Genomic DNA, 43,638 nt, shown 5'->3' with positions numbered 1-43,638 from the left:
GGTGATGGGGGACGGGGCGCCGGGACCGTCCGGTTGCGCCGCGCAGGGAAGGCCCAGTTCCCCGGCGACGAGCCGGGTCATCCGCGCGCCGCTGGCCTCCCACGTGAACCGGGACGCCCAGGCGCGACAGGCGCGGCGGACGGCTTCGGCCCGGCGGGGATCGGACAGCTCCTCCAGGGCGCGCGCGACCACGTCGGCGAGTTCCTCGCCCTCGCGTACGAGCCACCCGGTCTCGCCGTCGCGGACCGAGTCGCGGAGTCCGTCCACATCGTAGGCCACGGTGGGCACGCCGAGGCGGGCCGCCTCGATGACGGTCAGACCCCAGCCCTCGAACTCGGAGGCGGTGACGTGGAGGTGGCACGAGGCCAGGACGCTGTTCTTGTCCTCCTCGGGCAGGAAGCCGTGCAGGCGCACGCGGTCGCCCGTGCCGTCGCGCGCGACCTGCTCTGCCAGGGGTTCGCCCTCGGGGCCGCGGCCGATGATGTGCACCTTCAGGCCGGGGTGCTCCTCGCGCAGCGCGCGGGCGAGGTCGACCACCCGCGAGACCCGTTTCTGGACGACCAGGCGGCCCAGGCTGACCACGGCCGGGCAGCCCATGTCGGCGGGGGCGGGGGCGTCGTCGAGGGGCTTCTGGGGCCCGGGGAGCCCGCCGTTGTGGATGATCTGGATCGGCGCGCGCCAGCCCAGCTTCTCGCGCATGGCACGGCGGGAGGACTCCGAGACGGTGACGGTGGTGCAGCGGCGGTAGACGCGCGAGGCCACGGCCGACTCCAGCATGCGGCCCAGCCAGGCGACCGGCGCCGGGAAGTAGGCGTTGAACTGGAGGTCGTGGACGTGGTGGACGACGCTGACCACCCGCGTGCTGCGGCGCAGGACGAGTCGGCACAGGAAGGGGATGCCGTTCATGCAGTCGAAGGCGAGCTGGTACTCGCGGCGCCACAGGGCCAGCCACGCCATGACGCGCGGGTAGACGGTGAACCTGCCGCCCATGCGGCGGATGACGATCCCGTCCCTGGTCTCCACTCGCGCCTGGTGGGGCTCACGGCTGGTGAGGAAGGTGACGATGGCCCCGCGTTCGGCCAGGTGGCGGCTGATCCGCCAGGAGTACTCCTCGGCTCCCCCCGCGGTGGACTGCCAGGGGTCGCGCCAGTTGACCATGACCAGGCGGACGCCGTCCAGGCGCGGGCCGAGGTCGGCGGGGGCGTCCGGGACGGTGGGCGCGCCCGTGCTGACCGGGACGCCTGTGTTGGCCGGGACGGGCGTGTTGGCGGGGGCGCCGGTACGGCCTGGGGTGCTCGCTTCGGCCGGGACACCCGGGGTGGCGGGGGTACCGGTGTTGTCTGGGACGCCTGGGATGGCGGGGGCGCCCGTGCCGGCCAGGGGGGCCTGGGCGGGAACGGCGGCGGCCGGGGCCTCGGTGACCGCGGGCAGGCCCGGTTCCGCCTCCTGGCGGATCCGGTGGACCTTCTGGAAGACCACACGCTCTCCTTCCGCGCGGTGTCCGGCCGGACCGCGTTCCGTTACCTCTCGCGCGCGGGTGAACACGCACGGCGACCACCTGGGGGAAGGGTGGAGCGCACGCCGAACGGGCCCGTGGGCCGGACGTCAGTGGTGGTGGGCGGCCGGGGGACGGTGCCCGGGGCCGCGGGAGTCGGGGAGTGGGGCGCCCCGCTGGGGGCGGAGCGCCCGCGGACCTCCGCCGTACGGCCTTCCTAGCGGTCGCCGTAGTTGTAGAGGGTTTCGTTCACCGGCTCCGCGGTGGCGGTCGAGTCCGTGGCGAGGTTGGTGGCCACGAAGGTGGCGCCTCCCGCCAGGGCCGCACCGATGACGCAGGCGGCGATTACCTTGATCACTTGGGGATCTCCTTCCGCGCGCCCGATCCCGCGCTGGGTCCGGAGCGCTGGAAAACGAGACTAGAACCTGATCTAGCCATAGACCAGATGATTGCCCCAACTGTAACTAACCCGCCGGTAACTTCCAACCCCGGAATGCCAGCTTTGTCAGCCTTTACATGCTGGTCCTGCACCCGGAGAAGCACCATGTCGGAGCCCTCCACCACCACGGACAGGTCCTCCACACCTGACCAGAACTGGTTATCGACCGGCGCGGACACCGCCACGTACCGCACCCCCAGCCCGCCCAGCGCCGCGGCGTCCAGCCGCTCGGGCAGGCCCGTCTGCGGATCCGGACCGAGCACCCCGGCGGCCCGCCGCGCCCGCGCGTCCTCGCCGGTCACGACCGCCTCTCCCCCGTCCGGGGTGCCCACGACCAGGTCGTCGTTCCACAGGGTGCGCCGGTCGAAGAGCTTGGTCGCCGGGTCGAGGACGACCGTGGCCCGCCCCGCCCAGTCGGGGCCGCGGTAGGCGCTCCAGGGCAGCACCAGCACCGCCCCGGGCCGGTCGTCGGCGGCCACCGCCTCCTGCGCCGTCAGCCACCCCCCGGGGAAGTGCACCGGGGCCAGCCGACCGCTCGCGCCCCACAGCAGCCCCGGCAGCACCACCACCGGCAGCAGCGCCGCGAACACCGCGAGCCCCGTCCGCAGCGGAGCGCCCTCCCGTCCAGCCAGCCACCACACGCACGCGCCGAGGCCGAGCGCCTGGACCAGGGACAACGGGGCCACGTAGAGCTGGCCGTCGCGCAGCGGCCCGAACCCCGGCCAGGCGGAGATCAGCCAGACCAGCAGCGCACGCCCCGGCCCGGTGGCGCCCAGCAGGGCGATCAGGAGGCCCAGGGCCGCGGCCGCCGACAGGCCGGGGCCGAACCCCGGTCGCTCCCTGCGCAGCAGCCACACCCAGCCCGCCAGTGACAGCAGGCACAGCAGCAGGCGGGCCGCGGCCGTCACCGGCTCGCCGTAGCCCGCCGGAACCGCACCGGAGTTCCACACCCCGCCCAGGAGCAGCAGGGAGCCGACCACCCCGAACGGGGTGTCCGATCGGGCCGCGAACGCCGCCACCCCGGCCGGGTCCGTGCCCGCCCCGCTGGCCAGGGACGGAAGCAGCCAGGGCAGGGAGACCACCACCAGCGCCAGCGCGAACAGCCCCGCCCGCGCCCACCAGACCGGTACCCGCCGGACCGGCGTGCGCGGGCGGGCTGTGAGGGCGACGGGACCGGCGGTGAGGGCGGTCAGCACCACCGACGAGAACCCGCCGACCGCGGCGGGCGCCAACGCGCGCACCAACCCGGCGAACCCCGAGCCCGGCCGCACCTCCGCCAGACGGACGGAGGCCCCCACCACCCATGGCAGCCCCGCGTAACCCAGCAGCATCGCCCACTGGCCCAACAGCAGCCGCTCGGCCACGAACGGGTTCCACACGTAGGCGGTTCCGGCGGCGGCCGACGCCACCAGGGCCCCGGCGCCGCCTCGGGGCAGCACACGCAGCACCAGGCGCGCGGCACCGGCCCCGCCCACGGCGAACACCGCCAGCAGCGCCAGCGACTGCACCACGTCCCCCGGCAGGACCGAGGACAGCGCCGCCACCACGGCGTCACTGGGAATCGCCCGGGGAAACCCGTCCGCGCCCCGCAGCACCGTGCCCAGCGACAGGCCGGGCACGAACACCATGTCGTAGCGCAGCACGTACCCGGGTCCCAGGGCGGGGCCGAGCGCCAGTACACCGGCGAGCAGACCCACGGCCCACGGCAGCAGGCGGGACAGCGACCGGGCGCCGCTCTCTCCCCGGAGGCCCTTTCCTCCCCGCACTCGCCGGACCATCAGCCCTCCGACCGACACCATCAGACCTCCGCCCCAGGAAAGCAGCCCCCGACCCTCCGTCAGCCCCGCGCGAGCAGGACGCTGTCGGAGTAGCCGCCCTCCACGTAGTCGCGGTAGGAGCGGACCACGAGTTCGTAGGGACCGGAGACCGTCGCCGACCAGCGCGGCCCCTCCCCCGCGGGGCCCAGCGTGCGCCATCCCTGTCCGTCCCCGGGACCGCGCCCGTCGCGGCGCTCGCAGTCCGGTGCGGGTGCGACGGGCTCGGGTTCCGGCTCAGGCGGCGTGGGAACGGGCATGGGGGTGGGGGTGGGCGTGGGCTTCGGCCGGGGGTCCGCGTCGGGCCCGGGGGCGGACGGTCCGCCGCTGGGGGCGGGCGATTCGACGGGGGCCTCCGAGACGCGGTCGCCCTCCAGGGACGCGTACGGGCCTCCGTCCACGGGCAGGCGCCGGCCTGCGGCCGGGAGCACGCGTCGGCCGTGGTCGGCCACGGGCGCGAACCGGCCCTCAGGCAGGGGCGCGCGCCGGTCGTCGGCCGCCCCGCAGTCCAGCGCGCGCACCCACACCTCGTAGTGGGAGGCCTCCTCGACGTCCTCCCACTCCACGGTCGCCCCGCCGTCGACGACCCGCAGCCAGGACGGCCCCGGAGGCGGGTCGTCGTTCCACACCCACTGGAGGGGCTCGGACTCCGCCCCCTCGTCCCGGCCCTTCAACGAGCGCACCACGAACTCGTAGCGGGCTCCGCTGAAGAGCGCCTCCACCAGAACGGAACGGCTGTCCCCGTCGACGCGCACCTCCACGGGAAGCACGGCGGCCTCGTCCGGGTCCGGTCCCACGCGCCGCTGCACCACCCGGTAGCCGGTCGCGCCGGGCACGGTGTCCCAGCTGAGCACGAGGCCGTCGTCGGACTCCTCCGCCACGGGCTCGGGCGCGGTCGCGGGCCCCACAGCCAGTTCCGGCAGCGGCCGCCGGTAGGTCCGGCCGACCCCCAGCGGTTCGGCGAGCGCGTCGGCGAAGGCCGCCGCGATCTTCAGCTCGCCGCGCGCGTTGGGGTGCGCCTCGTCCCAGTTGTCGCTGGCGGAGGCGTACCCGTCGGCGACCCGGGCGACCACCACGGGGGAGTCGCTGGAGGTGAGCTGCGCGGCGAGGTCCACCAGGCCCATGTTGAACCGGTCGACCTCGGCGTTGGCCCGGGGGTCCTCCACCGGCGGGAGCTCCCCGAGGACGAACCGGGTCTGCCCCCGCACGACGCGCACCGTGGACACCGTCTCGCCGACCCCCTCCAGCGCGCTGTCCGCGCCGCCGCCCGCCAGGATGTCCTCGGTCCCGGCCAGGAGGAGCAGGTAGTGCGGCTGGTACTCGGCGGCCACCCGCGCGGCACCGGCGGACAGGTCCTGCGCGGTGGTGCCCCAGCGGGCGGCGTGGTCGGTGTCGAAGTCGGGGTCGGCGTAGTCCTGGCTGCCGAACTCCCGGTCCGCCAACCCGTAGACGCCGTCGTAGGGGCCGACGAAGTCGACCTCCACCTCGGCCTCCCGCAGGTGGGACCACAGGTGGTAGCGCCAGGTGTAGTCGCCGCTGCTGCCCTGGGAGAGCGAGTCGCCGACGACCATGACGCGCAGTTCGCCGTCGGGCGGGCCCGGCACGGTGACGGGTTCCTCGGTGCGCCCGTCCTCCGCGGCCCCTCCCCCGGAGCCGGTCTGGACCAGCAGCAGGGTGACCGCCATCGCCGAGAGCATGACGCCGAGCAGCCCCAGGGGCCCGGGTTCGAAGCGGGAGTGGCTGTCCCAGCGGGGCCGGAGCCACGGGAGGCGGAGCCGTCGGGGCCACCGGTCCAGGAGCCGCTCCCAGCGGGACAGCAGCGGGCGGGGCCGCCCCGACTCGCGGGCCCGGGACCGGCGCGGGCCGAACCGGCGGAGCTGAGGCCTCCCGAAGCGGTCGGCCACACGCGACCACCACACGGAGCGTTTCTCGGATCCGCGCACCGCGCCCCCTGCGTTCCCAGAACGGGTTCTACCCCCCACAGGGGGTTCGTCAGACAAGACTAGAACTGGTTATATAGAATTCGTCAACTCTCGGCGGCTGAGCGGGACCGCCTACACCGACGTTAGCGGCCGCTGCTCGCCTCTCGACTCCGCGCCCCGACGGAAAGCAGGACCCCCGTGACCGGACTCCTGGTAGCCCTGCTGTCCGCGGTGGTCTACACCGTCGGCCTGACCGTGGAACAGCGCGCGCTGCACGGCGCGGAGTCGATCTCGATCAACCGCCCCCTCCACCTGGCCCGGGTCCTGCTCACCAACCCCCGCTGGGTGCTCGGCTGCCTCTTCGCCGCCCTGGGCAGCGTGGGCCTGATCGTCTCGCTCGGCCTCGCGCCCGTGTCCGTGGCCCAGCCCGCCTTCGCCGCGGGGGTCGCGTGCGGCATCCTCGTCATCACCCTCGCCCTGGGCGAGCGCGTCACGCGGGGCGAGTACGTGGCACTCGGCATCATGCCGGTAGCGCTCGGCCTGCTCAGCCTGTCCACCGCCGAGGGCGCCGAGACCGGGACCACCGCCGACGCCCCGCTGCTCATCACCGTCAGCCTGCTCACCGTGGCGGTGTGCCTGGTCGTCGTGGGCCTGGCCGGCGGCCGCGGCCGCTACCTGTCCGCCGCAGCCCTGGGCGCGGCCGCGGGCTTCGCCCAGGGCAGCGCGGGCCTCCAGGGCAAGGGGCTGGGCGGCCTGCTGGCCGACCACGGCCTGTGGAACGCGATCGTCCCCGCGCTGCTGTCGCCCTACCCCTACCTGTACGCGGTGGGCTGGGCGGTGGGCATCGTCCTCTTCCAGACCTCGCTCCAGCGCTCGCGCGCCTCCATCACCGCTCCGGTGTCCAACGTCGTGGGCAACGTGTTCATGGTCGTGACGGGCACGATCCTGTTCGGCGAGCGGCTGCCCGACGACCCCGTCATGCTGGCCCTGCGCGTGGGCGGGTTCGCGCTGACCCTCGTCGTGGTCGTCCTGGTCCGCGGCAACGTGGCCGCCGCTGAGGCGGACACCAGCCGCAGACGCGCCCACGCCTAGACCACGCGCGGAAGGCGCGTGGAGACGGTGGACGTGCGTGGGGACGGCGCACACCCCTTCAATGACGGGGGAAGGCGGGACGCGTCCGCGCCTCCCCCGCCGCCACGGGACCGCTGCTGCGGGAAACCCCGTCAGACAGCCACCGACACGGCCTCGCGCAGACCCGGGGCGGCGACGTCGGCCCACGCCCGCACCACGCTGTCGGGCTGGCCGGTCTCCCCCTCGGCCAGGATCAGGCCGGGCTCGGCCACCCAGGCGCCCAGGTCGGCCAGCAGGATGCGCAGGTCCTCCTCGATGCCCCTGCTGTTGCGCAGGTCCTCCACGACCGCCAGCGGAATCGCGACCGTGTGGCCCAGACCCAGCTCGGGCAGGCGGTCGAGGAAGACCTTCAGCAGACCGGTGTAGGTGCCGTGCGCCTGCGGGGAGGCGACGAGCAGGACATCGCTCTCCCGCACCTTCGCCAGCGCGGCCTCGACGGCGTCGGAGGACTCCGAGAGCAGCCCGGCGCCCAGTTCGGCGATGTCGATGACGTCGGGACGGGAGTCGACACCCGCACGGGCGGCGACCTCCGAGGCCGCGCGCAGGGCGGCGTCGCGGACGGAGGAACGGATCTGGGGGGCGGCGACGAGCACGGTGAAGCGGGTCATGCGAGAACTCCTGGGTTCGAACAGAGCGAGCCGGGATCGGAGGAGACACCAGCCGGAGAGGACGGCGGGGGTGGATGACACCGGAAGGAGGGGATGACGAACGTCCTTGGACTCTCGCGGTTCCTCGCATCCGACACGGGGAGCGGACGGCGCTGTCCGGAGACCGCCTGTGTCGGGCCTGGCAGGTCTGTCTCCGAGACCGCGGGGCGGTCCCGGCAGAACCCAGGGAAGAGATGAGCGTCCGGTGTCTGCGACAGGGCACGTGCGACAGGGCACGGAGGCGCGGGGCGGGGCCCCGCAGGGCGCTAGCTACGACAGAGCGCGCTCGCCTGCTGTCTCAGATCGACATGCAGGCGCTGGACAAGCAGCTCACCGGCGGACATGTCTCCATCATGAAGCGCCCCGGCCGTTATCGTCAATGCGTGCGCGCCCACCGCGGTGGGCGGTCCAGCCCTCGGACAGCCGTCCCAGGGAACGGGATCGCCCAGCTCCGCAGGCAATACGGAAGCCCGCGGTGACGGTCCCGAAGGCCTGTGTAATGTGCGACACACACCGACGAGACGACACGAGGGACCCCTCACATGGCCCACACCCCCGTCACACTCACCAACGCGCGCGTCGTGACCCCCGACGGGGTCCACGACGGATGGCTGAGGATCGAGAACGGCCTCGTGGCCGCGCTCGGATCGGGCGACCCCGTTCCCGGCGGCCGCGACCTCGGCGGCGCCTGGGTCGTCCCCGGGCTGGTCGACACCCACGTCCACGGCGGCGCCGGGCACGCGTTCACCGAGACCGATCCCGAGGGCGTCCGCACAACGATCGCGTTCAACCGCTCCCGGGGCGTGACCTCCCTGGTCGGCGGCCTCGTGGCCGCCACCCCGGAGGACACCGTCCGCCAGGTGGCGGCGCTGGCCGAGCTGTGCGACGCGGGCGAACTGGCGGGCATCTACCTGGAGGGCCCCTTCATCTCCCGGTCCAGATGCGGGGCGCACGACCCCGAACTGCTCCGCGACCCGGACACCGCCGAGTTCGACCGCTGGCTCAAGGCCGGACGGGGGCACGTGCGCATGGTCACGGTGGCCCCGGAGCTGCCCGGAGCGCTGGACCTGATCGGCGCGGCGGCCTCCTCCGGCGTGGTGGCGGCGGTGGGGCATACCGAGGCCACCTACGAGCAGACGCTAGCGGCCTTCGACGCGGGGGCCTCGGTGGCCACCCACCTCTACAACGCGATGCGCCCGCTGGGCCACCGCGACCCGGGACCGATCGCCGCCGCGCTGGGCGACGAGCGCGTGACGGTCGAACTGATCCTGGACAACGTGCACGTCCACCCGGGTGCGGCCGGACTGGTGTTCGACGCCGCGGGCCCGGGCAGGGTGTCCCTGGTGACGGACGCGATGTCGGCGACGGGCCTGGGCGACGGCGAGTACACGCTGGGTGACCTGCGGGTGCGGGTGAGCGGTGGCGAGGCGCGCCTGGCGGAGAGCGGGGCGATCGCCTCCAGCACGATCGTCCTGCCCCAGGCGGTGCGCAACGCCGTACGGGGCCTGGACGTCGGCGTACCCGAGGCCGTGCGGTCGGCGTCGTCGGTTCCGGCCGCGGCGCTGGGACTGGACGGGGCGGGCCGGATCGAGGTCGGAGGGCGTGCCGACATCGTCGTGCTCGACGACGACCTCGACGTGCGCGAGGTGATGTACGAGGGCGCCTGGGTGGAGTAACGGCGTGTCGTAACCGCGTTACGGACTAGTAATATAACCCTGGGTGACAATGGCGACAGGGCATCGAGGAGAGCCACCACGCTCGACACGAAAGGATCTGCGCCATGGCCAAGTCGAGACAGACGAGGGACGAGCAGCCGACCCGTGTGCCCTCCGAGGAGCACGAGCACCTCGGCAAACTCGCCGCGGAACTGTCCCGCTACGACGTACGGGCGGACGTGGTCGACGAACAGTCGTCGCCGTGCCTGCGCGTGCGCAACCCGTCATCCGCGTGTGCGGTTGAGGACGTGATCTGTGAGCGCCGAGAGCACGACTACGCGTTCATCGCCTCGTTCGGGGTCTACCTCGGCAGCAGCGGGAGCCTCGGCGTCACGGCCCACAAGGTCGCCTGGCTCGTGGGAGCCACCGAGGCGTGACAGCCACGCGGGACGGGTGCGGTGCGACCGGCACCGCACCCGTCCGCGTATCGCCCCCGCCCCCCATGGAACTTTACGACGTAGATTCATGGAGGTCGCGCGGGGAGCCCGGACCCCGGCACCCTAGAGTCGTGCCGTCCCACTCCCTCGACGGAAGGCGAGCCCATGGACTACGTCAAGCTGGGCCGGACCGGACTGGACGTCTCCCGCGTCACCCTCGGCTGCATGAGCTACGGAGACCCCGCCAGGGGCACCCACGACTGGACCCTGGACGAGGAGGCCAGCAGACCCTTCATCCGCCAGGCGATCGAGGCGGGCGTCAACTTCTTCGACACCGCCAACACCTACTCGGACGGCAGCAGCGAGGAGATCGTCGGCCGCGCCCTGGCCGAGTACGCCGACCGCGACGAGATCGTGCTGGCCACCAAGGTGTTCGGCCGCACCCGCCCGGGCCCCAACGGCGGCGGGCTCTCGCGCAAGGCCGTCATGACCGAGATCGACCACAGCCTGCGGCGCCTGGGCACCGACTACGTGGACCTCTACCAGATCCACCGCTGGGACCCCGCCACTCCGATCGAGGAGACCGTCGAGGCCCTGCACGACGTGGTCAGGGCGGGCAAGGCCCGCTACGTGGGCGCCTCCTCGATGTACGCCTGGCAGTTCGCCAAGGCGCTGCGGGTCGCCGACGTCAACGGCTGGACCAGGTTCGCCACCATGCAGAACCACTACAACCTGCTCTACCGCGAGGAGGAGCGGGAGATGCTGCCCCTGTGCGCGGACGAGGGCATCGGGGTCATCCCGTGGAGCCCCCTGGCGCGCGGTCGGCTCACCCGCCCGTGGGACGCCGAGACGGAGCGCAGCCGCGGTGACGCGTTCGGCGCGCGGCTGTACGCGGAGGCGGACCGGTCGATCGCGGACGCCGTCGGCGCGATCGCCGAGAGGCGCGGGGTCTCCCGTGCCCAGGTCGCCCTGGCCTGGGTGTCCCGGAACCCCGCGGTGACCTCGCCGATCATCGGCGCCACCAGGCCGCACCACCTGGACGACGCGATCGCGTCGCTGTCGCTGGAGCTGACCGGGGACGAGGTGGAGGAACTGGAGCGCCACTACACGCCGCGCCCGACCTCCGGCTTCTGACGCCGACCGGCGCGGGGCCGCCCCCGGCCCCGCGCCCGCGGGGAGGCGCTGAGGACGCCGGGGCCGCTCCGGAACACCCGGGGCGGACGAGAACCCGACGGGGTCAGCCGCGCGCGGTGACGCGGATCTTGGACTGGCCGTGCGGACGCTCCTCCCAGTCCTCCATGAACCGGGCCGACAGCCCGTGCTTCTCCGCGAGGGTGATCAGCGTTTCGGTCCGGTAGTAGAAGTCCTCCCGCAGCACCTGGTGCTCGACTCCCTCGGTCCGGTCGTAGGTGAAGTCGAAGAACCCGCCCGGAGCCAGGACCCGCTCGACGTTGGCCAGACACTCGTCGATCACCTCGATGGGCGAGTGCGAGAACACGCTGTGCGCGTGGACGACGTCGAAGTACCCCTCCGGCAGGAAGGAGAAGGTCAGGTCCCGCGTGATGGTCAGGTGCGGCAGCTTCTCCTGCAACCCGCGTTCGGCCAGCACACCCTTCGCGGCGATGAGGATGTCCGGGGAGATGTCGATCCCGTAGTAGCCGCCCGGGTCGAGGTAGTCGATCAGCCGCCACCCTGCGCGCAGGTTCCCGCAGCCGATGTCGAGCATCCGGTGCTCCGGTCTGAGGCCGTGTTCGACCAGGTAGTCGAACTGCATCTGCCCCAGCGCCAGCCAACGCTCCTGGCTCTGGCTGCCCACAGCCGCCTTGGGGTCGCGGGCGGCGTCGGAGGCCATCACCGCCCGGTAGTAGTCCACGTGGTCGCGGTGGGTCAGGCGCAGCTTCAGGTCACGGGCGGAGCGGCGCACGTACGGCACCACCTTGCCGGGGTTGCGCAGTGCGTAGCGCACCTTGTGGACCAGGGAGGAGCGGTCGGCGTTGAGGGAGGCGGCTGTCTTCTTCGGCATCGGCAGGCTTTCGGTCGAAGGCTCTAGCTCACCCGCGGATACGGGGTCGGGGGGCAAAGAGGATAACGCTTTCGTCGCGGCGCGGGCTCACCGCCTCGGATCCGACCGTACCCGGAAAGTCACCGAGAGTGCGGTATCCGCCCTCCGGGGCGCCCCCGCCGAGGTCAGCCGCGGCCGCGTCGGGCCGCCACCAGCCGCGCTGCGCCCCGGAGGAGCCCGACGGCGAGGAGCGCGCCGAGGACCGCACCGAGCGCGAACCCGGCCCAGTCGGCGGTGCCCTCCGCCCCGGCGGCCCCGTCCGCCAGGCGCGGGATCGACCAGGTCCCCGCCACCACCGCGACCAGCAGGCAGGCGCCGATGGCCAGTGCGCCCCTCCAGCCCAGGAAGTAGCGGCGGCGGCCGGGCGCGGGCGGGGCCGCCAGTTCGGCCGCGGGCCCGGCGGTGGCCGACCCCGGGCGCTTGAAGTAGGCCAGGACCGACCAGTGGCCGCACGGCTCCCACCCCTCGGGCGCCAGACGCGCCGCGAGGCGCTCGCGGTCGCCCGGACCGGGGCTGAGTTCCTGGCGGTACTCCCACGTCTGCGGCCGCTCGGGGGCGCGGCGGCTGACGAAGCGGCCGAGCCGGTCCACCCGCTCCACCTCCCAGCCCTGGGCGCCCATCGCGGCGAGGCGGGCGGGGCCCTCGAAGGCGTCGGCGGACCAGACCAGCACGTCCGGCTGCGCGGCGGCCTCGTCCCGCGCGCCGGGCGGGGGCGTCAGGGCGTCGGCGAACTCCTCGACCGGACCGAACTCCTCCTCCGGGTCGACCCCGCTCTCGGCCGTGTGCGCGGCCAGGTCCTCCAACAGGACGCGGGACCTGTCCGCGTCCACACCGCGTTCGTCCAGCCGGCCGGCGAGCCGGGTGAGGTAGTCGTTCATCGGATTCCCCCCTCTTCGAGCACCGAGCGCACCGATGCGTCGAACTCCATCCAGGCCGAGCCCTGTTCGCTCAGGACGGCGCGGCCCTCGTCGGTCAGTACGTAGTAGCGGCGGCCTGGGCCCTTCTCGGCCGCCCGGTACTCGGCGGCCACCAGCCCGGCCTCCTCCAGCCGGTTGAGCACGGGGTAGAGCGTCCCGCCCCGGATCCTGCCGAACCCGGACTCGTCCAGCCGCCTGGCGATCGCGTAACCGTAGCTCTCACCCCCGGTCAGGCTGGCCAGGACCAGGAGGTCAAGCACCCCCTTGAGCCAGCTCGCGCGGCGGTCCATGCGTGTCTCCCCCTTCATCGGGCACTGCCGACACTGATTGTCCCGGCTTCGCGGCGCCCCGGGGTCACCAGGAGGGAGCGCAGGTCCATCAGGACGTGCAGGAACACCGGCAGCAGCAGGCTGCCCGTGCTCAGGTACAGGTGGGTGAAGCCGAAACCGACCAGGGTGACGAGGACGACGCCGGTGCGGCCCTGGTAGACGTGGGCGACGGCGAAGACGGCCAGGCTGAGCCCGGCGGCGACGACCGCGTCCAGCCCCAGGGAGACGCCGAGGGCGATGAGCAGACCGCGGAAGACGACCTCCTCGCACACGCCCGCGGTGACCGAGGCCCCGGCCGCAGCCCAGCGCTCGCGCCGGTCGCGCGGCAGCATCGCGGAGACCGCCCGTTGGCCGGCCAGGAGGCGGCGGTCCAGCCCGGTCACCCGCATCAGCGCGAGGCCCGCCACGACCGCGACGAGTACGCCGGTCATCGTTGCGAGGGTGTCGGCCATGCCCGCCTCGGGAACCGCGAACCCCACGTCCGCGAAGCGCAGTCCGGGTGAGACGGCCACGATCAGCAGGACGACCGCGGTGAGCCCCCACCAGACGAGGGCGCTGGTGCCGAACAGTCGCAGCAGCGCTCCGGAGTCGGTGTCGCGCACGCGCTCCAGCCGGGCGTAGGCGCTCCTGCCCCACCAGGGTTCGACGACCAGCAGGTAGAGCACGACCAGCGCGGCCAGTCCCAGTCCGAGGGACGAGAACTCCATGGTCGGGGGGAACGCCATCTCCACACCTCCGTGTTCGTGTTCGCTACCTAGACCATAGAGCTACCTAGTTAGGAATACAACCTAGATAGTGGCACCGCTCCCTTCCGTAGGCACGCGAAACGCCCCTGACCCACCACGAACAGGCAGGTCAGGGGCGCAGGCGGGCACAAGAAAGCGGGCTGCCGCAAGGAGGCGAAAAGCCTCCGAGCAGCAGCCCGATCACACGTGGAACCAGGACAGACCAGCCACGACCCGCGAGGAGGAGCCTCGCGTTGCAGGAAAACGCCCCACCCACCCTGCCGACCAGCGCAACGCAGGCCACAGGGGGGCATCTCGGGGGGCCGGGGGTCTCCCCCCGGAAAGCATCGCGGGCTGCGGCGAGCCGGTCGGAGACCGGCGAGCAGCAGCCCGCGCGACATGTGGAGGTGGCGGGAATCGAACCCGCGTCCTTCAGCACCGAGCCAGGGCTTCTCCGGGTGCAGTCCGCGCTGTCGTTCTACTCGGCCCCAGCGCTTGCACGGACACATCGCTGACAGGCCCAGCCACGAAAATGTCCCGCTCAGGCCCCGTGGCCTGATCTGAGCGGTGAGTCATCTAGCTGATGCCGGGATCTGGGCCGATGACGAGCCCAGGCCGACAGAGACGCTATCGCTTAGGCAGCGAGAGCGAACTCAGTGCGCTTAGAATTGGCACTTGTGTTTACGCGAATGCAGGATTAACGAGGTCACAAACGCAACCCTCGACCCGCTTCCCCTGGAACGACTACCGAAGTCGAAACCGATCACCCCCTGTGCAGTTTTCACGGCCTCCCCGCCAGGCGGGGCGACCGACAAGCGAGCGGCGAACGCTCGCGCGTCCGTCACTCTACCTGTTGAACAGCACGGGGGCCAAGCTGATTCCCGCTCGCGGAGGGGAATCCGCGACCGCCTCCGGGCCGGGCAGGGAGAAACCCCCGCGGGCGCGGACGCAAGAGGTGGTCGACGCGACCCGCGGGGGCGGTCGGCAGGGTCGGGCCGACCTTGGGAAACGACAGGATCTCCCCCGAGATGAGGTCCTGTCCCTCACTGGTCCGCTACCCCCTGTCGCGGCCCAGTCATAGGGGAAGACGCGAGCGGACCCCCGGGAGGTTGCCCGGGGGTCCGCTCTTTGCCAGGTTCTGCCCTGTCCTGAGGCAACGGTGACCGGAGCCGCCGTCAACCGGCCGGCCCTACCAGCCGGTCTCCTCCGCGCCCGTCAGGTCGGCCTGGTTGGTCGGCCCCGTCTGTTCCGAGGGCAGGCCCACACCCTCGGTGGTCGTGGGACCGCCGGGCACCTGCTCGCCGGTGGTCGGTCCCGCGGGGACCTCCTCGGGCACCCCGTTGGCCATCCCGCTGAGGAAGGAGCCCGCGGCGTTCACCGCGTGCTGCGACACCAGCGTCGTCGCCGGGTCCGCCTCGGCCATGACGGCGAAGGCCACGTCGTCCTTGTAGCCGACGAACCAGTGCAGCGAGGTGTCGCCCTGCTCCACGCGTGCCGCCTGCCCGTGGACCTCTCCCCCGGTGGCGAGCAGCTCGGGCATGCGGTTGACCACCGCGTCGCGCAGCCCGGTGCGGACCACATCCAGGTGGGCCGCGTCCAGGGAGGCGGCCCCGATCGGGTCCGGCCCCTCCTCGGGCACCAGGGTCGGCGCGTTCCACGTACCGTCCGCGACCGCTGCCGCGACCAGGGCCATGGACAGCGGGCTGACCCGCACGCCGTGCTCACCGATCATGGCCGCGGCCACGTTCTCCTCGCCCTCCTCCACGGCCACCGAGCCCGAGGAGGCCGGGACGGGCAGCTGCCACTCGGCGCCGATACCCATCCGCCCGGCGGTCTCGGCGAGCGCATCCGGCCCCACCTCGGCGCCCAGGCCCGCGAACCCGACGTTGCAGCTGAAGGTGATGTTGCGGGCCAGGGTGGGCTGGTCGAGCAGGGCCCCGCCGCCCGGGTTGACGAAGGTGCGTCCGCCGATCTCCGCGGAGTAGCCGCAGGGCACCTCGCTCTCGGGGGTGGCCGCGCCCGACTCCAGGGCGGCCAGGGCGGTGACCATGCCGAAGGTGCTGCCCGGCAGGTAGGAGCCGGTGAAGGCGTTGTCGTCCGCGGTGCTGCCCGAGGCGCTGGCCGCGGCCAGGACCTCGCCGCTGCCGGTGTCGACCGCCACCAGGTAGCCGTTGCCCGGCACCATGTCCAGCGCGTGCTCGGCGGCCCGCTGCACGTCCAGGTCCAGGGTGGTGTCGATGGCCCCGCTGAGCGAGCCCTCCCACGCCTCCAGGACGTCGGTGATCTGACCCTCCTGGTCCAGGGAGACCACCTGGGTGGTGCCCGAACCGGCCAGCTCGTGCTGGAAGATGTTCTGGAGCCCGTTCAGGCCGACGGTGTCGCCCGCCTGGTAGGAGCCGGGCACGCGGGAGGAGACCCGGTGCTCGGCGGTGCCGGCGACCTCGCCCAGCAGGAAGGGCGACACCGAGGGGGTCAGGTTGACCTGGACCTCCTGGGTGTCCACCCCGGAGATCCGCGAGGCCTCGCTCAGCAGCGTCTCGTCCACGCTGGAGCCGCGCATGAGCACCAGCGGCTGGAACTGCTCGGGCGGCGCGGAGCGCACCCGGTTCAGGAGCGGGTCGGGGTCCTCGTCGAGGAGTTCGGCGAGCTGGGTGACCCCGGCCTCCTTGTCCTCCATGTCCGCGGGGTAGACGCCGAAGGCCGTCACGCTGTCCGCGGTGACCAGCGGCTCGCCCTCGCGGTCGAGGATCTGGCCGCGCTCCTGGCTCTCGTAGCTGACCGCGAGGCGCTCCTCCTCGCTCAGGTCGGGGTGCAGCACGCTCGTGGACCAGGAGATGCGCCAGCCGTCGGGGCCCCACTCCAGGGGCATGCGCCCGGTGTAGCTCCAGGTCGGGTCGCCGATGCCGAGGTCGGCGTTGACGCCGAACTCGGCCTGGGCCGACTCCCCCTCACGGGAGATGGGTCCGAGCTGGAAGCGCAGGGAGGCCAGGTCGAGCTGCTCGCGCATGTCCGTGAGGGCCGCGGACACCTGTGCGGGATCGCCGTCGGTGTAGGCGGCGGCGGTCTCGTGGTCACCGTCCTGCCAGGCGAGCAGGAAGGACCTGACCGCCACCTCGGGACTGGGGTGCGGTGTGCACGCGACCAGGGCGGCGGCGAGGAGCAGGCCGCTGCCGGCGGCCGTGATCCGGCCGAGGGGACGGGGGGACACCGTGTGTGTTCCTTTCGGGTGCCTCATCGACGGCGGCGGATCGCGCGTTCCATGTCGCGCTTCGCCTCGCGCTCGGCGATGTCGTGGCGCTTGTCGTACTCACGCTTACCGCGGGCCAGAGCGATCTCCACCTTGGCGCGCCCGTCACTGAAGTACAGGGACAGCGGGACGAGCGTGCGGCCGGGTTCCCGGGTCTTGCCGATCAGCCGGGAGATCTGCTCGCGGTGCAGGAGTAGCTTACGCGATCGTCGGGCGGCGTGGTTGGTCCACGTCCCCTGGGAGTACTCGGGGATGTGGACGTTCTCCAGCCACACCTCGCCGTCGTTGATGTGCGCGAAGCCGTCCACGAGGGAGGCGCGGCCCTGCCGCAGCGACTTGACCTCGGTACCGGTGAGGACGAGGCCCGCCTCGTAGGTCTCGTCGATGTGGTAGTCGTGCCGGGCCCGGCGGTTCTGCGCGATGAGCTTGCGCCCGGTCTCCCGTGCCACAGGTGTGTCCCTTCATACGTCCGGGGGGCACGTGGCCCCCCGGTGTCGAATTCTCCCCCGCCCCAGGCGGCCGCGTCAGACCTTGAGGTAGCGGCGCAGGGTGAGGAACGAGGTGATGGTGCACAGCAGGATGCCGAGGATCATCGAGACGCCGATGACGTACATCAGCGAACCCGCGCCCAGGGCCACGTCGAACTGGAACCAGTCCTCGATCCGCGTGAGCAGGGTGTAGCGGGTGGCCACGATGAAGCCGGAGGCGATCAGACCGCCGATGAGGCCGGCGACCGCGCCCTCCAGCAGGAACGGCAGCTGGATGTAGAAGTTCGACGCGCCGACCAGCCGCATGATGCCGGTCTCACGGCGGCGGCTGTAGGCCGACAGCCGGATGGTGTTGCCGATCAGCAGCGCTGCGGCGGCCAGCTGGACCCCCGCGAGCACCAGGGCGGCCGCGCGCAGGCCGTCCAGCAGCCCGAAGAACTGCTCCAGCACGAGCTCGTCGTCGGAGATGCTGTCGACGCCCGGAGCACCCTCCACCGCGGAGCGCACGGTCTGGTAGTGGGAGGGGTCGGTGAGCTGCACCCGGTAGTTGTCCGGGATGTCGCCCTCCTGCGCGGCGTTGGCCAGCGCCTCGTTGGAGGGGCCCATCCGGTCCTGGAAGTCCTGCCAGGCCTCGGCCGAGGTGAGGTAGGTGTACTCCTGCACCTGGGCCAGGCCGTCGAGGGTCTGCTCCAGCGCCTGGCGGTCCTCGTCGGTGGCCGGACCGTTCTCCTGGCAGGTCGTCGTGGGCGAGATCTCGGTGCACATGTAGATGGTGAGCGTGATCCGCTCGTCCCAGTAGTTGCGCATCTCGGAGACCTGCTGGTTGACCAGTAGACCGGCGCCGAAAAGAGTCAGTGAGATGGCCACCGTCGTGATGACCGCGATGGTCATCGTCAGGTTTCGGCGAAGGCCGATCCACGTCTCGGAGAGAACGAATTGTGCTCGCATGATCTGTTAAAGGTCCATCCTTCGGGGCTTCGCCGCGCCGGTCCTCGCAGCGGGAGGTCAGTACGCCTGGCCGTAGACGCCGCGCGTCTGGTCGCGCACTACCAAGCCCTCTTCAAGCTCGATCACGCGCTTGCGCATCGAGTCGACGATGGCGGCGTCGTGGGTCGCCATGACGACGGTGGTGCCCGTGCGGTTGATTCGGTCCAGCACCTTCATGATGCCGATGGAGGTCGCGGGGTCGATGTTGCCCGTGGGCTCGTCGGCCAGCAGGATCTGGGGACGGTTGACGAACGCGCGGGCGATGGCCACGCGCTGCTGCTCACCGCCGGAGAGCTCGTTGGGCATCCGCCCGGCCTTGCCCTCCAGGCCGACGAGTTCGACGACCTCGGGGACGACCTTGCGGATGAAGCGGCGGGGCTTGCCGATGACCTCCAGAGCGAAGGCGACGTTCTCGAAGACGTTCTTGTTCGGCAGCAGGCGGAAGTCCTGGAAGACGCAGCCGATACGGCGGCGCAGGTGGGGGACCTTCCAGTTGGACAGGCGCGCCAGGTCCTTGCCGGCGACGTGCACACGTCCCTTGTCGGGCTTCTCCTCCTTGAGGACCAAGCGGAGGAAGGTCGACTTGCCGGAGCCGGACGGGCCGACCAGGAAGACGAACTCGCCCTTGTCTACGTCAATGGAAACGCCGTCGAGCGCGGGGCGCTTCTGGGTCGGGTAGACCTTGGTGACGTTATCGAAGTGGATCACAGGCGCATCACAAGGTTCTCGAAGGTATGGGCACCCGCAGTGGAGGGCACTCCGCGCGGGATCGTACCGGCCACATGGCCAATCGACAGTGTAGAGGGGGGAGCGGCCCGGATTGTCCCGGTCGCCTCACACCCGAAGATCAGTGCACCATCGGACAACAGCCTCGATCATATCGGAGGCGTCAACCGATGATAACGTTCACATATAGCAGTTTCGGTAAAACTGCGGAGACGTGATCATCACCATTGGGACACAACATCCACATCTGTCCCGCCTTCTCACCCGGGGTGCCACCGCCGCGACCGGGCGTGTCCCCGACCTCCACAGGAGCCGTCCCGGCCGCCGGGGGCTCCGGCCGCGCGGGCCGCGGACCCCGGGTTCCGTTTCGTTCGCCACTCTCCCCCGCGGCGGAGCCGCCGGGGCAGACGCCCCTAGACGTCCTCGGAGCGCTCGCGGCTGCGCATCCAGCGGATCTCGGCGTCGATGAACTCGTCGATGTCCCCGTCCAGCACACCCGAGGTGTTGCCGGTCTCGGCGCCGGTGCGCACGTCCTTGACGCTCTGGTACGGGTGCAGGACGTAGTTGCGCATCTGGGTGCCCCAGCTGCTCACCGAGTCGCCGCGGATCTCGTCCAGCGCCGCCTGCTCCTCCTCGCGCTTGCGCACCAGCAGCTTGGCCTGGAGCATCGACATGGCCGTGGCCTTGTTCTGCAGCTGCGACCGCTCGTTCTGGCATGACACCACGATGCCGGTCGGCAGGTGGGTGATGCGCACCGCCGAGTCGGTGGTGTTGACGCCCTGGCCGCCGGGGCCGCTGGAGCGGTACACGTCCACCCGCAGGTCGCCGTCGTCGATCTCGATGTGGTCGCTCTGCTCCACCACCGGGACGACGTCCACGCCCGCGAACGAGGTCTGGCGCCGGTTCTGGTTGTCGAAGGGCGAGATGCGCACCAGGCGGTGCGTGCCGTGCTCGCCGCGCAGGGTGCCGTAGGCGAACGGGGTCTTGACCGCGAAGGAGGTGGACTTGATGCCCGCCTCCTCGGCGTAGGAGGTCTCGTAGATGTCGGTGGGGTAGCCGTGCCGCTCGGCCCAGCGCAGGTACATGCGCTGGAGCATCTGCGCCCAGTCCGCGGCGTCCACGCCGCCCGCCTGGGAGTTGATCGTGACGATGGCCTCGCGCTCGTCGTGCGGCCCGTTGAGGAGGGTGCGCACCTCCAGCTCACCGATCTCCTTGCGCAGCTGGTCGAGCTCGCGGTCGGCCTCGGCCTTGGTGTCGGCGTCGTCCTCGCCCTCGGCCAGCTCGTAGAGCACACCGAGGTCGTCGAGCCGCTGGCTGATGCCGTTGACCTTGTTGACCATGGACTCCAGGCTGGAGAGCTGGCGCGTCACCTTCTGCGCGTTGTCCTGGTCGGCCCACAGTTCGGGGTCCGCGGACTGCTCGCGCAACTCGGCGATCTGCGTGTGCATGGCCTCCAGGTCCAACACGGCGCTGACGCTCGCCAGGGTCGCCGCGAGGTCCTTGATCTTCTCTGCTGGGTCCAGTTCTGCCACGGACCCCAGTGTAGGCCCCAAACAGGGGCGGGCTCCCCGCGCCACCGGCGCGGGGAGCCCGTCGGGGTCGGAGGCGGGGCCTGGGCCCTGCCTGGCCGCCCCGGGCGCTAGTCCACCAGGCCGCGGAAGGACCGCAGCGCCACGGACAGCGTGGCCAGGTCGAAGCGCTCGTTCTCCTGGATCTCCGACAGCGTGATCCCGGCGCGCTGCACCCGGTCGCGGTTCTGGTCGATCCACGCGGCGATCAGCTCGGAGGGCTCCTGCTCCGGGCCGCTCTCCAGCACCCGCGCGGTCAGGTCGGCGTGCGCCGCGTACAGGTCGTCGCGCAGCGAGGAGCGCGCCGTCGTCACCCACCGGTCGTCGCGCGGCAGGTCGATGATGCGCTCGCGCCACCAGCTGATGTTGAGCCGGTCGGCCAGCTCGAAGTAGAGCTCGGCGACCTTCTCCACCGGACGCCCGGTGCGCTGGGCGATCTCCACCAGGTCCAGCGTGGAGTAGGCGGGCACCATCACGGCCACCTGCTCGGCCAGCTCGGTCGGCACACCCATCGACGTGTAGCGGTCGCGGCGCTCGACGAAGGCCTCGCGGTCGCGGCCCCGCAGCAGCTGGACCAGCTGCGGCAGCACCTCGCCCACCCCGTCGGCGAAGTAGCCGATCTCGCTGCTGATGTCGAAGGGGAAGGTGCGGTTGCGCAGCAGCCACCGGGCGGAGCGCTCGGCGAGCTTGCGCGCCTCCAGCAGCAGGACGAGCTGGCTGTCCATCGAGATCTCGTGGTCCAACTCCTCCAACCTGCTCCAGAACCGGCGCAGCCCCAGCACGTCCTGCACCACCAGGTAGGCGCGGGCGATGTCGGCGGAGCTGGATCCCAGCTCCTCGTTGAGCCGGAACGCGAAGGTCAGACCGGAGCGGTTGACCATCTGGTTGACGACCTGGTTGACGATGATCTCCCGGCGCAGCGGGTGGGAGTGCACGCCCGCGGCGAAGCGCTCCGACCGCAGGGGCGTCGGGAAGTACGCCGTCAGGGTGTCGGTCAGGTACGGGTCCTCGGACAGGTCGGACAGGTCGAGCTGGTCCTTGAGGCTGATCTTGGTGTACGACAGCAGCGTGGCGAACTCCGGGCTGGTCAGGCCCCTGCCCGCCGCGCGCCGCTCCGCGATCGTCTTGTCGGAGGGCAGGTCCTCCTGCTTGCGCTTGAGCACCCTGGTGCGCTCCAGGTGGCGCATGTACCGGCCGTGGACGTGCAGCATCTGGCCGTCCTGCTTGCGCGCGGCGGCCAGCACGGTGTTCTGCGCGTCGTTGTTGTCCAGGACCAGTTCGGCGACCTCGTCGGTCATGTCGATGAACAGCTGGTCGCGCTCGGCCTTGTCCAGCTTGCCCGCCAGCACCTCCCGGTCCAGCATGATCTTGATGTTGACCTCGTGGTCGGAGGTGTCCACACCGGCGGAGTTGTCGATGAAGTCGGTGTTGATCCGGCCGCCCGCGCGGGCGAACTCGATCCGCGCGTCCTGGGTCAGGCCCAGGTTGCCGCCCTCACCGACCACCTTGACGCGCAGCTCGGCGGCGTCCACGCGCAGCTGGTCGTTGGCCTTGTCGCCCGCGTCGGCGTGCGTCTCGCTGCTGGCCTTGACGTAGGTGCCGATGCCGCCGTTCCACAGCAGGTCGACGGGGGAGGTGAGCACGCACCGGATCAGCTCGTCCGGTGTGAGGCTCCGCACCTCCTCGTCGATGCCGAGCGCCTCGCGCACCTGCGGCGTGATCGGCACGGACTTGGCCGTGCGCGGGTGCACGCCGCCGCCCTCGGAGATGAGCTTGGGGTCGTAGTCCTCCCACGTGCTGCGGGGCAGGTCGAAGACGCGCTTGCGCTCCACCCAGGAGGTGTGCGGGTCGGGGTCGGGGTCGAGGAAGACGTGGCGGTGGTCGAAGGCCGCGATCAGCCGGATCTGCTGGGAGAGCAGCATGCCGTTGCCGAACACGTCGCCGGACATGTCGCCGATGCCGACGACGGTGAACGGCTCCTCCTGCACGTTCACGCCCATCTCGCGGAAGTGGAAACGGACCGACTCCCAGGCGCCGCGCGCGGTGATGCCCATGGCCTTGTGGTCGTAGCCGACCGAGCCGCCGGAGGCGAAGGCGTCGCCGAGCCAGAAGCCGCGCTCGGTGGAGATGGCGTTGGCGGTGTCGGAGAAGGTGGCGGTGCCCTTGTCGGCGGCGACCACGAGGTAGGAGTCGTCACCGTCGTGCAGGACGGTGCGCTCGGGGTGCACGGTCTCGCCGTCCACGAGGTTGTCGGTGACGTCGAGCAGGCCGCTGATGAACTGCTTGTAGCAGGCCACGACCTCGGCCATCACCTCGTCGCGGGTGCCGTTCTGGGGCAGCCGCTTGCACACGAAGCCGCCCTTGGCGCCGCTGGGGACGATGACGGAGTTCTTGACCATCTGGGCCTTGACCAGGCCCAGGATCTCGGTGCGGAAGTCCTCGAAGCGGTCCGACCAGCGCAGTCCGCCGCGCGCGACCGCGCCGAAGCGCAGGTGCACGCCCTCCACGCGCGGGGAGTAGACGTACATCTCGAACCGGGGCCGCGGGTGGGGCAGGTCCGGGATCTCCTGCGGGTCGAGCTTGAGCACCAGGTAGGGGTGGCCCTGGTAGTGGTTGGTGCGCAGGGTGGCGCGGATGGCCGCCAGGAACGCGCGCAGGATGCGGTCGTGGTCCAGGCTGGCCACGGCCTCCAGCTCGCCCTCGACCTTGCGGACGAGGACGTCGGCGCGCTCGTCGCGGCCCTCGCCGGGCTGGTCGGGGTCGAAGCGGGTCTCGAACAGCTCGACCAGCAGGTTGGCGATCCCGACGTTGGCCACCAGCACGTCGGCCAGGTACTCGGGGGTGAACGTGGACCCGGTCTGGCGCAGGTACTTGGCGTAGGCGCGCAGCACGGTGAGCTGGCGCCAGTCCAGGCCCGCCCGCACCACCAGGGCGTTGAACCGGTCGCTCTCGCCCAGGTCGCGCCAGGAGGCGTCGAAGGCCTCCTCGAACAGGCACTTGAGGCGCTCGGGAGCCAGGTCGGACTCGGGGATCGGGCCGAGGCCGAAGTCGTAGATCCACACCCTGCCCACGTCCCGGACGGTGACGTCGTAGGGCCACTCGTCGACGACCTCCACGCCCAGGTTCTCCAGGACGGGCAGGACGCGCGAGAGCGAGATGGGCTCGCCGATCCGGTAGAGACGGAACCGCCAGCAGCCGGGGTCGGCGTCCTCGCGCTGGTACAGGACCGCGGAGAACTCGCCGTGGCGCCGCTCGGGGTCGGTGCGGGCGAGGAGCTTCTCCAGCTCGCGGATGTCGCCCGCCGCGGTGGCGGGGCTGTTGTCGACCTTGTAGGCCTCGGTGAGGCCGCCCGAGTAGCGCTCCTTGAACTCGGTGGCGCGCACCGGGCCGAAGGCCGCGGCGAGGGCGTCGTCGAGGTCCAGGTCCCAGGAGCGGGCCGCCTCGCGGACCTTCTCCTCCAGGGCGACCTGGTCGATGTCGGCGAGGGTGCGCCCGTGCTGGGCGCGGGCCACCAGGTACAGGCGGGCCAGCGGGGCGGAGCCGATGAGCACGTTGTGGTCCATCGTGGCCCCGTGGAAGGCCTCGGCGAGGACCTTCTGGATGTCCAGGCGCACCCGGGTGCTGTACTGGTCGCGCGGCATGTACACGAAGCAGGACATGTACCGGCCGCCGTAGGGGTCGCGGCGCATGAACAGCTTGGTGCCGCGCCGGTCGCGCAGGCGCAGGACTCCGCGGACGATGTTGTACAGCTCTCCCACGGGGATCTGGAGGAGCTCCTCGCGGGGGAAGGTCTCCAGCAGCTCGGTGAGGTCCTTGCCGTCGTAGCTGTCGGCCTCGAACCCGGCCAGGGCCAGGACCTCGGCCTGCTTGCGGCGCATGATGGGGATCTGGGCGATGCTGGTGGTGCTGGCCTGGGAGGTGAACAGGCCGAGGAACCGGCGCTCGCCGACGATGTTGCCCTGGGCGTCGAACTTCTTGACGCCGATGTAGTCCAGGTACTTGGGGCGGTGGACCGTGGCGCGCGAGTTGGCCTTGGTCAGGACCAGGATGTAGGGCTCGCGGGCCTTGCCCCGGATCTCGGGGGGCAGGGCGGCGAAGCTGGTGGAGGCGGGCGAGTCCATGCGCAGGATGCCCAGGCCCGAGCCGGGCTCGGGGCGCAGGGAGTCGTCGCCGTTCTCGTCGGTGACCAGGGTGTACTCGCGGTAGCCCATGAAGGTGAAGTGGCGTCCCGCGGCCCAGCGCAGGAAGTCGACGCTCTCGCCGATCTCGCGCGGGTCCACTCCCCCGGCCACGAGCCGGTCGGGGTAGGCCGCGAGCTCGTCGGCGATCCGGATGGCCCGGTCGCTCATCTTGCCGGCGTCCTCGTCCACGTAGCGCACGTCGGCCAGGACGGACTCGACGCGGGCGGTGATCTCCCGCAGGCGCTCGGGGTCGGGCTGCGGGTCGATCTCGATGTGCATCCAGGACTCGTCGATGGGCAGCAGGCCCTCGCCGCCGGTCTCCGGGTCCACCCGGGCCAGGCGGCCCTGCAGGTCGCGGCCGACGGTCATCTGGGGGTGGATGATCAGCCGGACCCCGGCACCGAGGTCGCTGAGGGCCATGGTGACGGAGGAGACGAGGAAGGGGGCGTTGTCGGTGACGATCTCCACGACGCCGGTCTGCTGGTCCCAGCCGTCGCGCGCGGCGTCGGGGGTGTAGACGCGGACCTTTGCCCGTCCGGCGGCGCGCTGGGCACCGAAGGAGCGGTGGGCCTCGGCCGCGCCGCAGATCTGCTCGGGGGAGCGGCCGCTGATCTCCTCGGGGTCCGTGTGCCGGTAGTACACGGGGAGGAAGCGGCGGACGGCGTCGGCCTCCTCGGGGCTGATGCGCGCCCCGGGGGACCACTTGGCGGCCGCCTCACTGAGCAGCTTCTGGAGCTGGACGTCGGATTGCCCGGACATAGGGATCTCTCACTCCTTTGTGAGCAACGTCGCACGAGTGCTGGCAGAACGACCGGTCATATGACCTGTGAACTTCTGGGCCACTGCGTGATTCGGTGTGAACTCCCTGGGCCGCAAGGAGCCCACGACCGTGGTGGTTTGGATTGGGGTCGCGGGGCGCCGGACCTCGTTGTCCCCGCCCCGCCCGGTGCCAAGGCTACTGGCTTTCGGGCCCGGGGGCAGGACCAACACCGTTACAGGGTGGTTGCGGAGTGTTAGAAACAGATTGCGGTGATCGGTTACTGCGTACACGGGCCACCACCTACCCCCCGGACAGAGGGACATGTCGTTACCGAGCCGTTGCCTGGTGGACCGCGGTCATCACGGCCCGGGGGTCGGTCAGGTCGGGCAGGACGACGACCGCCCCGACCTCGCGCAGCTGGCTCTCCGTGGTCGAGCCGTTGAGCACCGCGACCGGGGTCGCGCCGCCGATCACGGCGGCCCGCACGTCCGGGGCGGAGTCGGTGATGAAGACCGTCTCCTCCTCGGAGTAGACCCGTCCGCCCTCGCCCGCCGCGTGCAGGCGGATGGACTGGATGAGGCTGGACTTGGGGTAGTTGACCGACCCGTAGCCGCCGATCGCCAGGTTGAGGTAGGTGTCCAGGCCGAAGGCGACCAGCTTGGCCGTGGCGTTGGCACGGGTGCTGCCGCTGACCACCGTCTGGACGGTGTCGGGCATGGAGGCGACGGCCGCCAGCGAGGCCGCGGCGCCGGGCATGACGCGGCCCTTGGAGAGCAACTCCTCGGAACGCCTGCCGAAGGACTCCTCCAGGGCGTCGAGGAACTCGCCCAGGGAACTGGTGTCGGGTTCGACGTCGACGTAGTTGCGGGCGCAGAACTCGAAGAACATCTCCGAGTCGGTCCGGCCCGCCGACGAGGTCAGGTAGACGAGGGGCTCACCGGTGACCTTCTCGAAGGCCTCGGCGTAGGCCGCCCTCGTCACCCGTCCCACGTCGAGGAGGGTGAGGTCGATGTTCCATAGCACCAGGCGGCTGATGGCGAACTCCTCGGGGCGCGACGGGGGTGGGGTCCCCTCCATCTTGCCGTATGGGCGCACAAGGGCGTAAACCTCCGTCCGGGTCCGGCCAGGGGTGCGCGTTCGCGCCGACGTCAACCGACGGGGACCGGGCGTGCGCGGTCGCGCCCTCCTCAGCCCGTGGGGGGTGGAGGTTCACCACCGCAGGCAGGCCGCCGGCGTGCTCTACGGATGCCTGTTCGAGGCCTCCTCGACGAGGTAGCGCAGCTCCTGGACGGCGAACCACATCAGTTCGTGGTCCTCGACCGCGTCGGAGGACGGGTCCTGGACGGCCGCCGCCACGTCCGCGACGGCGTCGGCGTCGTCCACGTGCGCCGACGCCAGCTTCTTGTACGGAACGGCTCCGGTGAGCCCCACCCGGACCACTCCCCGCCCCGAGCGGCCCGCGCGCTCGACGACGTGGTCGGGCATGTTCGCGGCCAGAACCACCCGCCTCCGGGGGGCGCCGGGCTCGGCGGCCAGCAGCGCCAGCGACTCCCGCGCGGCGGCGTACATGGCCTCGTACTCCGCCTCCTCCACGTCCTCGTCCGGACCGGGGTCGGCCGCGAACGCGGTCAGCGGCACGTCCTCCAGCCGTCCCTCCTCCAGCAGGCGAGCCAGGGCGGGGATGGTACTGGGCAGGAAGACGTACATGCGAGCGGCTCTCCAAGACGTGGGCTGAACACACCAAGTGTGCCAAACCCCGGGCTCAGGCCGCCCGCTCCCCGGGCACCGGGGGAGCGCCGTCGCCGTCCGGCGCCAGGAAGCGCTCCAGCTCCAGCCGCGTGGTGTCCACGCCGGTGTGCAGGATGCCGGTCATGCCGAGGTCCTCGGCCGTGCGGACGTTGTGTTCCAGGTCGTCGATGAACACGCACTCCTCGGGACGCAGGCCGAGCCGCTCGCAGGTGTGCAGGTAGATGCGGTGCTCGGGCTTGCGCATCCCCACCTCGCCCGAGATCACCACCGCGTCGAAGGTGGTGTCGAAGTGCTCACGGGGGTAGCAGTTGCCCCAGGAGTTCGACAGCAGGGCTGTCGCGGCTCCGGCGGCCCTGGCCTCGCGCAGGGCCTCGTACATGTCGTGCACGGGGTCGAACTCGCAGAACATGCGGTCGATCAGCCCCTCGGCCACCACCGGACCGCCGTGCGTGCAGCGCAGCAGGGCCGCCAGCTCACGCTCGAACGCGCAGGTGTCGATCTCGCCCCGCTCCAGCGCGTGCACGAGGTTCTCCCCCTCGACGCTGCCGTCGAAGTAGGGGCGCATGACCTCGTGGTAGTGCTCGACGTCGATGCGGTCGGCGTGCAGCCAGGCCCGGATGCCCACGGGCAGCGGCGGTGTGAGGACACCGCCCCAGTCGCAGATGACCCCTCGCCGGGTGCCGTCCATCCGATCCCCTCCTCCGGTCGTCGGTGACCTCGTCCCCAGGCGCCCGCGGGTCGGGCGGGGAAGCGTTCTTCCCGTTCCCCACCCGTTTCAACCCCCGGCGAAACCCGGCCGGTCAGGTGGTCAGCCCGGTCCCGATCTCCACGTCGGCCGCGGGGATGTCCACCGGCAGCTTCCCGGAGGGCTTCACCCGTCCGGCGACGACCCGCGCGGCGGCCGCCCGGGACACGTCCACGGACGAGTACACCGCCACGAACGCCTCCGCCTCCGGGAAGGCCGCCAGGTCGTAGGGCGTGCCCTGGGACACCACGACGACCGGCAGCCCCTCGGCGCGCGCGGCCTGGACCAGACCGCTCTGCTCCGAGGCCCCGCTGCCGCCCCCGGTGCCCACGACCACGGCGTCGGCCCCGCCCTCCACCACGTCCATCCCGGCCTCGGTGAGCGCGGCGGCGATCTGCTCCGCGCCCACACCCTGGACCCGGACGCCGCTGCCCTCGGCCAGCGGCAACAGGTCGCCCTCGTTGCGCAGCAGGGTCGCGGAGGCGTCCGCCACGCGCTGGGCGGCCTCGGCGTGCCCGGGGTCCTCCAGGGCGGCCGCGGCGCCCTGCACGTCCACCGGTTCGGCCTCCAGGATCCCGCGCTTCTCCTTGAGCGCCAGGACCCGCAGCACGGACTCGTCGACGCGCTCCTCGGTCAGGCGGCCCTGTTCGACCGCCTCGCGGATCGCGGACACCGCCGCGGCGGGGTCCGGCGGCATGAGCAGCTGGTCCACGCCCGCCTCCAGCACGCGCACGGCGATCTCACCGTCGGAGTGGCGCTGGCGCACGCCCTCCATGTTGAGGGCGTCGGTGGTCACCACGCCGTCGTAGCCCAGCTCGTCGCGGAGGATGCCGTCGATCAGCTCCGGGGAGATGGTGGCGGGCTCGGGCTCCTCGCTCCCGTCCAGCCGCGGCATCAGCACGTGGGCGGTCATGATGGCGTCCACGCCCGCGTCGATGGCCGCCTGGAACGGCGGCAGGTGCTCGGCCTCCCACTGCTCGCGCGGCATGTCGATGACGGGCAGGCCGCTGTGGCTGTCCACGTCGGTGTCGCCGTGCCCGGGGAAGTGCTTGACCACCGACACCACGCCGGCTCCGGAGTAGGCGCCCGACTCGGCGACGGCCATCTGTGCGACCAGGTCGGGGTCGGAGCCGAAGGAGCGGATGCCGATGACCGGGTTGGCGGGATCGGTGTTGACGTCGGCGTCGGGCGCGTAGTTGAGGTTGACGCCCAGGGCGGTGAGCTCCTCGGCGGTGGTGGAGGCGCGCAGCTCGGCCAGTTCGGTGTCGCGGGTGGCGCCGACGGCCATGGCGTCGGGGAAGCGGGTGCCCACGGGCAGCCGGGCCACCAGGCCCTGTTCCTGGTCGATGCCGACGAACAGCGGGACGCCCTGTCCCTGCTCGGCGGCGAGCTCCTGCACCCCCGCGGACATGGTGGCGATCTGCTCGGCGTCGGTGAGGTTGGCGTCGAAGTAGATGATGCCGCCGGGGCGGTGGGCCTCGATCTGGGCGGCGTTCTCGGCGGCCGAGGTGCCCTGGGCGGTCAGGACGAGGAGCTGGCCGATCTTGTCGTCCAGGTCCATCTCGGACAGCAGCCGGGGGGCGAGCACGGGCTCGAAGGGCTCGGCCTCGGCCGACGGCTGGGGTTCGCGGTCCTCCTGCGAGGAACCCACCTCCTCTGTGGTGCATGCGGTGGCGATCAGGGCGAGTCCCACGCAGGCCGGGGCCAGGGCGTGCGGAACGGACAGTTTCATGGCGGGCTTCATCTCCGGCGAAATCGTGGGTTCGCCGCCGGAGAATACCCGTTGCGGCAGGCCAAGACGCGGAACCGCCGCCACGCGGGCGCGCGTGGCGGCGGATCGGCTCCGGTGAGCGGTGTGCGCGGGCGTGCGTCCACCGCGCCCTTCAGGCCCAGGTGAAGAGGGCGTCCCCCCGGTCGACCGAGCCGCTGACCACATCGCCCAGCGCGTCGGGTGAGGCGTCCAGGGCGACCACCGGGACCACCGACGGCCTCCCCTGCGCGGCCACCGAACCCGGCGACCAGCGGACCACCGGGGTGCCGGGCTCGACCTCGTCGCCCTCGGCGGCCAGGAGGGTGAACCCCTCCCCCGCCATCTGGACGGTGTCGATGCCCAGGTGGACGAGCACGCCCCGGCGGTGGTCGGGCGCCATCACCACGAACGCGTGGGGGTGCAGCTTGACCAGGGTCCCCGCGATGGGGGACACGGCGTCCTGGACGCCCTCCTGACCGCCCTCCTGGCCGGGCTCGGGGTGGACGGCGACCCCGGGACCGACCATCGACTGGGAGAAGACGGGGTCGGGCACGGTTTCGAGGGACAGCGCCGTTCCGGGCACGGGGGAGAGTACGCGCAGCGTACCGATCACGTCTGACATGGGGGGTGTCTTCCCTCCCTGGGGGGTTTGATCCTTCCTGGCGGGGCCTATTCGAGCAGGTCCCGAATGTCGTCGGTGAGGGCGTCGGCCTCGGGGCCGACCACCACCTGGACGACGTTGCCCGAGACCAGCACGCCGTGGGCTCCGGAGGCCTTGAGGGCCGCCTCGTCCACGAGACCGGGGTCGGCCACCTCGGTGCGCAGCCGGGTGATGCAGGCCTCGATGTCCTCGATGTTGTCCGCGCCGCCCAGACCGGCGACGATCGCCGCTGCCTTGTCCGCCATGTGTCCTCCGTGTTCTGCCGTGGAACGGGGTGTACCCGAAACCTGAGGGCGAGCTTAGGGGCGGCGCACCGCGCGCACCAGGGTGCGGGCCCCGACGGGGTGTTGTGCTCCGCTCAGGAGGTCTGCGTGACCTTGTTCAGGCCGCGCGGGACGTCCGGGTCGTAGCCCAGGCGGCGGGCCAGGCGCTCGGTGAGCAGCTGGGCGGGGACGATGAGGTTCATCGGGGACACCCACTCGGGCACGTCGGGGACCGGCACGGACACGTCGCTGGCGGCGGCCAGGGCGTCACCGCCGCCGAAGCCGAAGACCGGCGCCCCGGCGGAGCGGACGCGTTCGGCGAGGGAGACCGTGCCCTGGAGGGTCGGGCCGGTGGGCGCGGCCACCAGCAGCGCGGGGGTGCGCGGGTCCACCACGGCGATGGGGCCGTGCAGCAGGTCGGCGTAGGACAGGCCCATGGCGTGGAGGTAGCAGGCCTCCTTGAGCTTGAGGGCGGCCTCCAGCGCGGTGGAGAAGGCCATGCCGCGGCCGGAGATGACCGCTCCCTGCACGGCGACCATGCGCTCGACGATCTCCTCCAGGGCGTCCGGGGGCGCCGCGAGGGTCTCCTCGATGCCGTCGGAGACCCGGCTCAGGTCGCCGGGGTCCAGGTCGGCGCCCAGGCCCAGGGCCAGGACGGCGAGGGCGGCCAGCTGGGTGCTGTAGGTCTTGGTGGCGGGCACCGCGACCTCGTTCCCGGCCCGGGTGACCAGGGCGACGTCGGCCTCCCTGGCCAGCGGGGACTCCGCGCCGTTGGTGACGCCGACGGTGCGCGCGCCGCAGTCGGCGGCCCAGCGCATGGTCTCGACGATCTCCTCGGTCCTGCCGGACTGGGAGATCGCGACGGCCAGGACGTCGGACAGGTCGATCCGGGCCCCGTAGGTGGTGGCGATGGACGGCGAGCCCAGGGTGGCCAGGCGGCCGGTGTGCGCCTGGAGGAGGTAGCTGCCGTAGACCGCCGCGTTGTCGGAGGAGCCGCGGGCGATGAACAGCACGTGCCTGGTGCGGCGACCCAGGGCCTCGATCTCGGGGCGCAGCGGCAGGAGCTCGGCGAAGGTGCGGCGCAGCGCCTCCGGCTGCTCGGCGATCTCGGAGCGCATCGCGCTCGTCGTGGTGGTCATGGAGGGCCTTTCCTGTGGGTGGCGCGGGCGGTGGACGCGGCGGAACGCGTGCCTCGGCTGACGGACGGCGGACAGGGGCGCCCGCGCGGTCGGACCGGCCCCCGGACGGACCCCGCGGTCTGCCCTGGTAACAGGTGCGAACCGCCTGCCGTTGGGTGGATTGACACGCGGTCGGAGCTGTGGTCTAGTCCGGACTATACCAGTCATGTCCGGATCGTCCCGGAAGTACCCGGGCCGGATGCGCCGGACACGCACGGTCCGTCCGCGCTAAGGTCTGACGCCAACCCCGCCCGCCGACCGAGAAGGCCGCCCGCTCCATGTCGATCGACCCCAGCAACCCGCTGCCCAAGTACAGCCAACTGCGCGACCTGCTCCTGGACTGGATCACCGCGGCGGGGCTGGGCGTGGACGACATGATCCCCTCAGAGCGCGAGCTCAGCGCCACCTACGGGCTCTCACGGATGACCGTCCGCCAGACCATCGACCTGTTGGTGGCCGAGGGGCGGCTGTACCGGGTCCCCGGCAAGGGGACCTTCATCGCCCGTCCCAAGATCGAGATGTCCCTGGTCCTGGCCTCCTTCAGCGAGGACATGCGCGCACGCGGCTTCGAGCCGGGGGCGCGCGAGCTGATCCGCCAGGTCATCCCGGCGAGCGGGCACACAGCGCGCATGCTCGACATCGCTCCGGGCACCCTGGTGCACCACATCGAGCGCATGCGCACCGCCGACGACGAGCCGATGGCCGTGGAGCGCTCCAACATCCCCGCCGCCATGGTCCCGGGCCTGGAGGACTACGACCTCGCCGAGCGCTCCCTCTACGAGGTGCTGGAAAACGAGTTCGACATCCTGTTGGATTCCGGGGAACAGACCATCGAGGCCGGGATCTGCGACTCGGCCGACTCCCGACTCCTCGGCCTGCCAGCTGGAAGCCCGGTGCTGGTGATGCAGCGCCGGAGCTTCGCCAACGGACAGTGCGTGGAACTGGCGCTGTCCACCTACCGAGCCGACCGCTACCAGCTGCACTCCCGGCTGGACCCCCGGCGGCACGGCGACTGAAGTCCCGCGCCCACGAGGCGCGTGTCCGAGGAAGGACCCCCCCATGAGTTCGGACCAGACCCCGACACCGGCCGCGTCGCAGCCCCCGGGCGGCGACGCGAGCCGGTCCAAGCGCGGATCGTCGACGCTCGCCGTCCTGCAAAGGCTCGGCCGCAGCCTGATGATGCCCATCGCGGTCCTGCCCGCCGCCGCGATCCTGCTCCGTCTGGGCCAGCCCGACCTGCTCGGCGCCGACGGCCTGGCCGGGCTTTCCGGGATGGGCTGGATGGAGCCGGTCGCGGGCGCCGTCGGCATGGCGGGCGACGCGGTCTTCCAGGCCCTGCCGCTGCTGTTCGCGATCGGTGTGGCGATCGGGTTCGCCAAGCGCGCCGACGGTTCGACCGCCCTGGCCGCGGTCGTGGGCTACCTGGTGTTCGACCGGGTGGCCACCTGGACGATGGTGACCTTCGACGGCGCCACGGGCGACCTGGGGTCGCGGCTGACCACGTACCCGCTGGCGGTGGACCCGGTGACCCGCCAGCCCGTCACGGACCCCGAGGCCGTCAACGCGGTCATGCCGGTGATCAACCACGCGGTGAAGAACCCGACCGACGTGCTCGGCGGCATCGCGGTGGGCCTGGTGGCGGCCCTGCTGTGGCAGCGCTACCACCGGATCAAGCTGCCGACCTGGCTGGGCTTCTTCGGCGGCCGCAGGTTCGTGCCGATCGTGACGGCGCTGGCCGGTCTGCTGATGGGAGTGGCGCTCGGCCTCCTCTGGCCGGTCGTGGGCGGATGGATCCAGGACCTGGGCGAGGGCATCATCGGCGCGGGCGCGGTGGGCGCCGGAGCCTACGGGGTGATCAACCGCCTGCTGCTGCCGCTGGGCCTGCACCACGTGGTGAACTCGTTCATCTGGTTCGTGTCGGGCACCTACACCGCGCCCGACGGCACCGTGACGCACGGCGAGATCACCCGCTACTTCGCCGGCGACCCCGACGCCGGCGGTCTGCTGTCCGGGTTCTTCCCGGTACTGATGTTCGGCCTGCCCGGTGCGGCTCTGGCGATGTGGCTGGCCACGCCCAAGGCCCGGCGGACGCAGATCGGCTCGATCATGATCCCCGCGGCGCTGACCGCGTTCGTCACGGGCATCACCGAGCCGGTGGAGTTCGCGTTCATCTTCGTGGCCCCGGCGCTGTTCGCGGTGCACGTGGTACTGACCGGCATCTCGATGGCGGTGATGAACGCGCTGGACGCCCAGTTGGGCTTCGGGTTCTCGGCGGGGCTGATCGACATGCTGTTGAACGCCACCAAGGACAACACCCAGGGGCTGGGGTTGATCCTGTTGCTGGGCCTGGTGTACTTCGCGGCCTACTTCGGGATCTTCTACCTGCTCATCACCCGCCTCAACCTGCCCACGCCTGGCCGGGAGCAGGACCCGGACGACCCGGGCGAGACCGTGCGGGCGCACACCGGGACCGGCACGGTCGAGGACCCGCCGGAGTCCGGAGGTTCGCCGAAGGGCGGGGCGGGCTCCTCCGGCTGATCCGCCGGGGTTGTCCACAGGCCGGAGTCCGCTCTGGCCGCGCGGGACCCGCCTTGGGATGCTGAAGGAAAAAGGCTGGTCAAGGGGGTCTCGCGTCCCCCTCCCTTGGGGTGCCCTGCCTCCGGCCCGACCGCTCCGGCGTGTGGGGCGCACCTCGGCCGCCGGCCGGAGCGGACGCGTTCGTCAGCGGCCTTCCCGTTGTCCGGCTCCGGGACGGGAGCGGTGACCCAGCTCAGAGGAGGCGTTCGGCCATCAGGCCCACGCCGATGACGATCATCGCCGCCCCCGAGAAGCGGCTGACCGCGCGCGCGGCGGCGGGGCGCGTTCCCAGCACCGTGCGGGCGAGCACGCCCACGCACAGGTAGACCGCCCCGCAGCTGACCGTGTGCACCAGGCCGAGGGTCCCGATCTGCGCGGCCATCGGCCATCCGCCCTCCGGATCGGTGAACTGCGGCAGCAGGGCCAGGAACAGCAGCAGCGCCTTGGGGTTGAGGCCGCTGACGCCGGTACCGGTCAGCACGCGCGAACTCCGGGAGGAGGGCACCGCGGCGCCGCCCGTTCCGGGTACCGCGGGACGGGCCAGGGTGGCCGCTCCGAGCCACACCAGGTAGGCGGCGCCCGCGAGGGTCAGACCGGTGAGCACGGCCGGTGTGCCGGCCACGAGCGCCGCGACCCCGCCTGCCACGACCCCGGTGAGGGCGACGTAGCCCAGCAGCAGCCCGGACACCGCCGGGAGCACCGAGCCGTCCCGCAACCCGGCGGAGATGGTGTACGCCCAGTCCGCCCCCGGCACCAGGATCAGCAGGACGGACACCGTCCAGAACGCCGCGACCGAAGCCGGTTCCACGGACACCCCTCTCCTCGAAATACCTGATCAGAGGGGAAGAGTAGCCATAAAACGCCCGAAAATGGTTCCACTCCTTGTGGCCGAAACGGACGATGATGGAAGAATCTTCTTCATGGACAACGTCGACCGGAAGATTCTTGCGGAGCTCCAGGAGGACGGCCGCCTGAGCATCACCGAACTGGCCCACCGCGTCGGACTCAGCGTCTCCCCCTGCCACCGCAGACTGCGTGAGCTCGAACGCGCCGGGGTGATCAGCGGATACCGCGCGGTCGTGGACGCCGAGGCGGTGGGACTGGGCTTCCAGGCGCTGGTCTTCGTCACCATGCGCCAGGAGGACCGGGACACCGTCGCGGCCTTCGAGCGGACGGTCGAGGACATCCCCCAGGTCGTCCAGGCCGAGCGCCTGTTCGGAGACCCCGACTACCTGCTGCGCGTGGTCAGCGCCGACCTGGCCGCCTTCCGCGTGCTCTACGACGAGGCGCTGGCCACACTGCCCGGCGTCCAGCACCTGAGCTCGACGCTGGTGATGAAGCACGTCGTCCGGGAGCGGCCCCTGCCCGCCTGAGCACGGCCCCGTGTCCGGGCACCGGGACCGCCGCCCGGACACGCGACCGGCGAACGCGCGCGGGCGCGGCCCCCGAGGGAGCCGCGCCCGCGCGCGTTTTCTTCCGGCTCTCGCCGGGGCCTACCGTCCGCCTACTTGGCGGCCGGGTCGCCGTGGCACTTCTTGTACTTCTTGCCCGAGCCGCAGGGGCAGGGCGCGTTGCGCGCCGTGCCGGAGTACTCGTCGGCCGTCTCGCTGTGGCGCTCGACGGTGCCGTCCTCGCTCGGCGCGGAGTACTGGAGCCGGTTGGGCTGGCCCTCGCCGAAGCCGGGGACGACCACGTCCTCGGCGGGCTCGGCCTCCTCCACCGGAGAGGCGGCGTCCTCGACCTCCTCGTCCTCCTCCACCGCGGTCGCGACGGCCGTCGCGCTGGCGGAGCCGCCGACGGCCGCGGCGGTCTTGGCCGCGGCGGCGGTGGTGAGGGCGGGCTCCTCCTTCTTGCGGACCTGCACCTCGACGTTGAAGAGGTAGCCGACGGACTCCTCCTTGATGGCCTCCAGCATCTGCTGGAACATGTCGAATCCCTCGCGCTGGAACTCGATCAGCGGGTTGCGCTGCGCCATGGCGCGCAGCCCGATGCCCTCCTGGAGGTAGTCCATCTCGTAGAGGTGCTCACGCCACTTGCGGTCCATGACCTGGAGGATGACCCGGCGCTCGACCTCGCGCATGGCCTCCTCGCCCAGCTCGGCCTCGCGGGCCTCGTAGGCGCTGTTGGCGTCCTCCACCACGCGGTCCGCGATCACCTCGGTGGTCAGCGTGTGCAGGTCGCCGCTCTCCTCGATGAACTCGTCGACGGTGAAGCTGATCGGGTAGACCTGCTTGAACGCCCGCCAGAGCTTGTCGAGGTCCCAGTCGCTGGGGTCGCCGTTGGCGGTCTCCTCCACGACGTAGCCGCGCAGGACCTCCTCCAGCATGCTGACGACCTGGTCGCGCAGGTCCTGGCCCTCCAGGACCTTGCGGCGCTCGGCGTAGATGACCTTGCGCTGGCGGTTGAGGACCTCGTCGTACTTGAGGACGTTCTTGCGGATCTCGAAGTTCTGCGTCTCGACCTGGCCCTGCGCGGAGGCGATCGCCTTGCTGACCATGCCGGACTCGATGGGCTGGTCGTCCGGGATGTTCAGCTGGTTCATGAACGCCTCCAGGCGGCTGCTGTTGAACAGGCGCAGCAGGTCGTCCTGGAGGGACAGGTAGAAGCGGGAGATGCCGGGGTCGCCCTGGCGGCCGGAGCGCCCGCGGAGCTGGTTGTCGATGCGCCGCGACTCGTGCCGCTCGGTGCCGAGCACGTACAGACCGCCGGCCTCGACGACCTTCTCGTGCTCCTCCTCGTAGTCGGCCTTGGCCTTCTCCAGCGCCTCGGGCCAGGCGGCCTCGTACTCCTCGGGGGTCTCCAACGGGCTCAGGCCGCGGCCCTGGAGCTCCTCGTCGGCGAGGAAGTCGGGGTTGCCGCCCAGCATGATGTCGGTACCGCGACCGGCCATGTTGGTGGCGACGGTGACCGCGCCGAGCTTGCCCGCGCGGGCGATGATCGCGGCCTCACGGGCGTGGTTCTTGGCGTTGAGGACCTCGTGGGACACGCCCTCGCGCTTGAGCATCCGGGACAGCAGCTCGGACTTCTCGACACTGGTGGTACCGACCAGGACGGGCTGCCCGGCCTCGTTCCGCTCGGCGATGTCCTCGGCGAGCGCCTGGAACTTGGCGTCCTCGTGCTTGTAGACGACGTCCTTGACGTCCTGACGGATCATCGGCTTGTTGGTGGGGATGGGCACCACGCCGACGTTGTAGGTCTGGGTGAACTCCGCCGCCTCGGTCTGGGCGGTACCGGTCATGCCGGCGAGCTTCTCGTAGAGGCGGAAGTAGTTCTGGAGGGTGACCTTGGCGAGAGTCTGGTTCTCGTCCTTGATCTTGACGCGCTCCTTGGCCTCGATGGCCTGGTGCATGCCCTCGTTGTAGCGGCGGCCCGCCAGGACGCGGCCGGTGAACTCGTCGACGATGAGGACCTCACCGTCCTTGACGATGTACTCCTTGTCCCGCTTGTACAGCTCCTTGGCCTTGAGCGAGTTGTTGAGGAAGCTGATGAGCGGGGTGTTGACGGCCTCGTAGAGGTTGTCGATGCCCAGCCAGTCCTCGACCTTGGCCACGCCGGACTCGGTGATGCCGACGGTGCGCTTCTTCTCGTCGACCTCGTAGTCCTCCTCGCGCTTGAGGCGCGGGGCGATCTTGGCGAACTCGGCGTACCAGCGGGAGTTCTGCTCCGAGGGGCCACTGATGATCAGCGGGGTGCGGGCCTCGTCGATGAGGATGGAGTCGACCTCGTCGACCAGGGCGAAGTAGTGCTCGCGCTGGACGGTGTCCTTGAGCGAGAGCGCCATGTTGTCGCGCAGGTAGTCGAAGCCGAACTCGTTGTTCGTACCGTAGGTGATGTCGGCCTGGTAGGCGCTGCGGCGGTCCGCCGCGGTCATCTGCGGTCCGACGACGCCGACCTCGAGTCCGAGGAAGTGGTAGATGCGGCCCATGTTCTGGGCGTCGCGCTTGGCCAGGTAGTCGTTGGTCGTGATGACGTGGACGCCCTTGCCCGCGAGCGCGTTGAGGTAGACCGCGAGGGTACCGGTCAGGGTCTTGCCCTCACCGGTCTTCATCTCGGCGATGTTGCCGAGGTGCAGCGCGGCGCCGCCCATGATCTGGACGTCGAAGTGGCGCTGGCCCAGGGTGCGCTTGGCCGCCTCCCGGACGGTGGCGAAGGCCTCGGGGAGCAGGTCGTCCAGGGACTCCCCGTCCTCGTAGCGCTCCTTGTACTCGCCGGTGAGGTCGCGCAGCTCCTCGTCGGTGAGGTCGACGTAGTCTTCCTCGAGCGAGTTGACCTGGTCCTTCAGTTTGTTGAGTCGGCGCAGGATCTTTCCCTCACCCGCGCGCAGGAGCTTGTCGAGTATCCCTGGCACTTCCTATGCGCTCCTCGCAGATCGCGGTTGGCTCCACCCACGTGGAGTTCAGATCTAGGCCCGCTGACCGCTTTCCCGTGGCCGCGGAGGGCGGCGGGGGTTCCTGGGCCCTCGGCCCTACATCCTAGAGGACACGAACCCTACGCCCACCCTCTCAGGTGGAGCGGTCCGCCCGCACGTTTCCCTGTGCGCAACGAAGAAAACCAACCGATATGTTCCCGCATGTCACAGACCTGACAGAGGAACCGGAAGGTTTTTCGCGGCGCCCCGACACCGGGGGGACCGGGTACCGGCGCGGGCGGGGTGCCGATCACGTACGCCGACCGCCTTCCCACGCTTTTCGCCTGGGCGCCGATGGCTCCCGGCTTTCGTGGGTAGGCACGTCATAGGAGGTCGCACCGCGGTCGAACGGCCGCGGGCGGACCGGACGCGAACGTGTTCCCAGGGGGGATCACCATGCGAACGAACCGAGACAAGAAGGATCGCGGGACCCGGGACGACAGGGGCCGCGAGGCGAGGAGCCCGTCGGCCCCCTCCCCTCGTTCTCCCGACGACGTGGCCAAGGAGGTCGTCGGGGAGTCGCCCGTCCTGCGGCGCGACCCGGTGGCCGACGACTCCGCACTGGCCTGGGAGAAGGAGCATCCCGACGGCGACAGCCGTTTCGGACGCATCCGGGGTTTTCAGCACCAGGGCGGCAGCCTGGCTCCGAGCAGCAGCCATCGCGGGCGCGTGTCGTCGTGGGCGGCGGTCCTGCTCGCCTGCGCCGGGTTCGTCGTGGGCGGGATCGGCGTCGCCATGGGGATGTCCGTGGTCCTGCTGGTGGTCGCCGCGGTCCTGCTGGTGGCGGCGGCCGTGGTGGCCACGGTCTTCGACCTGATGGGCGACGTCGTCCTCGACACGCCCCGGGCGGAGGCCGAGGAGCCGCACGACACCCCGCTGCACCGGATCAAGCAGCAAGAGGCCGAGCACCGGCCCGAGTAGACGGGAGCCCGCGGACCGGCCGACCGGGGACGAAGGCCGGACGCCGGATCGGGCACGGGGGAGCGCGCACCGCCGCGGCGGGTCCGAGTGGACCCGCCGCGGCTTCGTGTTCGGGGGATCCGTCGAGGGCGGTCGCGGACGTCTAGTCGACCAGTCGGAGGACGCCGTAGTTGAAGCCCTTGCGCCGGTAGACGACGCTCGGGGCGTCCTTGACCTCGTCGTGGAAGAGGTAGAAGTCGTGGCCCACGAGTTCCATCTCCATGAGCGCCTGGTCGATGCTCATGGGCTTGGCCCTGTGGAACTTCTCCCGGACGACGACGGGAACGTCTCCCTGGGTGTCGAGTTCGACGAACTCGTCGGAGAACCTCCCGTCCACCTCCGTGCCGTTGACGTCCTCCTCGCCGCCGCGCCGCTGGACGGGGGGAGCCTGCGTCGCGGTGGCGGTGGCGGTGGCGGTGGACGAGGGCAGGTCTCCGGGAAGGTCGGCGGTGGCTGACGAGACGGAGACGGGAGCGTGGTTGCCCCGGTGGACCTTGCGCCGGTCCGCGGACTTGCGCAGGCGGGCCTCGATCTTGTCGAGGGCGAGGTCGAGGGCGCCGTACCGGTCCGAGGCGGCGGCCTCGCTGCGAATGACCGGACCGTTGGTCCGGATGGTCAGCTCAACCCGCTCGCAGACGTCGGCGAGCCTGGGGTTGCGCTCTGTGGACACCTCCACGTCGACGGTCATGCCCTTCTTCTCCCACTTGGAGAGCCTGTCGAGCTTGTTGTCGACGTGCTGACGGAACTTCTCACTCACACCGGTGCGTCGACCCTTGACGATGATGTCCATAGGACCCCCTTCATCGCGTGGCCGTCAGAAGACGACGGCCAGGCTGGCTCTGCGTCCCTTCCGCCAGCAGGGGGGCGGAAGGGGTGTCGCTCGCTAGCCCCCTTCCGCTGGTGCCCCTGTCCTGTAGGGGGCACGGCTCGGTTGGAGATGCGTATACCCACCTGCGGGGGCCTCATCACGCGCCCCGTGGACACGATTGGTGAGAACCACCGTGATGGAGGAAAGGATTACTGGGACGGGCGGGACAGTGCGCCCTTCAAGGACCCACGGGTTGTCCGGGGCCACGGCGGGACGGGCCCGGTGGGGACACGAGGGGATCGCCTCCGGGGGTTCGCCGTTGGCGAACCCCCGGACGATGGGATGCCACCCGTCCGGCCGACCTGGTCTTCGTCCCCACATCCGCCTGCTGAGAGTGTCGCCGCTCTTGTCCGCGACTACTGCTCTTCTCCCTGTCATGAGGGACATCTGGACCCTCCGCGGGGCAGGGCTTACCTCTAAGGCGCACCGTGATCGGTCGACGAAAAGTCGCCTTACGTGGGCCGTTTCGCCTGCGCCTGGCATCGGCTTGCCGGAGTGGCGCCCCGGTGTTCCCGGGAGCCCAAAGTCTCCGACGCAACCACGGACCCGGACGGGTGCCATACCGTGACCGTAACCTGTCCTGGCGAGGATGTCAGGTAGCGGCCACCCTCCCAACTCATCGGCAACTGCCTCAAAGCCCTTCGTACATGGACTTTTCACCTGTTCACGAGGATTCGTAAAACCTTCTTGCACCGTCCGCCTCCTCCTCGCTCGAAGGACCGCCGACGACGCCGGGCAGGCGTTCGAGGAGGACCACCGCGCCCGCCACGGCGATCCCGCGCGCCCGCAGGGCGCGGGTCGCCTCGGCCACCGTGGCGCCCGTGGTGAGGACGTCGTCCACCACGACCGCGACTCCCCCGGCCCCCGTGCCGGGCACCGCAGCGGGGGCCCGGGGAAGCGGACGGTCCGCCACGAGGGTGCCCGCCCGGTTGGCCAGGCGCTCGGCCCGCCCCAGACCGGCCTGGCGCCGGGAGCGGCTCCGGTGGCGCAGCAGGGGCGCGACCCTCCCCGCACCCGCTCCGCCCGCCTCCGCCAGGCAGGCGCGTGCCAGCCGGGTGACCGGCGCCCGGGGGTCTCCCGGCGGGCCGCGCCCGGGGACGGGGACGAGCAGGGTGTCCGGACGGGCCAGGCCGGACGCGGTGTAGGCGGCGGTCAGCCACCCGCCCAGGGGCGCGGCCAGGGCGTCCGCACCGCCCTCCTTGTAGGTGAGCAGCACCCGGCGGTGGCGTCCGGCGTAGGGGCCGGCCGCCCAGACGGGCGGGCAGCCCGGCCTCGGCGCGCACCGGTGGGGACGGCGCCGCAGCGCGGTGAGGCAGTCCGCGCACAGAGGCCCCGAGGGGCCCGCGCACGCCGCGCAGGGCTGCGGCAGGAGCAGGTCGAGCAGCGCGCCGAGTATCCACCGCAGCGCGCCCGTGGCGTGTGTCCGGTCGTCCATACCTCAAGGGTCAGCGCCCGGGCCGGCGACCGCCAGCCCCTCCTCGGACCTGTGGACAACGTCGGCCCCGTGCACAACGAGCCCGCGGGCCAGCACACTCCTCACCGGCTCCGGTGACGGTCCGTCCCACTCGCCGTGTCCGCGCCGACGGTTACGGAATCCCGACGCCCGGCGCCCGGAGTCGGCGCGGGAGGAACCCCCTCAAGGCGCGGATCCGTGCGCCGCGCCGGTCCACCGCTGCCCCGGACCTGTCCCGCGGGTCCGCACCGCGCGGTCAGCGGATGATCGACACGATCCGGCAGCAGGCCCGGGCCAGGCCCGGGTCGCCCGAGAGGTCGCCCCTCGCCTCGGCCTCCTCGGGCTCGATCCCCCGCACGCACAGCCGCCAGGCGGTCTCGAAGTCCCACCGCACGGCCGCCGCGGGCGCGCCGGAGCCGCCCGCTGCGGCCGGGGCCAGCGACCAGCCGGTCCCGGTGCGGGTGACGGTCCACTCCCCGCCGTCCGGGCCGTCCACGGCCACGCTCACCCGCGTCCCGGTCCGCGCCGGGGTGTCGCGCAGGGTGTGCGGCAGCGCGCGCATGAAGGTGTCCAGCACCAGGGACCCCGCGGGCCCGGGGTCGGTGGCCCGCCCGGCCGCGTGCCGGATCTGCTGCCGGTGGGCCCAGTTCTCGGTGAGTTCGCGGGCGCAGTCCAGCCAGACCGGCGCCGGGTCGGCGCCCGCCCAGGAGACGGCGACACCCGGGGCGTGCGGGTCCGCGGAGCGCCAGAGCCCCGCCAGCTCGCGCCCGGTCATCTCCAGCGTCTGGACCAGCGCCTGGGGGCTGATCCTGGCGGTGGCCCGCACCCACTCCCGGTTGTTGCGGTGGACGAACGCCGCCAGCGGCTCCCCGGGCGCCGGCGCCGGGGCCTCCCGGTAGCGGTCGCGCATCCCCGCGATGCGCCAGTAGTCGTCGCCGAGCAGGTGGGCGGCCACGTCGCGCGCGCTCCACCCGGTCACGGCCTCGGCCTGCCACTCGTCGGGGGTGAGGCCGCGCAGGAGCGCGAGCAGGTCCTCCCGCTCCCCGGCGAAGTGGGGGCGTGCGTCGATCGGGGTGCCCAGCCGCGTCAGGTCGTCCATGGCGCCACCCTTCCAGGCCGCGGTGCCCGGCGCATCCCGGTTTCGTCCCGGGCGGGCGGCCGGGGCCCGACCGCGCGCCCGGGGCTCCTCAGCCCGGGAAGGCGGGCGAGCCGCCCTCCACGACGCTCTGCCAGTTGAGCGGGTCGCTGGACACCCAGATGTTGCCGTCGTCGGAACCGGCCACCAGGGGCTGGCCAGGGGCCCCTGAGACGGTCACCATGCTCGCGACGGGGGTCCCTGCGCTGGCGGGCGGCGTGCCGCCGTCCAGCGACACCAGGAGGGCCTGGCTCGTACCGCCCTCGCGGGTGCCGAGCACGACCAGCTGGTCGCCCGAGCGCCAGGAGATGTCGGTGACGTCCTCCAGCTCGCGGGCCAGGGTCACGAACGACTCCACGGA

General features: G+C 71.7%; 35 protein-coding genes, 1 other RNA gene and 1 pseudogene (1 of these 37 only partly in view). 8 read left to right on the top strand and 29 right to left on the bottom strand.

All coding sequences use genetic code 11. From position 1 onward, the window contains the following. The 4 genes from HGB44_RS07680 to HGB44_RS07665 all read right to left on the bottom strand — a co-directional run. Positions 1-1,479: glycosyltransferase family 4 protein (locus HGB44_RS07680; RefSeq protein ID WP_168443979.1), on the bottom strand; the 1,479-nt coding region annotated here is incomplete at its 3' end. A 233-nt stretch (positions 1,480-1,712) separates the two neighbouring features. Continuing rightward, positions 1,713-1,853, bottom strand: a complete 141-nt coding sequence (locus HGB44_RS07675) for a hypothetical protein (protein WP_168443978.1) — start codon at positions 1,851-1,853, stop codon at positions 1,713-1,715. Continuing rightward, a complete protein-coding gene (locus HGB44_RS07670) occupies positions 1,850-3,712 on the bottom strand; it encodes a hypothetical protein (RefSeq protein WP_394327811.1) in 1,863 nt (620 codons plus the stop codon). Before HGB44_RS07670 ends, HGB44_RS07675 begins: the two co-directional genes overlap by 4 nt. Positions 3,713-3,771: 59 nt before the next feature. After that, positions 3,772-5,691 carry a fibronectin type III domain-containing protein gene (locus HGB44_RS07665; protein WP_061080569.1) on the bottom strand — a complete coding sequence of 640 codons (1,920 nt, stop codon included), beginning with the start codon at positions 5,689-5,691 and terminating at the stop codon, positions 3,772-3,774. Between the two features lie 177 nt (positions 5,692-5,868). On the opposite strand from HGB44_RS07665, the gene HGB44_RS07660 reads away from it, so the two are divergent. Then, positions 5,869-6,762 carry a hypothetical protein gene (locus HGB44_RS07660; protein WP_061080570.1) on the top strand — a complete coding sequence of 298 codons (894 nt, stop codon included), beginning with the start codon at positions 5,869-5,871 and terminating at the stop codon, positions 6,760-6,762. A gap of 131 nt (positions 6,763-6,893) precedes the next feature. Here the strand turns inward: HGB44_RS07660 and HGB44_RS07655 are convergent, their stop codons facing one another. After that, positions 6,894-7,409: an NADPH-dependent FMN reductase gene (locus HGB44_RS07655; RefSeq protein ID WP_061080571.1), complete on the bottom strand. Its 516-nt coding sequence runs from the start codon at positions 7,407-7,409 to the stop codon at positions 6,894-6,896. A gap of 581 nt (positions 7,410-7,990) precedes the next feature. On the opposite strand from HGB44_RS07655, the gene nagA reads away from it, so the two are divergent. The 3 genes from nagA (at position 7,991) to HGB44_RS07635 (ending at position 10,674) form a co-directional block, all read left to right on the top strand. After that, positions 7,991-9,124 (top strand): N-acetylglucosamine-6-phosphate deacetylase, encoded by a 1,134-nt coding sequence (gene nagA / locus HGB44_RS07645; protein WP_061080572.1) that lies wholly within the window; start codon positions 7,991-7,993, stop codon positions 9,122-9,124. Positions 9,125-9,228: 104 nt separating this feature from the next. Continuing rightward, a complete protein-coding gene (locus tag HGB44_RS07640) occupies positions 9,229-9,540 on the top strand; it encodes a hypothetical protein (protein ID WP_013154720.1) in 312 nt (103 codons plus the stop codon). Positions 9,541-9,705: 165 nt separating this feature from the next. Beyond that, positions 9,706-10,674 (top strand): aldo/keto reductase, encoded by a 969-nt coding sequence (locus HGB44_RS07635; RefSeq protein WP_061080573.1) that lies wholly within the window; start codon positions 9,706-9,708, stop codon positions 10,672-10,674. Positions 10,675-10,777: 103 nt separating this feature from the next. Here HGB44_RS07635 and HGB44_RS07630 read toward each other — a convergent pair whose 3' ends face one another. The 18 genes and pseudogenes from HGB44_RS07630 to HGB44_RS07545 all read right to left on the bottom strand — a co-directional run bounded on the left by HGB44_RS07630 (position 10,778) and on the right by HGB44_RS07545 (position 31,837). Next, the gene (locus HGB44_RS07630) at positions 10,778-11,563 is read right to left on the bottom strand and encodes a class I SAM-dependent methyltransferase (protein ID WP_061080574.1); all 786 of its coding nucleotides are present in this window, start codon (positions 11,561-11,563) and stop codon (positions 10,778-10,780) included. 164 nt (positions 11,564-11,727) lie between these two features. Beyond that, the gene (locus HGB44_RS07625) at positions 11,728-12,480 is read right to left on the bottom strand and encodes a hypothetical protein (protein WP_061080575.1); all 753 of its coding nucleotides are present in this window, start codon (positions 12,478-12,480) and stop codon (positions 11,728-11,730) included. Further along, positions 12,477-12,809 carry a PadR family transcriptional regulator gene (locus HGB44_RS07620; RefSeq protein ID WP_061080576.1) on the bottom strand — a complete coding sequence of 111 codons (333 nt, stop codon included), beginning with the start codon at positions 12,807-12,809 and terminating at the stop codon, positions 12,477-12,479. The genes HGB44_RS07625 and HGB44_RS07620 overlap by 4 nt, the downstream gene beginning before the upstream one ends. 14 nt (positions 12,810-12,823) lie before the next feature. Further along, a complete protein-coding gene (locus HGB44_RS07615; protein WP_061080586.1) occupies positions 12,824-13,573 on the bottom strand; it encodes a CPBP family intramembrane glutamic endopeptidase in 750 nt (249 codons plus the stop codon). Between the two features lie 399 nt (positions 13,574-13,972). Then, positions 13,973-14,344, bottom strand: a transfer-messenger RNA (tmRNA) gene (gene ssrA, locus HGB44_RS07610). Positions 14,345-14,762: 418 nt separating this feature from the next. Beyond that, positions 14,763-16,781: a penicillin-binding transpeptidase domain-containing protein gene (locus HGB44_RS07605; protein ID WP_061080577.1), complete on the bottom strand. Its 2,019-nt coding sequence runs from the start codon at positions 16,779-16,781 to the stop codon at positions 14,763-14,765. Positions 16,782-16,804: 23 nt separating this feature from the next. After that, the gene (gene smpB / locus HGB44_RS07600) at positions 16,805-17,269 is read right to left on the bottom strand and encodes an SsrA-binding protein SmpB (RefSeq protein WP_017567748.1); all 465 of its coding nucleotides are present in this window, start codon (positions 17,267-17,269) and stop codon (positions 16,805-16,807) included. 75 nt (positions 17,270-17,344) lie between these two features. Further along, on the bottom strand, positions 17,345-18,256 hold the full coding sequence (gene ftsX, locus HGB44_RS07595) for a permease-like cell division protein FtsX (protein ID WP_210751255.1): 912 nt from the start codon (positions 18,254-18,256) through the stop codon (positions 17,345-17,347). A 57-nt stretch (positions 18,257-18,313) separates the two neighbouring features. Continuing rightward, on the bottom strand, positions 18,314-19,003 hold the full coding sequence (gene ftsE / locus HGB44_RS07590) for a cell division ATP-binding protein FtsE (RefSeq protein WP_013154728.1): 690 nt from the start codon (positions 19,001-19,003) through the stop codon (positions 18,314-18,316). Positions 19,004-19,434: 431 nt separating this feature from the next. Next, positions 19,435-20,553 (bottom strand): peptide chain release factor 2, encoded by a 1,119-nt coding sequence (prfB, locus tag HGB44_RS07585; protein WP_061080579.1) that lies wholly within the window; start codon positions 20,551-20,553, stop codon positions 19,435-19,437. 107 nt (positions 20,554-20,660) lie between these two features. Next, positions 20,661-25,529, bottom strand: coding sequence for an NAD-glutamate dehydrogenase (locus tag HGB44_RS07580; protein WP_061080375.1), 4,869 nt, complete (start codon positions 25,527-25,529; stop codon positions 20,661-20,663). A 328-nt stretch (positions 25,530-25,857) separates the two neighbouring features. Continuing rightward, positions 25,858-26,607 (bottom strand): HAD family hydrolase, encoded by a 750-nt coding sequence (locus HGB44_RS07575; RefSeq protein WP_061080376.1) that lies wholly within the window; start codon positions 26,605-26,607, stop codon positions 25,858-25,860. Positions 26,608-26,769: 162 nt separating this feature from the next. Next, the gene (locus HGB44_RS07570) at positions 26,770-27,237 is read right to left on the bottom strand and encodes a DUF6912 family protein (protein WP_061080377.1); all 468 of its coding nucleotides are present in this window, start codon (positions 27,235-27,237) and stop codon (positions 26,770-26,772) included. 55 nt (positions 27,238-27,292) lie between these two features. Then, complete coding sequence (locus tag HGB44_RS07565) at positions 27,293-27,967, bottom strand: HAD family hydrolase (RefSeq protein WP_061080378.1); 675 nt, start codon at positions 27,965-27,967, stop codon at positions 27,293-27,295. Positions 27,968-28,079: 112 nt separating this feature from the next. Next, the gene (locus tag HGB44_RS07560) at positions 28,080-29,756 is read right to left on the bottom strand and encodes a glycoside hydrolase family 3 protein (protein ID WP_061080379.1); all 1,677 of its coding nucleotides are present in this window, start codon (positions 29,754-29,756) and stop codon (positions 28,080-28,082) included. Positions 29,757-29,907: 151 nt separating this feature from the next. Then, positions 29,908-30,396 (bottom strand): PTS sugar transporter subunit IIA, encoded by a 489-nt coding sequence (locus HGB44_RS07555; RefSeq protein ID WP_061080380.1) that lies wholly within the window; start codon positions 30,394-30,396, stop codon positions 29,908-29,910. A gap of 47 nt (positions 30,397-30,443) precedes the next feature. After that, positions 30,444-30,692 (bottom strand): annotated as a pseudogene (locus HGB44_RS07550) (glucose PTS transporter subunit EIIB); the annotation flags it as partial. A 101-nt stretch (positions 30,693-30,793) separates the two neighbouring features. Further along, entirely contained in the window at positions 30,794-31,837 is a 1,044-nt protein-coding gene (locus HGB44_RS07545; RefSeq protein WP_061080382.1) for an SIS domain-containing protein, read from the bottom strand. A 317-nt stretch (positions 31,838-32,154) separates the two neighbouring features. Between HGB44_RS07545 and HGB44_RS07540 the strand changes: the two genes are divergently transcribed. Both HGB44_RS07540 and HGB44_RS07535 read left to right on the top strand, forming a co-directional pair. Next, a complete protein-coding gene (locus tag HGB44_RS07540) occupies positions 32,155-32,892 on the top strand; it encodes a GntR family transcriptional regulator (RefSeq protein ID WP_013154738.1) in 738 nt (245 codons plus the stop codon). A gap of 43 nt (positions 32,893-32,935) precedes the next feature. Continuing rightward, on the top strand, positions 32,936-34,414 hold the full coding sequence (locus tag HGB44_RS07535) for a PTS transporter subunit EIIC (protein WP_061080383.1): 1,479 nt from the start codon (positions 32,936-32,938) through the stop codon (positions 34,412-34,414). 232 nt (positions 34,415-34,646) lie between these two features. On the opposite strand, the gene HGB44_RS07530 is transcribed toward HGB44_RS07535, so the two are convergent. Further along, the gene (locus tag HGB44_RS07530; protein ID WP_231972411.1) at positions 34,647-35,261 is read right to left on the bottom strand and encodes a LysE family translocator; all 615 of its coding nucleotides are present in this window, start codon (positions 35,259-35,261) and stop codon (positions 34,647-34,649) included. Between the two features lie 112 nt (positions 35,262-35,373). On the opposite strand from HGB44_RS07530, the gene HGB44_RS07525 reads away from it, so the two are divergent. Then, the gene (locus HGB44_RS07525; RefSeq protein ID WP_061080385.1) at positions 35,374-35,826 is read left to right on the top strand and encodes an Lrp/AsnC family transcriptional regulator; all 453 of its coding nucleotides are present in this window, start codon (positions 35,374-35,376) and stop codon (positions 35,824-35,826) included. A 131-nt stretch (positions 35,827-35,957) separates the two neighbouring features. Here the strand turns inward: HGB44_RS07525 and secA are convergent, their stop codons facing one another. Then, on the bottom strand, positions 35,958-38,801 hold the full coding sequence (gene secA / locus HGB44_RS07520; RefSeq protein ID WP_061080386.1) for a preprotein translocase subunit SecA: 2,844 nt from the start codon (positions 38,799-38,801) through the stop codon (positions 35,958-35,960). 456 nt (positions 38,802-39,257) lie between these two features. On the opposite strand from secA, the gene HGB44_RS07515 reads away from it, so the two are divergent. Further along, positions 39,258-39,782 (top strand): hypothetical protein, encoded by a 525-nt coding sequence (locus HGB44_RS07515; protein ID WP_061080387.1) that lies wholly within the window; start codon positions 39,258-39,260, stop codon positions 39,780-39,782. Positions 39,783-39,924: 142 nt separating this feature from the next. On the opposite strand, the gene hpf is transcribed toward HGB44_RS07515, so the two are convergent. From hpf to HGB44_RS07495, 4 genes are all read right to left on the bottom strand, one after another. After that, positions 39,925-40,611 carry a ribosome hibernation-promoting factor, HPF/YfiA family gene (gene hpf / locus HGB44_RS07510; protein WP_061080388.1) on the bottom strand — a complete coding sequence of 229 codons (687 nt, stop codon included), beginning with the start codon at positions 40,609-40,611 and terminating at the stop codon, positions 39,925-39,927. Between the two features lie 742 nt (positions 40,612-41,353). Beyond that, the gene (locus HGB44_RS07505; protein WP_061080389.1) at positions 41,354-42,124 is read right to left on the bottom strand and encodes a ComF family protein; all 771 of its coding nucleotides are present in this window, start codon (positions 42,122-42,124) and stop codon (positions 41,354-41,356) included. Positions 42,125-42,398: 274 nt separating this feature from the next. Continuing rightward, positions 42,399-43,241 carry a maleylpyruvate isomerase family mycothiol-dependent enzyme gene (locus HGB44_RS07500; protein WP_061080390.1) on the bottom strand — a complete coding sequence of 281 codons (843 nt, stop codon included), beginning with the start codon at positions 43,239-43,241 and terminating at the stop codon, positions 42,399-42,401. A gap of 88 nt (positions 43,242-43,329) precedes the next feature. Beyond that, a protein-coding gene (locus HGB44_RS07495) for an LpqB family beta-propeller domain-containing protein (RefSeq protein WP_082768340.1) crosses the window boundary here: on the bottom strand, positions 43,330-43,638 show its 3' end. The gene runs 1,566 nt beyond the window's last position; the window shows 309 of its 1,875 coding nt (coding positions 1,567-1,875); its start codon lies beyond the right edge, outside the window; it ends in the stop codon at positions 43,330-43,332.

This window comes from Nocardiopsis alborubida, from assembly GCF_012396365.1.
Classification (GTDB): Bacteria; Actinomycetota; Actinomycetes; order Streptosporangiales; family Streptosporangiaceae; genus Nocardiopsis; species Nocardiopsis alborubida.
Note: the sequence above shows the minus strand (reverse complement) of the source record. Positions and strands in the feature narration are given on the sequence as shown.

Bases quoted from the DNA above. Each gene is read 5' to 3' on its own strand.
- HGB44_RS07670 (WP_394327811.1), bottom strand. From the start codon at position 3,712: ATGGTCCGGCGAGTGCGGGGAGGAAAGGGCCTCCGGGGAGAGAGCGGC.
- HGB44_RS07655 (WP_061080571.1), bottom strand. From the start codon at position 7,409: ATGACCCGCTTCACCGTGCTCGTCGCCGCCCCCCAGATCCGTTCCTCC.
- nagA (WP_061080572.1), top strand. From the start codon at position 7,991: ATGGCCCACACCCCCGTCACACTCACCAACGCGCGCGTCGTGACCCCC.
- HGB44_RS07640 (WP_013154720.1), top strand. From the start codon at position 9,229: ATGGCCAAGTCGAGACAGACGAGGGACGAGCAGCCGACCCGTGTGCCC.
- HGB44_RS07635 (WP_061080573.1), top strand. From the start codon at position 9,706: ATGGACTACGTCAAGCTGGGCCGGACCGGACTGGACGTCTCCCGCGTC.
- HGB44_RS07630 (WP_061080574.1), bottom strand. From the start codon at position 11,563: ATGCCGAAGAAGACAGCCGCCTCCCTCAACGCCGACCGCTCCTCCCTG.
- HGB44_RS07625 (WP_061080575.1), bottom strand. From the start codon at position 12,480: ATGAACGACTACCTCACCCGGCTCGCCGGCCGGCTGGACGAACGCGGT.
- HGB44_RS07620 (WP_061080576.1), bottom strand. From the start codon at position 12,809: ATGGACCGCCGCGCGAGCTGGCTCAAGGGGGTGCTTGACCTCCTGGTC.
- HGB44_RS07615 (WP_061080586.1), bottom strand. From the start codon at position 13,573: ATGGCGTTCCCCCCGACCATGGAGTTCTCGTCCCTCGGACTGGGACTG.
- ftsX (WP_210751255.1), bottom strand. From the start codon at position 18,256: ATGCGAGCACAATTCGTTCTCTCCGAGACGTGGATCGGCCTTCGCCGA.
- HGB44_RS07580 (WP_061080375.1), bottom strand. From the start codon at position 25,529: ATGTCCGGGCAATCCGACGTCCAGCTCCAGAAGCTGCTCAGTGAGGCG.
- HGB44_RS07575 (WP_061080376.1), bottom strand. From the start codon at position 26,607: ATGGAGGGGACCCCACCCCCGTCGCGCCCCGAGGAGTTCGCCATCAGC.
- HGB44_RS07570 (WP_061080377.1), bottom strand. From the start codon at position 27,237: ATGTACGTCTTCCTGCCCAGTACCATCCCCGCCCTGGCTCGCCTGCTG.
- HGB44_RS07565 (WP_061080378.1), bottom strand. From the start codon at position 27,967: ATGGACGGCACCCGGCGAGGGGTCATCTGCGACTGGGGCGGTGTCCTC.
- HGB44_RS07560 (WP_061080379.1), bottom strand. From the start codon at position 29,756: ATGAAACTGTCCGTTCCGCACGCCCTGGCCCCGGCCTGCGTGGGACTC.
- HGB44_RS07555 (WP_061080380.1), bottom strand. From the start codon at position 30,396: ATGTCAGACGTGATCGGTACGCTGCGCGTACTCTCCCCCGTGCCCGGA.
- HGB44_RS07545 (WP_061080382.1), bottom strand. From the start codon at position 31,837: ATGACCACCACGACGAGCGCGATGCGCTCCGAGATCGCCGAGCAGCCG.
- HGB44_RS07540 (WP_013154738.1), top strand. From the start codon at position 32,155: ATGTCGATCGACCCCAGCAACCCGCTGCCCAAGTACAGCCAACTGCGC.
- HGB44_RS07535 (WP_061080383.1), top strand. From the start codon at position 32,936: ATGAGTTCGGACCAGACCCCGACACCGGCCGCGTCGCAGCCCCCGGGC.
- HGB44_RS07525 (WP_061080385.1), top strand. From the start codon at position 35,374: ATGGACAACGTCGACCGGAAGATTCTTGCGGAGCTCCAGGAGGACGGC.
- HGB44_RS07515 (WP_061080387.1), top strand. From the start codon at position 39,258: ATGCGAACGAACCGAGACAAGAAGGATCGCGGGACCCGGGACGACAGG.
- hpf (WP_061080388.1), bottom strand. From the start codon at position 40,611: ATGGACATCATCGTCAAGGGTCGACGCACCGGTGTGAGTGAGAAGTTC.
- HGB44_RS07505 (WP_061080389.1), bottom strand. From the start codon at position 42,124: ATGGACGACCGGACACACGCCACGGGCGCGCTGCGGTGGATACTCGGC.
- HGB44_RS07500 (WP_061080390.1), bottom strand. From the start codon at position 43,241: ATGGACGACCTGACGCGGCTGGGCACCCCGATCGACGCACGCCCCCAC.